Source organism: Streptomyces sp. NPDC031445 (assembly GCF_055581365.1).
Genome location: NZ_JBVIJO010000003.1, coordinates 339,432 through 395,928, shown reverse-complemented (window position 1 = coordinate 395,928; position 56,497 = coordinate 339,432). Strand labels below are relative to the sequence as shown.

The following is a 56,497-nucleotide window of genomic DNA, read 5'->3' as shown; positions in this document are numbered from 1 at the left end:
CTTCACCGCAGGAGCCTTCTCGGCCGCAGCCTTCTTCGCGACAGCCTTCTTCACGGCAGGAGCCTTCTCGACGGCCGCGGTCTCCTTGTCGGCCGGGGTCTTCCCGGCGACCGGTGCCTTCTTCGCGGCGGGTGTCTTCCCGGCTGCCGACGCCTTCTCGGCCGCCGATGTCTCCGTCACGGCAGCGGCAGCCTTTTTAGCCGATTTGCCTGTTTTATTACTTCCACCGGGATCCTGTTCGCCCACAGCGGAATCATGACGTGCAACCACCCGCCCAGCCCCCTTGCCCTGTGCTCTCACCGGCGATTTGGACACCCGGCCAGCCTAAAGCCCGGCACCGACATCCGCGCCCGGCCCCGCTGAGCGGGCCCCGATCGGACCCCTGACGCTTACCCCGGGACGCCTGTGCGGCATCCTTGTGACAGATCACACTGTTTGGACCGTCCGGCAAAATGGGGAACACGGACCCCTGGCACACAGGGGAGCAAGATCCCCTGAGCAGGTCGACAAGGAGAGAACTCGTGGACGACGTTCTGCGGCGCAACCCGCTCTTCGCGGCTCTCGACGACGAGCAGGCCGCGGAGCTTCGCGCCTCCATGAGTGAGGTGACCCTCGCACGCGGCGACTCCCTGTTCCACGAGGGTGACCCGGGGGACCGGCTGTACGTCGTCACCGAGGGCAAGGTCAAGCTGCACCGGACCTCTCCCGACGGCCGCGAGAACATGCTCGCCGTCGTCGGCCCCGGCGAGCTGATCGGCGAGCTGTCGCTGTTCGACCCGGGCCCCCGCACGGCCACCGCGACCGCACTGACCGAGGTCAAGCTGCTCGGTCTCGGCCACGGCGACCTCCAGCCCTGGCTGAACGCCCGGCCCGAGGTCGCCGGCGCCCTGCTGCGCGCCGTCGCCCGCCGCCTGCGCAAGACCAACGACGCCATGTCGGACCTGGTCTTCTCGGACGTCCCCGGCCGCGTGGCGCGCGCCCTGCTGGACCTCTCCCGCCGCTTCGGCGTGCAGTCCGAGGAGGGCATCCACGTCGTCCACGACCTCACCCAGGAGGAGCTGGCCCAGCTGGTCGGCGCCTCCCGCGAGACCGTGAACAAGGCGCTGGCGGACTTCGCCCAGCGCGGCTGGCTCCGCCTGGAGGCGCGGGCCGTGATCCTGCTGGACGTGGAGAGGCTGGCGAAGCGGTCGCGCTGACGCGGGTCCCGGCCGCCGGAAAACCCGGCTGCCCCGGGGCGTGGGCGGACGGCACAGTAGGTCCATGACCGTGCTCCCCGCCCCCGGTGGCGTCGACGCCCAGGGCCGTTTCGTCCGCGAGGGCTCCCTCGCGCGCGTGCGGCCCGCCTTCCGCCCGGTCGTGGCCGCCGTCCGCGACCGGCTGCCGGCCGCCCTCGGCACCCGCCTGCACAGCGCCTATCTCTTCGGGTCGGTCCCGCGCGGCACCGCGCGCGTGGGACGCAGCGACCTGGACCTCCTGGTCGCGCTGCGCGAGGAGCCGACCGACGCCGACCGGGACGCCCTGCGCCTCCTCGGCGAGGCGGTCGACCGGGAGTTCCCCCAGATCGACGGCGTCGGCACACTGCTCTACGGCCGGGAGCGGCTGCTGAGCGACCTGGAACGCCATGACATGGGGTGGTTCGTCGCCTGCCTGTGCACCCCGCTGCTCGGTGACGACCTCGCCGCGCACCTGCCCCGCTACCGCCCCGACTCCCTGCTGGCCCGCGAGACCAACGGCGACCTCGCCCGGCTCCTGCCGCGCTGGCGGGAGCGGATCGCGGGGGCGCAGGACACCGAGGAGGACCGCCGGCCGCTCGTGCGCTTCATGTCCCGGCATCTCGTCCGCACCGCCTTCACGCTCGTCATGCCCCGCTGGCAGGGCTGGACCAGCGATCTGCGCGAGATGGCCGCGGTGTTCGGCGCGTACTACCCGGGGCGGGCCGCACAGGTGCGTGCGGCGGCCGAGTACGGCTGCGAACCGGCCGGCGACCCGGACGTCCTGCGGTCGTACGTCGACGACCTGGGCCCCTGGCTCGCGGCGGAGTACACGCGCGTGCACGGCGAGAAGGCCCCGCGACCGGACTAGGGCAGGTCGTTCCCGGCCTGGATCAGGCCGTGCTCGCTGAGGTAGTCCAGCTGGGCCCGGACCGACAGTTCCGCCGCCGGCCACAGCGAGCGGTCGACGTCGGCGTACACGTGGGCGACGACCTGGGCCGGGGTGCGGTAGCCGTCCTCGACCGCCGTCTCCACCTGGGCGAGCCGGTGGGCGCGGTGGGCGAGGTAGAACTCGACGGCGCCCTGGGCGTCGTCGAGGACCGGCCCGTGGCCCGGAAGGACGGTGTGCACGCCGTCGTCCACCGTCAGGGACCGCAGGCGGCGCAGGGAGTCGAGATAGTCGCCGAGCCGGCCGTCGGGGTGCGCCACGACCGTCGTGCCGCGCCCGAGGACGGTGTCGCCGGTCAGCACCGCCCGGTCGGCCGGGAGGTGGAAGGACAGCGAGTCCGCGGTGTGCCCGGGAGTCGGTACGACCCTCAGCTCCAGGCCGCCGACGGTGATGACGTCTCCGGCGGCCAGACCCTCGTCGCCCAGCCGCAGGCCCGGATCGAGGGCACGCACGCGCGTGGCGGTCAGTTCGGCGAAGCGGGCGGCGCCCTCGGCGTGGTCGGGATGGCCGTGGGTGAGCAGGGTCAGGGCTATGCGCTTGCCGGCCTTCTCGGCGGTGTCCACGACGTTGCGCAGGTGGCCGTCGTGCAGCGGCCCGGGGTCGATCACCACGGCCAGGTCGGAGCCGGGCTCGGCGACGATCCAGGTGTTGGTGCCGTCCAGGGTCATCGCCGAGGGGTTGGGCGCGAGCACGTTGACGGCCCGTTCGGTGGCCGGGCCCGAGAGCGCTCCGCCCCGGGGCTGGCCCGGCAGGGCTGCTGCGTCGGTCATGCGGGGCCTCCACCGGTCGTGTCAGCGGGCGCCGGTACGGCCGTCTCGGCCGAGGCCGGCACGGGTGTCCCGGCGGGCGTCGGGGCGGTCGGGACGTGCTTGGTGAACTCGTCGTGCCCGGGCCAGGACAGGACGATCCCGCCGTCCTGGAGGCGGGCCCGGGCGAGCACCGGGGTCATGTCGCGCGCGGGGGCCGCTGCCAGCGCCTCGGCGGCGGTGCGGTACGGGAGCAGCTGGCGCAGCGTGGCGACGGTGGGCGGCATCATCAGCAGCTCGCCCTTGTCGTACCCGGCGGCGGCCTCCTCGGGGCGGATCCACACCGTGCGGTCGGCCTCCGTGGAGGCGTTCCGGGTGCGCTGCCCCTCGGGGAGGGCGGCCACGAAGAACCAGGTGTCGTAGCGGCGTGCCTCAAACTCCGGGGTGATCCACCGCGTCCAGGCGCCCAGCAGGTCCGAGCGCAGCACCAGGCCGCGCCGGTCGAGGAACTCGGCGAAGGACAGCTCGCGCGCGACCAGGGCGGCGCGGTCGGCCTCCCAGTCGTCGCCGGTGGTGTCGCCGACGACCGACCGCGGGCCGGGGCCGGCGAGCAGCACGCCGGCCTCCTCGTAGGTCTCCCGCACGGCCGCGCAGACGATCGCCTGGGCGCCCGCCGCGTCGACGCCGAGCCGTTCGGCCCACCACGCGCGCGTGGGGCCCGCCCAGCGGATCTGCCGGTCGTCGTCCCGCGGGTCGACACCGCCCCCGGGGTATGCGTACGCGCCTCCGGCGAAGGCCATGGAGGCGCGTCTGCGCAGCATGTGGACGACCGGCCCGTCCGGGGTGTCCTTCAGGAGCAGCACCGTGGCCGCGCGCCTCGGGGTCACCGGGGTGAGGGTGCCGTCCGCGAGCGCGCGGATGCGGTCGGGCCACTCCGGGGGGTACCACTGACCGTTCGCCATGGCCGGAGGCTATCCCGTGTAGGGCGAATGTTCGAGAGGTGCCCGAGGTCAGCGGGCCTGCCGGGGGTCTACCGGTCCAGCTCGACCTGGATCTCCACCTCGACGGGCGCGTCCAGCGGCAGCACCGCGACGCCGACCGCGCTGCGGGCGTGCACGCCCTTCTCCCCGAGCACCTCACCGAGCAGTTCGCTGGCGCCGTTGACGACACCGGGCTGACCGGTGAAGTCGGCCGCCGAGGCGACGAAGCCGACGACCTTCACCACGCGCGCGATGCGGTCCAGGTCGCCGACGACGGACTTCACGGCGGCGAGCGCGTTCAGCGCGCAGGTGCGGGCCAGCTCCTTGGCCTCCTCCGCCGTGACCTCGGCGCCCACCTTGCCGGTGACCGGCAGCTTGCCCTCCACCATCGGCAGCTGGCCGGCGGTGTAGACGTACACCCCCGACCGCACGGCCGGCTGGTACGCGGCCAGCGGCGGTACGACGTCCGGCAGGGTCAGGCCCAGTTCGGCCAGCTTGGCCTCGACCGCGCTCACGCGTCCGCCTCCGGCTTCTCCCGCTTCAGGTACGCCACCAGCGACTCCGGGTTGGGCCCGGGCACGACCTGGACGAGTTCGTAGCCCTGGTCGCCCCAGCTGTCCAGGATCTGCTTCGTGGCGTGGATCAGCAGCGGCACGGTCTGGTATTCCCACTTCTTGGTCATGGGGGCGACTGTAGCCGCTGTGACCGGGGGGTCCGGCGGCCCACCACGGCCCCCGTCGTCCACAGCCTCCCGCGTGAGTTTCGCCCGGACTGGTTAGTCTCGAAGATGTGAGCAGGCTCCAGGTCGTCAGCGGCAAGGGCGGGACCGGAAAGACGACGGTCGCCGCCGCACTCGCGCTCGCCCTCGCCACCGAGGGGAAGCGCACGCTCCTCGTGGAGGTCGAGGGCCGGCAGGGCATCGCGCAGCTCTTCGAGACGGAGGCACTTCCGTACGAGGAGCGGAAGATCGCGGTCGCTCCGGGCGGCGGCGAGGTGTACGCCCTCGCCATCGATCCGGAACTGGCCCTTTTGGACTATCTCCAGATGTTCTACAAGCTCGGCGGCGCGGGCCGGGCGCTGAAGAAGCTGGGCGCGATCGACTTCGCCACCACCATCGCGCCCGGCCTCAGGGACGTCCTGCTGACCGGCAAGGCGTGCGAGGCGGTGCGCCGCAAGGACAGGTCGGGGAGGTTCGCCTACGACTACGTCGTCATGGACGCCCCGCCGACCGGCCGCATCACCCGCTTCCTGAACGTCAACGACGAGGTGGCGGGCCTCGCGAAGATCGGCCCGATACACAATCAGGCGCAGGCCGTCATGCGAGTGCTGAAGTCACCGGAGACGGCCGTGCACCTGGTGACCCTGCTGGAGGAGATGCCGGTCCAGGAGACCGCCGACGGCATCGTCGAGCTCCGCGCGGCACGGCTGCCGGTGGGCCGGGTCATCGTGAACATGGTCCGGCCGGAGGTGTTGGACGCGGCCGATCTGGAACTCGTACGGACCGTGGAGCGTTCATCGGTCGCACAGGCGCTCTCGGCGGCCGGTCTGGGCGGGGCCCGGCGCGGCGGGAACGCCGAGAAGCTCGTGGACCCGCTGCTGGAGCAGGCCGCGGAGTACGCCGAGCGGTACGCGCTGGAGCAGGAGCAGCGCGCGGTCCTCGGCGAGCTGGACCTGCCGCTGCACGAACTGCCGCTGCTCGCCGAGGGCATGGACCTCGCGGGCCTGTACGAACTCGCCACCGAGCTGCGGAAGCAGGGGTTGTCATGAGTGCGGACCCGGCCGGCGCGCAGGACGCCGCCCCCCACCAGGACGCGGCACGCCCGCGGCTCTCCCCCGCACGCGTGCTGGACGTCGATCCGCTGCTCGACGACCCGCGGACGCGGATCGTGGTGTGCTGCGGCGCGGGCGGGGTCGGCAAGACGACGACCGCGGCCGCCCTCGGGCTCCGCGCGGCCGAGCGGGGCCGCAAGGTGGTCGTGCTGACCATCGACCCGGCCAAGCGACTGGCCCAGTCGATGGGCATCGACTCCCTCGACAACGTGCCGCGCAGGGTGAAGGGCACGGAGGGCGACGGCGAGCTGCACGCCATGATGCTCGACATGAAGCGCACCTTCGACGAGGTGGTGGAGGCGCACGCGGACCGGGAGCGGGCCGCGGCGATCCTGGCGAACCCCTTCTACCAGTCGCTCTCGGCGGGCTTCGCGGGCACGCAGGAGTACATGGCGATGGAGAAGCTGGGCCAGCTGCGGGCGAAGGACGAGTGGGACCTGATCGTGGTCGACACCCCGCCCTCCCGCTCGGCGCTGGACTTCCTGGACGCGCCCAAGCGGCTGGGCTCCTTCCTGGACGGCCGGCTCATCCGGCTGCTGACCGCCCCGGCCAAGCTGGGCGGCCGCGCGGGGATGGCCTTCCTCAACGTCGGCATGTCGATGATGACCGGCACGCTGGGCAAGCTGCTGGGCGGTCAGCTGCTGAAGGACGTGCAGACGTTCGTGGCCGCGATGGACACCACCTTCGGCGGCTTCCGCACACGCGCGGACGCCACCTACAAGCTGCTCCAGGCGCCCGGCACGGCGTTCCTGGTGGTGGCGGCGCCGGAGCGGGACGCCCTGCGCGAGGCCGCGTACTTCGTGCAGCGGCTGGCCGCGGAGGACATGCCGCTGATGGGCCTGGTGCTCAACCGGGTCCACGGCAGCGGCGCCGGCGGACTGTCGGCCGAGCGGGCGCTCGCCGCCGCGGAAAATCTTGAGGACCCCCGCATTGTCGATCAGGGGGACGGGAAAGCTGGACTTCGTAACTCTCCCGACACATACGGCAGTTCACGAACTCCCGATGCCGCCGCTTCCGAGGAAGGCTCCCCCGCCGACACGGAGCGCTCTGTCGACCGGCTCACGGCGGGACTGCTGAGGCTGCACGCCGACCGCATGCAGCTGCTCTCGCGCGAGCAGCGCACGCGTGACCGCTTCACCGCCCGTCACCCCGAGGTGGCGGTGGCGGAGGTACCGGCGCTGCCCGGCGACGTCCACGACCTCGCGGGCCTGCGCGACATCGGTGACCGCCTGGCGGCGGGGCGGCCGGACCACACGTAAGCCGAACGCACGCGAACCAGGGGGCGGGTGGCCGGATCACAGGACGCGGCAGACCAGCACGCGGCAGACCAGCACGCGCACGCGGTGGACCAGGCGCGGCAGACAGGAGGCCGCTCACCACCGGATGCCGCCCCTCACAGGGCGCGGCTGACCACAGGAACGGCGGTCACGCGCCGTCACACGCGCCAGGCTCCGCACGCGGCGCGGAGGACGCGGGTGGACGGCTGCCGAAGCGGTCCCGGGCCGGGTGCCCGTCACCGGACCAGAGGTGCCCGTGATGTGCTCAAGGAGCGCGCCCCCGGGGGGTGCCCCTCAGCTCACCGCCGCATAGTTCTCGTACACCTCGTCGTTTTCGAGGGGCACGATGCCCCCGCCCCGCTCGTACTCCGAGCGGGCGGTCTCCAGCAGTCTCCGCCAGGAGGTCACGGTGGGCCGCCGGCGCAGCAGTGCGCGGCGCTCACGCTCCGTCATGCCTCCCCACACGCCGAACTCGACGCGGTTGTCCAGCGCGTCCGCCAGGCACTCCGTGCGTACCGGGCATCCGGTGCACACCGCCTTGGCCCTGTTCTGCGCTGCTCCCTGAACGAACAGTTCATCCGGATCGGTAGTGCGGCAGGCAGCCTGCGCACTCCAGTCGGTTACCCAGCCCATACCGGCGCCGTCCTCTCCCGAATCGAGGCTCCCCCACGGCGGCAGCGGCATATTCACCGCCGCCAGTTGAGGACGTTACGGAAGGCGGGCACAGCGCAACACCCCCTGCGGGCCCAATCTTGAATGGTCCGAACGGACTATGGGTAAGCGGCAGATCACCCGCGGGAGTGAGCTGGCGACATGCGTGACCATCCCGGCAAAGCGGGACAGTGGTGGTGCGTCACATCGGGCGCCAGGTGACACACGAGGCGGAATCGGGCTCGCCCTCCTCAGGGAACGAGCCGTCCCCGGGAAGTCCGGGCCACGTCCGTAACGATTCGGGTTCGCCGGACGTATAGCCGCATGACCGCTCAGCTGTGACAGTTGAGAGCAGCTTAGGCCAAGGCCTGGGCGCGTGTCCGGCGAATGAGAACGCCGGCTCCCCCCGCTTTGCCGTGCCGTGACGCGGTCGCTCCTTAGGAACGCTCAACAGTACGGATTAGGCTGCCCCCATGCCAAAGAAGCGCCCGGGCGGCGGTCTGTCGCCCATGCAGCAGGCCGCCAAGTTCCTCGGTGTCAGTGTGCTCGCCGGAGCCGTGATGGCGGGCATCGCGCTGCCCGCTGCCGGCGCGCTCGGCCTCGCGGCCAAGGGCTCGGTCCAGGGCTTCGACGAGATCCCGGCCAATCTGAAGAGCCCCCAGCTGAGCCAGCGCACGACGATCCTGGACAACCAGGGCAAACAGATCGCGACCGTCTACTCCCGCGACCGTACGGTGGTCGACCTCAAGGACATCTCGCCGTACATGCAGAAGGCGATCGTCGCGATCGAGGACTCGCGCTTCTACCAGCACGGCGCCGTCGACCTCAAGGGCGTGCTGCGTGCCCTGAACAAGAACGCGCAGGAGGGCGGGGTCGCCCAGGGCGCCTCCACGCTCACCCAGCAGCTGGTGAAGAACTACTTCATCGAGGAGGCCGGCGACGACCCGACGAAGGTCGCCGAGGCCACCCAGCAGACGCTGGGCCGCAAGATCCGCGAGCTGAAGTACGCGATCCAGATCGAGGACAAGCTCGGCAAGAAGAAGATCCTCGAGAACTACCTGAACATCACCTTCTTCGGCGAGCAGGCCTACGGCGTCGAGGCCGCCTCCCAGCGCTACTTCTCCAAGCACGCCAAGGACCTCAACCTCCAAGAGTCGGCCCTGCTGGCCGGCATCGTGCAGTCCCCGAGCCGCTACGACCCGGTGAACGACGAGGCGGAGGCCACCAAGCGGCGCAACACCGTCCTCCAGCGCATGGCGGAGCTCGGCGACATCTCCCAGAAGGAGGCCGACCAGGCCAAGGAGAAGCCGCTCGGCCTGCACACCAGCCGCCCCAAGAACGGCTGCATCACCGCGGTGAAGGGCGCCGGCTTCTTCTGTGACTACGTCCGCCAGGTCGTCCTCACCGACCCGGTCTTCGGCAAGAGCAGGGAGGCCCGGGCCAAGCTCTGGAACCGGGGCGGCCTGACGATCCGTACGACGCTCGACCCGCAGGCCCAGCAGTCCGCGCAGGCGTCCATCAAGGACCACGTCTACAAGAGCGACGCCGTGGCGACCGCCGCGACCATCGTCGAGCCCGGCACCGGCAAGATCCTCGCCATGGGCCAGTCCCGCCCGTACGGCGTCAACGTCAAGAACGACGAGACGACGATCAACCTGTCCGTCAACGGGGGCATGGGCGGCGGCGCCGGTTACCAGCCCGGCTCCACGTTCAAGCCGATCGTCGCCGCGGCGGCCATCGAGGGCGGCAAGCCCCCGACGCAGGAGTACTCGTCGCCGTACGAGATGACGTACCCGAGCCCGGTCTCCGCGTGCGACGGCAAGACCTGGCACGACGACCCGAACAAGCCCACCAAGCTGACCAACGAGAACGAGTCCGAGCACGGCCCGTACGGCATGAAGGAGGCGACCGCCAAGTCGGTCAACACCTACTACGTGCAGCTGATCAGCGACATCGGCATCTGCCCGGTCATCGACATGGCCAAGAAGATGGGCGTGCAGCGCGCCGACGGCCGCAAGATCCAGCAGGCCCCCTCCATCGCGCTCGGCACCCAGGAGATGTCCCCGCTGACGATGGCGAACGCGTACGCCACCTTCGCCTCGCGCGGGATGTACTGCACCCCGATCGCCATCGAGTCGGTCACCAAGAAGGCCGGCAGCGACCGGAAGTCCCTGCCGGTGCCGAAGTCGACCTGCTCGCGGGCGATGTCGGAGCAGACCGCCGACACGGTCAGCACCCTGCTGAAGGGCGTGGTCGAGGACGGCACGGGTCAGGAGGCCGGTCTCGGCAGCCGCCCGAGCGCGGGCAAGACCGGTACGACGGACGAGCGCTTCGCGGCCTGGTTCGTCGGCTACACCCCGAACATGGCGGGCGCGGTCTGGGTCGGCGACCCCCAGCACAAGCGGAAGATGACCAACATCACCATCGGTGGCGTCCCGCACGACAAGGTCTACGGCGGTGAGGTCCCGGGCCCGATCTGGCGCGACATGATGAGCGGCGCGCTGGAGGACAAGCCCGTCGAGAACTTCCACCTGGTCGACATCCCCGACGACACCCACGAGGGTGATGATCCGGGAAAAGGCGACGGGGGGACGGAGGACGGCAGCAACGGGGACACGACGGGACGGCTGACCGGCGGACTGACCGGCGGCCCGACGGACGGGGGAGCGACGGTCGGCACCACGGGTGACGCGACCGGCGGCACCCTCGGCGGCACGTTCCCGACCCCGACCATCTCCCTCCCCGGCAACTTCATCCAGGGCCAGGTGAACGGCGGGAACAACGGCCACGGGCACGGGGGCGGAGGCGGGCGGAGGTAACCGCCGTCGCCTCACGTCAGCGGGGCCGCCCCCGTCACCCGGGTGCGGCCCCGCTGTCGTACGCCGTACCGCCCTGACGTACGAGGTGGTCGCGTACGAGGTGGTCGCTCAGCCCTGAAGGCGCTTCTTCACGGCGGCGGCGACCCGACCGCCCTCGGCCTGGCCGGCCACCTTCGGGTTCACGATCTTCATGACGGCGCCCATGGCCCGCGGCCCCTCGGCACCGGCCGCCTTCGCCTCCGCGACGGCCTCGGCGACGATCGCGTCCAGCTCCTCGTCGGACAGCTGCTTGGGCAGGTACCCGGCGAGCACCTCGCCCTCCGCCTTCTCCCGCTCGGCCTGCTCCGGACGGCCGCCCTGCGCGAAGGCCTCGGCGGCCTCACGGCGCTTCTTGGCCTCGCGGGTGATCACCTTCAGCACCTCGTCGTCGGAGAGCTCACGCTTCTCCTTCCCCGCGACCTCCTCCTTGGTGATCGCGGAGAGCGTCAGCCGGAGGGTCGAGGAGCGGAGCTCGTCGCGCTCCTTGATCGCGGCGTTGAGGTCGTCGTGCAGCTTCGACTTGAGCGTGGTGGTCATGGCCCGATTGTCGCAGGTGCACCGCCCGGCACGCCCGCCGATTTACCGGGCGGCGGGTCTCACCACCGCCAACGCGTCTGACACGATGGGGACATGCGCGCGCGATACGGAATCCCCCTGGGAATCGTGGCGGCCGGCGCCGCCGGCCTGGTCTATGCGGCGGGCTTCGAGGCCCGTTCCTTCCGCCTCCGGCGGGTCACCGTCCCCGTCCTGCCCCCGGGCATGCGCCCGCTGCGCGTGCTGCAGGTCTCCGACATCCACATGGTGAGCGGGCAGCGCAAGAAGCAGCGCTGGCTGCAGTCGCTGGCCGGGCTGCGGCCCGACTTCGTGATCAACACGGGCGACAACCTGTCGGACCCCGAGGGCGTCCCCGAGGTCATGGACGCCCTGGGCCCGCTGATGGAGTTCCCGGGCGCGTACGTCTTCGGCTCCAACGACTACTACGGCCCCAGGCCCCGCAACCCCGCCCGCTATCTGCTGGAGAAGACCAGCGGCCGGCACGGCCTGAACGGCAACCCGCCGGTGGTCGGCGCGATCCACAACCCCTGGCAGGACCTGCGGGACGGCTTCGACGAGGCGGGCTGGCTGAACCTGACGAACACGCGGGGCGTCCTGAAGGTCGAGGGCGTCTCGATCGAGCTGACGGGCCTGGACGACCCGCACATCAAGCGCGACCGTTACGCCCAGGTGGCGGGCGGCCCGTCCGGCTCGTACGACTTCTCGCTCGGCGTGGTCCACGCGCCCTACCTGCGGGTCCTGGACGCGTTCACGGCGGACGCCTACCCCCTGATCCTGGCCGGCCACACCCACGGCGGCCAGCTGTGCATCCCCTTCTACGGCGCCCTGGTCACCAACTGCGACCTGGACACGGACCGTGTGAAGGGCCTCTCCACGCACACGGCGGAGGGCCACACCTCCTACCTCCACGTCTCGGCGGGCTGCGGCACCAGCCGCTACACCCCGGTCCGCTTCGCCTGCCCACCGGAGGCGACGCTGCTGACGTTGGTGGGGAGGGAGTAAGGAGGCTGGCGGCTGGGGCGGGGAGGGATAGGCGCGGAGTAGTGAGTAATAGGGAGGGATAAGGCTGAGGGGGCACCGAGCGACAGGAGCCCCGCGCCTGCCGGCGCCCACGCGAAGGCGCCCCGCACCAGGCCTGCCCGCCCCCTCCCCGCTCTCGCTGCTCCCCCGTACCTCCCCCGCCCTCCCCCATACGGCCGAGTCCACGTGGCCGCCCCCCTCCCCCGCTCCTAGCGTGAGGGCATGACCGCCCCGATACCCAGGGAGATCCCGGACCTGCCCGCGGTCCCGGCCCCGCCCGTGCTGCTGCCCGCCCCGGTCCCGGCCACGGCGGTGGTGGCCCCGGTCCGCCGCCCCCGGGCCGCGGTGTACCGCCTGGTGACCGCCGTGGCGGCGGCCGGCGGCGTCGCGCTGGAACTGCTGCTGGGCCCCCCGGCCGACATCCTGAGCTACTTCGGCGTCCAGGCCGGCATCCTGCTGACCGTGGTGATGCTCCTGTCCGCGTCGAGGGCATGGAGGGCCCGCCGCCCGCTCCCGTCGGCCGTGACAGGCGCCACGCTCCTCTACGTCGTGACCTCCGCCCTGGTCTACCACCTGCTCCTGGCCCACACGACGCCCCCGTTCTCCATGACCAGGGCGACGGCACCCCCGGAGCGCTGGCACGCCCAGTGGGCAGCGCTCCAGGTCCTCCACCTCGTGGTCCCGGTGGCGGCCCTGCTGGACTGGCTCCTCCTGACCCCCGCGGGCCGCCTGCACCTGCGCCAGACCGCGGCCTGGCTCCTCTACCCCCTGGCCTACCTGGTCTTCTCCCTCACGAGGCCCGCCTTCCTGCCGCCGGCCGACCCGTCCCGGTACCTCTATCCCTTCCTGGACGTGGCGACCCACGGCTACCGCAGCACCCTGGCCAACGCCCTCCTCATCGGCCTCGCGATCTACGCCCTGGCCGTCCTCCTGGTGGCCCTCGACCACGCCCGCCCGACCCCGGTCCGCCACCCCGCCTGAAACCGGATTTCGTCTACAGCCACCGGTGGGCTAAAGTAAACGACGTCGCCGCGGGAAGCAGCGACACCGGGGTGTAGCGCAGCTTGGCAGCGCGCTTCGTTCGGGACGAAGAGGTCGTGGGTTCAAATCCCGCCACCCCGACGCCGTAGTACCAGGTCAGGGGCCTGATCCGCATCGCGGGTCGGGCTCCTGAGTGGTTTCTGGGGTCGCTTTGGGAGCCGTTTGGGAGCCGACTTCATATCCCGGCTCCCAGGCAGCTCCCGTCAACCGGCCACCAAGGTCACTCCGCGATCCCCACAGACATCACCGAACCGAGAACGACCCCCGGCTGCCTGCCGCAGCAAGGGATGCGTTCTGCGGCACATCTCGAACCACCCCCACCACTGACTGCCGAGCGCCACGGCCCCTCCGCACGTCTATGAACAGCGATCTCATCCCGGAGCTATGCGCAGCATCGCTGCGCATAGCATGCACGCTTAGCTAACGAGGGACTTGTTGACACACGTCTGCCGTTGATCGCTGCTAGATTCCTCTCCATTCAACCTCTGCATCCAGACCTGATTGCAAGCAAGGTCACGATCGGAGGGTCTGTGCAGCAATGCTGCGCTGGAAGAGCGCTCCCGGGCCCGCAATGCCGCTCACGTTCTCGTCGCCGCTGGCCTGTTGCCGGACGGGACAAGACTGCGGTTGACGCCGAGGCACGGCGCTCCCCAATCCATCCGTGAGGCCATCGTTGCCTGGGTGGGCGAAGATGATGAACGCGCAACGGCCGTCTGGAACAACAACACCGCCAAACCCCTGACCTGGGGTGCAGACGGCATGCCGTACACGCCGACCGGACTCGCCAACCACATCTTCAAGAGTGTGACCGGCCGGACACCTGACGGTATACAGGGGACGACCTGGTGGGACGTCGACACCAACGACGTCCCGAACACGGTCGATCCCGATGAATGGGCGGCGTTGGCAGGATCAAGCCTCGCGGACCTGGCCAAGCAGCTCAGTGGCGCCCGCAAGGACTGGACGATTCTCCACACCCTGCTGGGGCCATCCCGTCCGGGCGATGGGCGACCTACGGTGACGTGGCATCCGTCATCGGCAGCCACGCCGTTCCCGTCGGCACCCACCTGGCCACCTGCGACCAGTGCCCCAACGCGTGGCGGGTCCTCACTGCGTCCGGTCGCGTCAGCGCAGGATTCCAGTGGACCGATCCGTCCCGCACGGACACACCGTCCTGGTGGGCGAGGGTGTCCGATTCGACGGTGGCGCTGCGGTCCCGGAAGCCCGCCTTTCGGTTGAGGTGCTTCGGAGTCTGCTCGACGGCTGACTGCGGTTCCTTCTAACACAGCTCGGGGAAGACCGCCTCGCCAAGCGAGTGTCGAGCGCTGCCTCCCACTGCTCGGTCAGCTTCACGGCCGACGGCGGCGTACGCGTAGGCGAGCCGGGACAGGACGGACGCCCGGACGGCCAGTGGGGCAGCGTCACTCGCACGGCGGGCGGCCTCACCGAGGACGATGGCGTCCGCGGGGCGTCCTCGACTCGCCGCCTGGGAAGCGGGCACGAGCTTGCAAGCGAGCGCCTTCGGGCTCCACCCGAGTTCGTCGAGGGACCCCGCCAGTACGACGTTGGGCTCCCAGTCTGCGGCGCCACGTGCGACCACCCTTCGCTCCAGTGATTCGTTCATCACTCCGCAGGCCCCATGATGACGCCACGGGCAGTCGGACGGGTCCAGGAAGAATCCCGAGCCATTCCGATGGGTCTCGGCGAATCTCAAGCTGCGGTTCTCTCCGCCTCACCGCACCGTCACGGTGACGAGGCCGGGATCCGGCAGTTCCGTCGGAGCGGTGTCGCCGTACCAGGAGAACTCCAGGGCCGAGAGCCTGCCGTCGCTCACCCAGACCAGCAGTTCGCCGAACAGTTCGCCGGAGTCGTCCGTGACCGTACCGGTGGCCGGGATGACGCCGTCCTCGATTGCCGCTTCCGGAACGCCGGGTGGCACGTCCAGATCGACGCTCGGGGACTCCCTCCCCCAGGGGCGGGTGACACGGGTCTGCGCCAGCTGGTTCCTCAGCTCCTGCGCGCCCGGGAACTCCGCCGAGAGGAGCTTGACGAGGACGCGCTGTTCGAGGGGGGAGAGCGGTCTGGTGGTAGGGCGGTCCGTCATGATGTCTTTCCTGGGAACTTGTCTTGGATGAACGCGGTTCCGACGCGGGGTATCCCGTTGACCATGGCGCCGCGGATGGTGACCGTTTCTCCGTCGATTGTACGGTCGACGACGAAACCACCGGATTCTGGAAGGTCGTCGCTCTCCCCGAGACTGTTGACGATGCGCCGGAACGCTTCGGAGCGTCCTCCCGAATTCTTCACTATCTCCTCGAAGCCGTGCTTAGGAGGATCGATGACGTGTTCGAGCTTTCGCGGCGTATTGTCCATCTCGAAGGCCTTGTCGAGCGCCTCCTGAGTGCACTTCACCAATCCCGTCGGGTCGATCCACCGGAAGGGGTTGAGTATGTACACGTGATGGTTCGGCGCGGGATCAAGACCGAGTGGGTCGGGCGAAAGATAGCGCGCGGTTTCCGGATCGTAGAAACGGAAGTAGTTGTAGTGCAGCCCGGTTTCGGCATCGTGATACTGGCCGGGGAAACGCAGGGGGCAGTCCACGGAGCCGGTCTCCGCCCCGGAGCCGATCGGGGTCCCCCACAGCGAGGTACGCCGCCGCCACGCCACGGCTCCGTCCGCCGTGACCAGCTCGGTCGGCGTGCCTGCCGCGTCGGTGACGACGGCGTGGAAGCGAGGGGCGTGATCGGCGGCGGTCTCCTCCGCCAGCCGGGCCAGGAAGGAAGTCTCCGCGGCGCATCCGGAAGGCCAGTGGTCGGTCTGGGCCAGCGGGCGGTGCGTGCCGGGGGCGTACTCCCAGGTGGTCGTCGTGCCGTCGGGGTCTGTTTGCTCGGTCAGGCAGGTGTCGTCCCAGGTGAACTCCGTGCGCTCGACCGGAGAACCGTCCTCGGCCAACCGGTACTTGGCGATGCGCCGGCCCAAGGGATCGTAGGAGTAGCGCCAGCAACTGCCGTCCGGCGTGACGACCTCCGTCAGTCGGTCCTCGGCGTTCCAGGCGTACGTCCAGGTCCGTCGCTCCCCGTTCAGGAGCCTGCGGATCTTGGCGACGAGCCGACCCTGGCTGTCGTGGTCGTACGTCGTGCTGCCCGAGCGGCGGATGACCGTGCCGGTGAACTCCCTGTCACCTGGTGCCTCGTGCGCGGGTGCGGCGGCGTGCGACACGTTCCCCACCGTGTCGTATGCGTAGGTCTCGGTCCAGCCGAGCGCCCGTACGCCGGTGACGCGGCCCGTGGCGTCGAGATCGAAGCTCCGTGTGCCGGCCGTGAGTTCCCGGATCTCGGTAAGGTAGCCGTCGGCCCGGTAGGCGTACTCCCGATGCTCCAGGAGGCGGCGGGCCTCGCCCGCGACCGGTGCCGACGTCAGCGACTGGACGGCGAGACGACCAGCCGCGTCCCAGCTCTGGGCGAGGGTCACATCGGCACCGAGACGGCGCTCCGTCTCACGACCGACGGCATCGTAGGCGAAGGACAGGCTCCCCGCGAAGGAGTCCAGTGCGGTGGGACGTCCCGCCGCGTCGTACGTCCAGCAGGAGGTCAGGCCGGAAGGGGTGGTGCGGCGGATTCGCCGTCCCAGGGCGTCGTAGGCGTGTGTCGTCGTCCGGCCGTTCACGGTCTCCGACAGCACCCTGCCGAGCGCGTCCCGCTCGTACACCAGCTCCGCCTCCGGACCGGCGGCGTGCGCGAGATGACCGGTGGGGGCGTACGCGTACGTCGTGACGCCTGCTGTGCCGCTCCGCTGTTCCAGGATCCTGCCGAGGGCGTCGCGGGCGAATGCCGTGGTCTCGCCCGCACCGTTGGTCCGTGACAGCAGGCCGCCCACGGCGTTGTGCGTGTACGTGACGGTGCGGCCGTTGAAGTCCGTCTCGGCCACGAGGCGACCGGCCTCGTCGTAGGTGTACGACCAGATGTGCCCCAGCGGGTTGCGGACGGCCGTCAGGCGGAGTTCCGTGTCATAGGTGAACTCGTAGTGCGCCCCGTTCGGGTCTGTCCTGGTTGCGGGCACGTCGAAGTGGTGCGGGGTGTGCCGGGTGGTGTTGCCGGCGGCGTCCGTATGGGAGAGCAGGTTGCCCTCGCCGTCCCAGGACCAGGTCTCTCGGGCCCTGTCGGGATGTTCGCGCCAGGCGGGTTTGCCCTCTGTCGTCCAGCCCAGGCGGGTACGGTTCCCGAGCGGGTCCGTCACCTCGATCACCCGGCCGAAGGAGTCCCGGCGGACGGTCGTCGTGTGGCCCAGCTCGTCCGTGAGGGCGAGGGGCAGGCCGGCGTCGTCGTAGGCGAAGGCGCGGGTGTGCCCGAGGGCGTTGGTGGCCGCCGTCGGCCGACCCGCCGGGTCGTACGCGTACCGGCTCTCCGCGCCGAGCGGGTCGATGGTCGTCAGCAGGTTGCCCCGCTCGTCGTACGTGTGCCGCCAGAGGGCGCCGCCCGGCTCGTTCACCTCGGTCGGGAGGCCGAGCGCGTTGTACACGGCCCACGCGACCGATCCGTCCGGCAGGGTGAGTTCCGTCAGATTGCCTGAGACGTCGTAGGTGCACCGCGTGGTGTGGCCCAGCGGGTCCGTCACCGCGACGGGATGGGCACCGTACTCGTCCCACTCCGTGCGGGTGACGTGCCCGAGTGGATCGGTCTCCTCCACCAGCAGCCCGTCGGCGTTGTACCGGTGGACCGAGGTGTGGCCCTGGGAGTCGGTGTACGTCGTGGTGCGTTCCGCGTCGTCGTACGTCAGTGTCCCCGAGAGGATGCCGTCGATGCCCTCGGTGCGGGTGACCCGGCCGCGGTCGTCGTAGACGTACGAGAACCAGGTGCCGTTGCGGTCGGTCCAGCGGGTGACGCGGCCTTCCGTGTCGTAGGTGAAGCACAGGGGCTTGCCGCTGGAGTTGATGATCTCCGTGAGGTTGCCGGCGGTGTCGTAGCCGTAGCGCATGACGACCGTGCCCTCGTCGGGCGCGGTGGATGGGTGGTAGCGGGAGGGCGGCTCGTCCAGCAGGCGCAGGGCCGTGATGCGCGGGCCCTGGGTGTCGACGGCGACGTAGTAGCCGCCGGAGTGGCGGATGCCGAACGGGATGCCGTCGTCGTCGCGTTCGACGTCGATGCGGTTGCCGTTGCGGTCGCTCCAGGAGTCCAGGGCCAGGTGGAAGACGCCGAAGGACGGGGAGGGGACGGGGGCGGCGAAGGTGCGGGTCACGCCCGTCGAGGGGTCGGTGACCGTCATCGCGCCGTCCGGTTTGCCGTCCCACTCCAGGGGCCAGCGCGGGCCCTTGGCCGGCATCGTCGGGACGCCGGGCTGCGGCACCGGATAAACCAGACGCATGCCGTCAGCCGCGGCGAAGACGACGCCCTCGCCGTCGATCTGGAGACACTCGTCCAGGGTGGAGATCCAGGTCGGGCCGAAGCAGACACCGCCCCGGTACGACGAGAGGTGGGTGCGCGTGAACTCCAGAGGCAGGCTGCCGGGCAGGGTCAGGTCCGTCTGGGTCATCAGCATGGCGCCGGTCGCCACGTCGATCGGCTCGCCCACGCAGGGGGTGCGCTCGGCGTTGCGGGCGGCCGGGCCCAGCTCCACCAGGTCGGGGCGGAGCGACGGCGGGCGCAGCAGCAGCGGGGTCGTGTCGGCGAGGCCGCCTTCCATGCTCGCCTTCAGCAGGCCGCCGCCCGCTCCCAGCGCACCGCCGAAGATCATGCCGTCCTTGGCGGCCTGATTGACCTCGTCCAGACTGAAGCCGTGCTGCAGACCGGTCGCCATCTTCAGCGGCTGGGCCACGGCGAGGTCGACCGCGACCGATTCGACCCCGCCGAAGGCGGCGGCGACCAGGGTGCCTGCGGCGATCTCGGCCACCGTCGTGGTGACCGCGATGCCCATCGTGGCACCGAACTCGATGACCGCGTCCGCCGCCGCGACGGCCGCCCCGGAGGCCAGGCCCGCGGTGAAGAAGGCGAGCGTCACTCCGCCCGCGATGACGGCGGCGTCGATGCCGATCTGCGTCCAGAGCTTGTTGATCGCGTCGTCGATGGCGTCGGCGAACTTCTCCAGCGCCTTGGCCATCTCCCGCGAGGACTTCGCCAGGTCGCTCAACCAGCCGCCGTCCTGGTCCTTGGCGTAGCGGCCCCAGAACTTCTCGAACGCCTCGATCGACTCACCGGTGTTGTTGTGGATGATCGACGACGCGCTGCGGTGTACGGGGGCGCGGACGTCGTCCACCGAGTCGGCGAAGGCACGCCAGGCTTTCGCGGCGTCCCTCAGCTTGCCGGAGTCGGCCTCGGGCCACCACAGGCCCAGCTTGAGAAGGATGTGGCGGGCCTTGTCCTCAACGCTCACCGGCACCGTCGCTCTGCTGAGGGGTCTTCACTTGCGTGAACATGCCGGCGATCAACTGGTCGTTGTCCACGTGTCCGTCCGACAGGTCCACCATGGCCTCGTGAATGCTCGTCAAACCGAGCACCAGGATGCCCGCCGCGCTCTCGATCTTCTTCTGCTGCGGCTTGTAGGCGTTGCCGAACTTGTCGCCCTGCTCGTCGTGGCCCCAGGGCTCACCCAGGCCGTCCAGGGTCTGGATCAGCGTGGTCAGCGCCTTGCTGAGATCGATGGCTCCCTGATGGAAGGCCGGTGCCGCCGCCTTGATGTCGGCCGTCTTGATGTCCAGTACCTTGCCGGGCACCTTGCCGTCGCCCATCGATGAACCCCCGTTCGCCATCGCGGTATCCGACCATAGGGCACCCGGGTAAAGGGAGTGTCATGTCGACCCTGCGCGTGATGGTGCCCGCCGAGGGTTCGGCCGTGATGGCCTTCGGAGGAGCGGGTGGGTAGGCGTGCAGGTCCCTTCGGGCGCACGCGCTGGGAGCCATCTGGGAGCCGACCCGCTCCCCAAGCCCTTTCCCAGGCCCCGCTACACCAACCGATCCCACCGCTCTTACCTGTACAAACGCCAGCGAGGCTGGCAGGCTCACCCACCGAACCTCGTTCGAGACGAAGAGGTCGTGGGTTCATATCCCGCCACCCCGACAGCCGTAACAGCAGGTAGGCCACCTAGGAACGTTCCTAGGTGGTCTTCTTGTTTCTGCCTGCGTGTCTATCTGAGTGACTACCCGCTGCCCGCATGCCTACGGCAGCCGCTCCTGCGTGCCGAAGATACCGTCCATGACCACGGCGCCGGTCTGGATCACGGGCCGGATCTGCTTCCGGTAGACCTCCTCGGTCACAGCCGTCCCGGAGTGCCCGACGAGGCGAGAGATCTCCTCTAGCGGCCTCCAGCGGCACGCCCCGGTCGGAGAGCAGGGACACGAAGCTGTGCCGCAGCTCCCTCGGCGTCCACTCGTCAGGGTCTTGCCCACGGCCGAGAAGAAGACGAGGCCGTGTTCCTCCCACTCGTCCTCATCTGCGAGCCGATCCCAACCTGATCTGCCAACTGCTGCCAGAGAGCTTCGACGCAGCACGCCGGCAGAACAAGGGTGCGCTGGGGCGCGTCCAACGCGGGAATCGCCGTGGACGCCGCGCTCGGCGCCCACACCGAGGCGAACGTCGACCTGACGCTCGCCGTCAACGTCAAAAGCCCCCTCTTCACCGTTCAGAAGGCGTTTCCGCTGCTGGCGGAGAACGCCTCCATCTTGGTCGTCGGCTCCAGCAACAGCGTGCGGCCCAACGAGCAACTCGAGGTTTACAGCGCCTCGAAGGCGGCGGTGAGCAACCTAGTGCACAACTGGGCCCGGCAGTCGCGAGAGCGCCGGTTCCGGGTCAACGTGCTCAGCCCGGGACCCACGCTGATCGACTGCGTGGACCGTCTGGAGAAAACCGGCCGCGGTATCCGGGCGGTGACGCGCTCCCTGTCCCACACGCTGAAGCGGGCGCGGGGCGGACGCACCACGGATGACGTGACACTGCTCATGGTGGAGTGGCGCGGCTGACCTCACCGGGCTCGGTCGATGTGCGGCGCATCAGTCATACGGCTCCCGCCCACCGGGAAGGCGTCGATGCGCATCACCCGTTCGGCGACGACGACCCGCGTCGGGAGCCCAGCCCGGGCCACGGCGTCCAACCCGACGCGGGTCACGGGGCCTTGGTCATGAGGACCACCCTCCTTCGGGAGCCGGTGCGCACACGCGACTCGCCTCGTCCCTCCCACGTACTCCTGGGGATGTGACCTTTATTGCGGCATGGGGGTCCCGGGCGCGTTCGCCGTTGTGCGCTCCGCTGACGACGGTGGCCGCGGCACATGGCCCGTCGAGCGAGGTCACAGGGTTGCGGACGGAAGTGCACGGCAGGAAGGCCGTGCCCGTGGAGAGCAATATCTGCGCCCGTGAAATGAGAAATTGATGCGAGGTACGGCGAGTATTCCTCGGCCGCCCGGCGGAGCGCAATTATCGACCGTGCAAGGCCGATCGCACCGTGCTACTGTCGTCATCAGTTGCAGGTGTGGTTGCCAGATGGTTTTTTCCGACGGCTGATCATCACGGCGACACGGAACGCGCACAAGGCGTATTCCTGACACCGTCTCCGAAGGAGAAAACAAAATGGCTACTGGCACTGTGAAGTGGTTCAACGCGGAAAAGGGCTTCGGCTTCATCGAGCAGGACGGCGGCGGCGCCGACGTCTTCGCCCACTACTCGAACATCGCCGCCCAGGGCTTCCGCGAGCTGCTGGAGGGCCAGAAGGTGTCGTTCGACATCGCGCAGGGCCAGAAGGGCCTGACGGCCGAGAACATCGTTCCCGCCTGACGCACCGGCACTGACGCATACTTCGCAGCTGGGGCCCGCACCTTGGGGTGCGGGCCCCAGCTCGCGTCATTCTCAGGGTGTTTCGACCCTGTCATTTTTCGGCCCGTTCTCGCGATTCTCTGCGCCGCTCATTCTGCTGCGGAAACTCCTTGATCGTGCCCGCATCGAGGAAGGTTCCGAATGAACCGCACGCGTACCACTCGCGCACGCACCGATCGCACATACGACCGCTTCGGAGGAAGCACCGCCGCGAGCCGCTCCGGCGGTTACCGAAACCGACAGCCGGCGCGGGGCGAGTTCGCTCTGCCGAAGACGGTCACGCCCGCGTTGCCCGCAGTCGAGTCGTTCGCCGATCTCGCCATGCCGGCGCCGCTGCTGGCCACGCTCGGCCACGAAGGCGTGACCGTGCCGTTCCCCATCCAGGCGGCGACCCTGCCGAACGCCCTGGCCGGCCGTGACGTGCTCGGTCGCGGCCGCACCGGGTCGGGCAAGACCCTCGCCTTCGGCCTGGCGGTCCTCGCCCGTACGGCGGGCAAGCGTGCCGAGCCGCGCCGGCCACTGGCCCTGATCCTCGTCCCCACCCGTGAGCTGGCCCAGCAGGTCACCGACGCGCTCGCTCCCTACGCCCGCTCCGTGAGCCTGCGGCTCGCCACCGTCGTCGGCGGGATGTCCCTCGGCAGGCAGGCCCAAGCGCTGCGCGCCGGCGCGGAGGTGGTCGTGGCGACGCCCGGTCGGCTCAAGGACCTCATCGACCGGGGCGACTGCCGGCTCGACGCCGTCGGCACCACCGTCCTCGACGAGGCCGACCAGATGACCGACATGGGTTTCATGCCCCAGGTCACCGCCCTGCTCGACCAGGTGCGTCCCGAGGGTCAGCGACTGCTGTTCTCAGCCACCCTGGACCGCAACGTCGACCTGCTGGTCCGCCGCTACCTGGCCGACCCGGTGGTGCACTCCGTAGACCCGTCGGCCGGTGCCGTCAGCACGATGGAGCACCACGTGCTCCACGTGCACGACGCGGACAAGCACCGCACGACCACCGAGATCGCGGCCCGCGACGGCCGGGTCATCATGTTCCTGGACACCAAGCACGCCGTGGACCGGCTGACGAAGCACCTGCTGAACAGCGGTGTCCGCGCCGCGGCCCTGCACGGTGGCCGGTCGCAGCCGCAGCGCACCCGGACCCTGGCGCAGTTCAAGGACGGTCACGTCACCGTCCTGGTGGCCACCAACGTCGCGGCCCGCGGCATCCACGTCGACAGCCTCGACCTGGTCGTCAACGTGGATCCGCCCAGCGACCACAAGGACTACCTGCACCGTGGCGGCCGTACGGCCCGCGCCGGGGAGTCCGGCAGCGTCGTCACGCTCGTGACGCCCGGACAGCGCCGCGGCATGACCCGGCTGATGGCTTCGGCCGGCATCACCCCGCACATCACCTCCGTCCGCTCGGGCGAGGCGGAGCTGAGCCGCATCACGGGTGCCCAGGCGCCCTCCGGTGTGCCGGTGGTCATCAGCGCGCCCGTCGTCGAACGCCCCCGCCGCGGGTCTTCGCCGTCCCGCAGCCGCCGGGGCCGCACCGGGCAGAGCCGACCCGTCGGCGAGGGGGCGCGCCGGCGGACACAGCGGCTGCCCGGGCAGGACCCGGCGGCTTAGGCCGGCGCAGTCCCTCCCCGGCGCCCCGGGCCTCCCGAAACCACCCGTGGCTTCCCGGGGCCGCCGGGGCGCAGGGGCCGCAGGGGCCGCAGGGGCCGCCAAACCGACCATCCCCGACCGAAGGAGACACCCGTGACGCCAGCGCGGACGCAGTACCGTACGCCGGACCCCGCTCCCGTGACCGCGGTCGAGGACACCGAAGGGCACGGCCCTCGGGTATGTGACGACATGACCGTCGAGGTGGCTCTGGCCGTCATGGCGGGTGCCCGGGTCGAGTACCTGACCGTGTGCGACGGGGACGACGAGAGCACGAGCTTGGTCACCCGGGGCGGGCTCGCCGTTGTCCGGAACAGTTCCGCGTACACGGACCGGATCCGTCTGCGGGACGTTCTCGACGGACCACTGCCCTCGCCCGGCGTCGGCGAGGGCGGCCGGGTAACAGGCGTAGCCGTCCTCTCGCGCTGACCCGTCGCACCCTGGGCGGCCCGTTCTGTCGTCACGGGTGCGTCCGTGACCACCGGCCGCCGTCGCTACCCGGTCGAGCAGGTGGGCCAGGCCATCACACGACAGGATCGTGGGTGGACGGGCGCGAGACCGCCCTCAGGGCCCCACGGCTGTGTCGCCGCCCGCTCGGAAACCGCCGGCCGGGCCCGCCGGCCGGGCCCGCCGGCCGGGCCACGGGGCGGAGTCAGCGTCTCACCGGTCGAAGTGGATGAGATCACCTACGGTCCATGCGCTGACGTCCTCGATCGCGACTCGGTACATGCCGCCCGTCTCCGGGATCCCGAGGCTGCCCTGCACTATCCGGGCGAGATGGAAGTGCAGATGCGTGGGCGCCTCGCCGCGGCCGGGAGGGTTCTCGCGCGGAGCGCCGGCGAAGACGTCCGAGAACGGGCCGAGGCGGTCCGAGTCCTTCAGGACCTCCGCCACCCGCTCCCTCCACACGGCCTCGGGAGCCAGCCGGCCGGTGATGACGGCTCCGCCGACGATCACGGTCAGCGACATCTGATTGCTTCGCTCGGACTCCACCGCGGCGGATATGGCGACGAGCAGCTCATCAGGGTTCGACATGACAGCAGAGTTTATGCGGTCCACCCGTGCCGTACCGCCTGCGGGACTGAGGAGCTTGCGCTCGGCAGGGGGCGGTTCGCCAACCGGTGAGGACCGATGGCAGCAAGGTTCCTTCTCCTCCGGGGGAGTGAAACCTCCTCTTGTCGGAGTAGATTTTCGGTGCCGGTATGGGTACGCTTCTTCTCGTTGACACGGTCGAACGAGACCCGCCAGACACGAACGGGCGGGTGGCTGAATACGAATACGCAGGTCAGTGCGGCTCTCGTGGCTCGAAGCCGGAGTGTTCCCAGAACGGGTGACGGGGCTGGGAGCCGCACTGGGCGGCTCGCACGTCAAGGAGCTGCCAACAGCAGTACAGGTTCACTCAGCGGTTGGAGCGAGAGGAACGGAGGAGCAGACACCACCAGGATCGCCCGGCCCGAGAGCACTCGGCCGGGTACCGCAAGGCCCCGGATTGGATGGTGGTCCCCGGTCACGCAGCTGCGATCCCCCGCTCCGCCCTGCCGGGCCGGAGAGCGGGCCTAGAAGGTCGGCACAGCAGTAGGGCCGACAGATGGTGTTCAATTTCCTTCGGGGCCCTGGTGCCGTACGGCGCCAGGGCCCCTCGACGCGTTACAGAGCGAGGTGACATGACATCGGACAACCCTCTGAATGATCGACTGGACGACGACGACTACCCCGCGTACACGATGGGCCGGGCGGCCGAGATGCTCGGCACCACCCCGGCCTTCCTCCGGGCCATCGGTGAGGCTCGTCTGATCACTCCGCTCCGCTCTGAGGGAGGACATCGCCGGTACTCCCGCTACCAACTGCGGATCGCCGCGCGCGCCCGCGAGCTCGTCGACAAGGGGACCCCGATCGAGGCCGCGTGCCGCATCGTCATCCTCGAGGACCAGCTCGAGGAAGCGCAGCGCATCAACGCCGAGTACCGCCGCGCGGCCGGCCAATCGGCGGGCGGTTCCGGCGCCGGCTCCGCCTGAACACGCGGGCGCGTGCCGTATCCGGAACGCCGTCTCGCCGCCGAAGGAGAGCACGGCCCGGAAAGTCGCCGGTCCGCTGCTGCCGAATCGACGCCGGCCTCACCCCGGGAGGCGGTTCCTGCCGGTAGGGCTGTGCACTCGCCAAGGGTTGCCAGGACCGGTCCTGGGCTGCCGTTCCAGGCCGCGTCGGCGAGAGCACACGGAGCAGTCTCCGGTACTCCTCAACCTGGTCTGTCAGACCCGGGCACATCACGGGCATCACAGGAGCGCACACACGAGTCAAGTGCGGCACGGCCGGCCAAGGACCTCTGTGCGGGCGACGATCCCGGTCACCCCTCAGCTCGCGTCCCCCCACACGGCGTGCAGGTCCTCGCAGCGCACGGTGATCGACGCGTCGGTGAGCGCGATCTCGTGCACACAGCCGCCGTCCTCGTCGGGGAGGATCTCGTCGAGCAGCACGGTGTCGACCAGCATCCAGTCGATGGCATGCGCATAATCGACGGAGAAGTGCGTCACGCCCGAGTAGCTGACGCGCAGGCCGCAGTCGTGTTTGAACCTGTTGGGCGCGAAGTCCAGTTCCAGCCGCCCGCTCTTGTCGGTCGCCGGACGGATGGCGGCCAATTCCAAGTCCTTGACGCACCGGTCGGCGCCGGGAATGTCGTAATGCCCCGGGTCGGAGGCGAACGCCCAGGCGCCCGGGGGGAGTACGCCGCGCAGGCGAGGAAGCTCGGCCACATAGGCGGACGGGTCCAGGAAGAATCCCGAGCCGTCCCAGTGGGTGTCGACGAATCTCAAGCCGCGTTCCTCTCCGCCTCACCGCGCCGCCACACCGGGGGGCACGTCCAGACCGACGCTGCCGAACCATAGGGCGCACGGGTGAAGGGAGTGTCATGCCGGCCCTGCGCCCACGGGCGAACCACCCGGGTGCCCGCGGCCATCGCGGCAGGTCCCGGCTCTGCCCCTCCCGCGACAGCGGTGGGTGGCTAGTCTGCACGCGTGACCACCGAGTTGGCTCTGCTGTCCGAAGTCGCCTGTCGTGGGCGGGAGATCACGGCTCCCCGGCTGCGTGGGCTGGTGGCGTTGCTCGCCGGGGATCTGCGGGCCGGGTGCAGTACCGGGCGGCTGGTGGAGGGGCTGTGGCCGGACGGGCTGCCGGAGCGGCCCGGCAAGGCCGTGCAGGTGCTGGTGTCGCGGCTCAGGGCGCAGATGGGCGGGGAGCTGGTCGTCAGTACGCCGACGGGGTACCGGCTCGCGCTGGAGGAGGCGCAGGTCGACAGTTCCGCGCTGCTGCTGCACGAGGCGGCGAGCGCCGCGCGGGCGCGGGCCGGGGATCACACGGGTGCGCTGGCGCAGGCCGAGGCGGGCTTGGCCCTGTGGGACGGGAGCGTGGGGGCCGGGGCGGGCGAGGACCTGCACGATCCGGTGGTGGCGCTCCGTACCGACCGGCTCCGGGCGCACCGCTCGCTCGTGCGTTCCCGTGCGCTCGCGCTCGCCCGGCTGGGCCGGCGGGAGGAGGCCGCGACGCCGCTGGCCGAGCTGGCCCGGGAGCTGCCGCGGGACGAGGAGGTGCTGGCGGAGCTGCTGCGGTGCGAGGCGGACACCGTGGGCCGGGCCGCCGCGCTGACCCGGTACGACGCCTACCGGCGGGGGCTGCGCGAGGAGCTGGGTACCGATCCGGGTCCCGGGCTCAGGGCCCTCTGCCAGGAGCTGTTGAACGCGGACGCGCCCCGGGTCCGGCAGGGAGTGCCGCACGAGCCGAATCCGCTGCTGGGGCGGGGCGCCGACATTGCCACCGTGGCGGAGATGCTGCGCGTGGCCCGGGTGGTCACCGTCGTGGGCCCCGGCGGGCTGGGCAAGACCCGGCTGTCCCATGCGGTGAGCCGGGCTGCCGAGCAGCCCGTGGTGCACTTCGTCCCCCTGGCCGGTGTCACCGCCGACGACGACGTGGCCGCCGAGGTGGCCGCGGCGGTGGGCGCGGCGGTGGGCGCGGGCGAGGGCCGGCAGTTCACCGGGGGCGGCGACACGGTGAGCGGCATCGTCGGCGCGCTGGGCACGGGGCCCACGCTGCTGGTGCTGGACAACTGCGAGCAGGTGATCGCCGGCGTGGCCGACCTCGTCCGGGCGCTGGTGTCGCGGTCGCGGGAGCTGCGGGTCCTCGCGACCAGCCGGGCCCCGCTGGGGCTGACCTCGGAGTCCGTGTACGCCCTGCCGGAGCTGTCCCTCGCCACCTCGGTCGAGCTGTTCGAGCAGCGGGCGCGGGCGGCCAGGCCCGGCGTGGACCTGCCCGCCGGCCTGGTCGCCGAGATCTGCCGCCACCTGGACGGGCTGCCGCTCGCCGTGGAGCTGGCCGCGGCCCGGGTGCGAGTGCTCTCCGTGGCCGACATCGCGCGCCGTCTACGGGACCGTTTCGCGCTGCTGCGCGGCGGCGCCCGTGACGCGCCCGAGCGGCACCGCACACTGCACGCCGTGGTCGAGTGGAGCTGGAACCTGCTGGAGCCCGACGGCCGGGCGGCGCTGCGCGCGCTGTCGGTGTTCCCGGGCGGCTTCGCCGAGGACGCGGCGGAGTACCTGCTCGGCGGGACGGGGGACACGCTGTTCCTGCTGGAGCAACTGGCCGGGCAGTCCCTGATCAGGGTGGACGACAGCCCGTCCGGGACACGTTTCCGCATGCTGGAGACCCTGCGCGAGTTCGGTGCCGCCCGGCGGGCCGAGGCCGGCGAGGAGGAGGCGGTGACCGACCGGTTCCTGCGCTGGGCCCGGGACTTCGGCCGCGAGCACCACGGCGTGCTGTTCAGCAGCGACCCGGCGTCCTCCTGGATGCGCATACGGGCCGAGCAGGACAACCTCGTCCTCGCGCTGCGGCACGCGCTGGCCCGGTCCGACGGGCCCACCACCGCCGCCCTCACCGCCGTACTGGCCTCCCTGTGGGCCACCGACTCCCACTTCACCCGGCTCTCCGCGCTCATCTCCGACACCGGCGGCCCGCTGTCCCGCTTCCGTCCCGGCGCCGAGGACGTCGAGCCGGCCCGTACCGCGGCGGCCGTCTGCACGGCCAGCCTCTTCATGGCCCACGGCCCGCACGCCGTACGGCAGTTGGTGACGCTGCGCCGGCTGCCGCCCGCGCGGCCGGACACACTGCCGGGGGCGCTGGCCGTCGTACTGTGCGCCGTTCCGGACATCCACCCGCCGGAGTACGCGCTGCTGCGGGAGCTGTGCGACGCGGAGGAACCGCTGCTGGCGGGTGTGGCGGCGTGCTTCGCCAGTTACGTGTGGGACGCGGCGCACGACACGGAGCGCGCGCTGGAGTACGCCCGCCGGATGCTCGACGCGCTGGAGCCGTTCGCCAACCCCACCCTGCAGCTCCTCTGTCACGGGCGGGTCAGCGAGCTGTGCCTCCAGTCCGAGCGGGGCGCGGAGGCGTACGGCCATCTGCGCGCCGCGCTCGGTGCGCTCGACCGGTTCGGCGAGTGGTCGGACTCGGTGGGTGTGCGCTGGGGGCTGGTGCTGGCCTGCCTGCAGCGCGGGGAGGTGGACGAGGCGGAGTACTGGCTGGGGCTGGCGGCCCTGGAGCAGCCGCCCGAGTCGCCGCAGACCTACACCCCCGACCTGCTGGCCCGGGCGGAGATCGCGCTGGCGCGGGGGCTGACGGAGGTCGGGCTCGGCCTGTGGCGCCGGGCGGTGGAGCGGGTACGGGAGGACAGCGTGCTGTACGCCGGTGATCCGTTCGTGCATCCGTGGTCGCTCCAGGTGCAGTCGGGCGCGCTGGCGGCGCACGCGCAGCACGGCCGGCTGGAGCCGGTGGCCGGGCTGGCCGGGCAACTGCGGGAGCGGCTTCTGGGGATGCTGTCCGGCGCGGCCGGCTCCCCCGGCGCCTCCAGCCCCTCGGGCTCGCCGAGCCCCTCGACCCCCACCGACTCCCCCGTCGAACTGCCGGTCTACGGCACGGCGTTGCTCGCGCTCGGGCTCGCCGGTCTGGCCAGGGGCGAGACGGCGGCCGTGCGGCTGGTGGCGCTGGCGGAACGGATGCCGGTGGTGCGGGACTTCCCGACCCTGTCCTCGGCCCGGTCCCGGCAGGCCGCGGAGGACGCCGACAGGGCGGCGTACGCCGACGCGAGGTCGCGGTACGCCGCCCTGGGGCGGGAGGAGCTGCGGGCGGCGGCACTGCGGGAGCTGAGCGTCGGCTGAGCCCCGGGGGCTGGGCGCCGGCTGAGCCCCGGGGGGCTGGGCGCCGGCTGAGCCCCGCCGGCCTCAACGCCGCGGTTCCCGGTTGAACTGAGCCTTGGACCACCAGTGGCCCAGCACGGTCAGCCCCACGCACCAGGCGACGGCGAGCACGGCGTTCCTCGTGCCGATCCCGCTGCCGAGCAGCAGTCCGCGCAGGGTCTCGATGGCGGGCGAGAACGGCTGGTACTCGGCGAACCAGCGGAACCAGCCCGGCATGGCGTCCACCGGCACGAACGCGCTGGAAAGGAACGGCAGCATCACCAGGGGCGTCCCGGTGTTGCTGGCCCCCTCGGGGTTGGGGCTCGCCAGGCCGATGCCGACCGCGAGCCAGGTCAGTGCCAGGCTGACCAGCGTCATCAGCCCGGCGGCGGCGAGCCACTCCAGCGGCGTCGCGTCGGGCCGGAAGCCGATGGCCAGGCCGATGCCCAGCAGCAGCACCAGGGCCATCAGCGTCTGGATGACACTGCCGAGCACGTGGCCGATCAGCACGGAGGCACGGGAGATCGCCATGGTGCGGAACCGGGCCATGATGCCCTCGGTCATGTCGGTGGCCACCGACACGGCCGTGCCAAGCGAGGTCATGCTCACGGTCAGCAGCAGGATGCCGGGAACCAGGTAGGCGACGTAGTCGGCGCGGTCCGCGTGTCCGCCGTTGATGCCGGCGCTCATCACGTCGCCGAAGACGTAGACGAAGAGCAGCAGCAGGATGACCGGGGTGAGCAGGAGGTTCAGGGTGAGGGAGGGGTAGCGGCGGGCGTGCAGGAGGTTGCGCCGCAGCATGGTGAGGTTGTCGCGGAGGGGCTGGCCGGCGGCGCTCATCGGGCGCTCTCCTTTTCGGTGGACCGGGCGGGCACGGGGGTCGCGGTGAGGGCGAAGAACACGTCGTCCAGGTCCGGGGTGTGGACGGACAGCTCGCCGGCCTCGATGCCGGCGGCGTCGAGCCAGTCGAGGATGGCCCGCAGTTCGCGCTGGCTTCCGTCGCTGGGGATCTGCAGGGTGAGCGCCTCGTCGTTCCGGGTGGCCTCGCGCAGCGCGGTGGCCGCCTGCTCGTACGCCTCCGGGTCGGAGAAGCGCAGCCGCACGTGCCCGCCGGGGACGAGCCGCTTGAGCTGCTCGGCGCTGCCGTCGGCGACGATCCTTCCGCCGTCGAGCACGGCGATGCGGTCGGCGAGCTGGTCGGCCTCCTCCAGGTACTGGGTGGTGAGGAAGACGGTCGTGCCGCCGGAGACCAGTTCGCGGATGATCTGCCACATGGTGTGCCGGGAGCGCGGGTCGAGGCCGGTGGTCGGCTCGTCCAGGAAGATGATCCGGGGGCTGCCGACCAGGGTCATGGCGATGTCGAGGCGGCGCTTCATGCCGCCGGAGTAGGTGGAGGCGGGTTTCCTCGCGGCCTCGGTGAGGTCGAACCGTTCCAGCAGCGTGGCGGTGACGCGCCGTCCCTCCTGCCGGGAGAGGTGGTGCAGGTCCGCCATCAGGAGCATGTTCTCCTCGCCGGTGATCAGCCCGTCCACGGCGGAGAACTGGCCGGTGACCCCGATGGCGGCCCGCACCGCCTGCGCCTCGGCGGTGAGATCGTGCCCGGCGATCCGCGCCTGTCCGCCGTCGGCGGAGATCAGCGTGGACAGGATGCCGACCGCCGTGGTCTTGCCGGCACCGTTGGGCCCGAGGAGGGAGAAGACGGTGCCGGCGGGCACGTGGAGGTCGATGCCGTCGAGGACGGTCTTGTCCCCGTAGGACTTGCGCAGCCCGGTGGCCGCGATCGCGAGGTCGTCCGCGTTCGTCGTCGTCATGCGGCAGAGCGTGCGGCCCGGGTGGTTCAGCGTGGTTTCAGCGCGGTTTCAGCCGCCCGGGACGGGGCCGGGGCGCCGCCGGCCGCCTCACCCCTTCGCGGTCAACTCCTTGAGCGCGGTGTTGAGTTCCAGGACGTTCACCCGGGGTTCCCCGATGAAGCCGAGGGTGCGTCCGGTGGTGTGGGCCCTGACCAGGCGCTCGACCCGGGGGACGGGCAGGTGGTTGCGGGCGGCCACCCGGCGGACCTGGAGTTCGGCGTAGGCCGGGGAGATGTCCGGGTCCAGGCCGGAGCCGGAGGAGGTGACGGCGTCGGCGGGGACCTGGGAGGGCGTGACCGGGTGGCCGGGGACCGAGTTGTCCCGCACCACGGCGGCCTTGGCGTCCTCGACCTGTTTGAGGAGCACCTTGCTGTCCGCGGCGAGGTTGGTCGCGCCGGAGAGGATCAGCTTGTACTGCGTGTTGACGGAGTTCTGTCCGAGGCCGCCGGCGGGGCGGGGCTGGAAGTACCTGAGGCCGTAGCCCTGCTGGCCGATCAGGGACGAGCCGACGACCCTGCCGTCCGCCCTGGTCTCGGAGCCGTTCGCCTGGTGCGCGAAGAGCGCCTGGGCGACACCGGTGACCGCCAGCGGATAGAGGACGCCGGTGAGCACGGTCAGCGCCAGCAGGGCCCGCAGCCCCGCGCCGAACAGCCGCGCGGTGTGCGCGAAGGGGTGGTTCATGTCCGTCACCGGATCCCGGGGATGAGTGAGACGATCAGGTCGATGATCTTGATGCCGATGAAGGGCGCGATCAGTCCGCCGACGCCGTAGAGGGCGAGGTTGCGGCGGAGCATCCGGTCCGCGCTCATCGGCCGGTACCGCACGCCCCTCAGCGACAGCGGCACCAGCGCGATGATGATCAGCGCGTTGAAGACGACGGCCGACAGGATCGCGGAGTCGGGCGAGGACAGCCGCATGATGTTCAGCTTGTCCAGGCCCGGGTAGACCGCCGCGAAGAGGGCCGGGATGATCGCGAAGTACTTCGCGACGTCGTTGGCGATGGAGAACGTGGTCAGCGCGCCCCGCGTGATCAGCAGCTGCTTGCCGATCTCCACGATCTCGATGAGCTTGGTCGGGTCGGAGTCGAGGTCGACCATGTTGCCGGCCTCCTTGGCGGCCGACGTACCGGTGTTCATCGCCACGCCGACGTCCGCCTGGGCGAGGGCCGGCGCGTCGTTCGTGCCGTCGCCGGTCATCGCGACCAGCTTGCCGCCGGCCTGCTCCCGCTTGATGAGGGCCATCTTGTCCTCGGGAGTGGCCTCGGCGAGGAAGTCGTCCACGCCCGCCTCCCCGGCGATGGCCTTCGCGGTGAGCGGGTTGTCGCCGGTGATCATGACCGTCCTGATGCCCATGCGGCGCAGCTCGTCGAACCGCTCGCGCATGCCCTCCTTGACGACGTCCTTGAGGTGGATGACGCCGAGGATCCGTGCCCCGCCGGCGTCGTCGACGGCGACGAGCAGCGGCGTGCCGCCGGCCTCGGAGATCCGGTCGGTCAGTTCCCGGGCGTCCTCGGCGACGTGGCCGCCCTGTTCCTCCACCCAGGCGATGACGGAACCGGCGGCGCCCTTGCGGACGCGGCGCCCGCCGACGTCCACGCCGGACATGCGGGTCTGGGCGGTGAAGGCGATCCACTCGGCGCCGGCCAGTTCGCCCTGGTGGCGCTCGCGCAGCCCGTACCCCTCCTTCGCCAGCACGACGATCGAACGGCCCTCGGGCGTCTCGTCCGCCAGCGAGGAGAGCTGCGCCGCGTCGGCCACCTGGGCCTCGGTGGCGCCGCGCACCGGCACGAACTCCGACGCCCGGCGGTTGCCGAGGGTGATGGTGCCGGTCTTGTCCAGCAGCAGGGTGGAGACGTCGCCGGCGGCCTCGACCGCACGGCCCGACATGGCGAGGACGTTGCGCTGCACCAGCCGGTCCATGCCGGCGATGCCGATCGCGGAGAGCAGGGCGCCGATGGTGGTCGGGATCAGGCAGACCAGCAGGGCGACCAGGACGACCAAGGTCAGGTGCGTGCCCGCGTAGGCGGCGAACGGCGGCAGGGTGGCGCACGCCAGCAGGAAGACGATGGTCAGCGAGGCCAGCAGGATGTTCAGCGCGATCTCGTTCGGCGTCTTCTGCCGGGCCGCGCCCTCGACCAGGCCGATCATCCGGTCGATGAAGGTCTCGCCCGGCTTCGTCGTGATCCTGATGACGATGCGGTCGGACAGCACCTTCGTACCGCCCGTGACGGCGCTGCGGTCGCCGCCGGACTCACGGATGACAGGCGCGGACTCGCCGGTGATCGCCGACTCGTCCACCGAGGCCACGCCCTCGACGACATCGCCGTCGCCGGGGATCACGTCGCCGGCCTCGCAGACCACCAGGTCGCCGATCCGCAGCGCGGTGCCGGGCACCCGCTCCTCACGGTCGTTCACCAGCCGCCTGGCCACCGTGTCCGTCCTGGCCTTGCGCAGGGTGTCGGCCTGCGCCTTGCCCCGGCCCTCGGCGACCGCCTCCGCCAGGTTGGCGAAGAGCACGGTCAGCCACAGCCAGGCGCTGATGGTCCAGCCGAACCAGTCGCCCGGGTCCCGGAAGGAGAAGGCGGTGGTCAGCACCGAGCCGACCCAGACCACGAACATCACCGGCGACTTGACCATCACCCGCGGGTCCAGCTTCCGGAACGCCTCCGGCAGGGACCTGAGCAGCTGCCGGGGGTCGAACAGACCCGCTCCGACACGGCCTTGGGCGGGCCGGTGCGCGGTCGGCACGTCGCTGTGCGGCGCCCTGGTGGGTGTGACTGTGGACATGGAGTCCTCTGGCTTCTGAGTGCGGGTGGTCATCACGCGAGCCCTTCCGCGAGCGGTCCCAGCGCCAGGGCCGGGAAGTACGTGAGACCGGTGATGATCAGGATCGCGCCCACCAGCAGGCCGGTGAACAGCGGTTTCTCGGTGCGCAGGGTGCCGGCGGTGACCGGGATCGGCCGCTGCCCGGCGAGCGAGCCGGCCAGCGCCAGGACGAAGACCATGGGCAGGAACCGGCCGAACAGCATGGCGAGCCCGGTCATGGTGTTGAACCAGTCGGTGTTCGCGTTGAGCCCGGCGAAGGCCGAGCCGTTGTTGTTGGCGGCGGAGGTGAAGGCGTACAGCACCTCGGAGAAGCCGTGCGCGCCGGAGTTGAGGACCGAGTGCGGCGGGGTCGGCAGCGCCATGGAGGCGGCCGTGAAGACGAGCACCAGCGCCGGTGTGACCAGGATGTAGGCGGCGGCCAGCTTCATCTCCCGGCCGCCGATCTTCTTGCCCAGGTACTCGGGCGTACGGCCCACCATCAGGCCGGCGAGGAACACCGCGATGACCGCCATGATCAGGATGCCGTAGAGGCCGGAGCCGGTGCCGCCGGGCGCGATCTCGCCCAGCATCATGCTCAGCATCGTGATGCCGCCGCCGAGGCCGGTGAAGGAGGAGTGGAAGGAGTCCACCGCGCCGGTGGAGGTGAGCGTCGTGGCCACCGCGAAGATCGAGGAGCCGCCGACCCCGAAGCGGACCTCCTTGCCCTCCAGCGCCCCGCCCGCGGCCTGGAGCGCCGGGCCGTGGTGGGTGAACTCCGTCCACATCATCAGGGCGGTGAAACCGAGCCAGACGACGCCCATGGTGGCGAGGATCGCGTAGCCCTGCCGCACCGAACCGACCATGACGCCGAAGGTCCGGGTCAGGGAGAACGGGATGACGAGGATGAGGAAGATCTCGAAGAGGTTGGTGAACGGGGTGGGGTTCTCGAAGGGGTGGGCGCTGTTGGCGTTGAAGTAGCCGCCGCCGTTAGTGCCCAGTTCCTTGATGGCCTCCTGCGAGGCGACCGCGCCGCCGTTCCACTGCTGGGAGCCGCCCATGAACTGCCCCACCGCGTGGATGCCGGAGAAGTTCTGGAGCACCCCGCAGGCGACCAGCACGACGGCGGCGACCGCCGCGAGCGGCACCAGCACGCGCACGGTGCCGCGCACCAGGTCGGACCAGAAGTTGCCCAGCTCACCGGTGCGGGACCGCGCGAAGCCGCGCACCAGCGCCACGGCGACGGCGATACCCACGGCCGCGGAGACGAAGTTCTGCACGGCCAGACCGGCGGTCTGCACGACGTGCCCCATCGTCTGCTCGCCGTAGTACGACTGCCAGTTGGTGTTGGTCACGAACGACACGGCCGTGTTGAAGGACTGCGCCGGGTCGACCGAGGAGAAGCCGAGCGAGCCGGGCAGCACGCCCTGGAGCCGCTGGAGGAGGTAGAGGAAGAGGACCCCCGCCACGGAGAAGGCGAGAACGCCACGCAGGTACGCGGGCCAGGTCATCTCGGTGTCGGGGTCGGCACCGATGCCCTTGTAGATCCACTTCTCCACGCGCAGGTGCCGCGGTGAGGAGTAGACCCGGGCCATGTAGGTGCCGAGGGGGACATAGGCGAGCGCGAGCGCGCCTGTCAGGGCGAGCAGCTGGAGCACGCCGGCCGGTACGGGACCCATGGGGCGCTCAGAACCTCTCCGGGAAGACCAGGGCCAGGACGAGATAGCCCAGCAGGGCGACGGCCACGACCAGGCCGACGACGGTCTCGGCGGTCACAGCTTCGTCACCCCCTTGGCGACGAGGGCCACCAGCGCGAAAGCCGCGAGCACGGTGAGGACGAAGGCCGTATCGGCCATCGCGGACTCCTGAATGGGTTCGGTGAAACGGACGTTACGAGGAGAACTCCGGGACGGCCCGGACGCATCACCCGTTGACGCCCCCCTTACGGCCGCCCGTACGGCCTTGACGCGACCCTTACGCCTCCGGCCCGCGGGGCTGCCCCGGCACCCCGGCGCGGCCGGGATCTAGGCTTCCTGACATGAAGGAAGCCCCGTTGAACTTCTGGTCGCTCTACAACCACGGCTTCGCGCGGGTCGCCGCGTGCACCGGCCACACCGTCATCGCCGACCCGCGGGCCAACGCCGAAGCGGTCCTGCGCCTGGCGCGCCGGTGCGCGGACGAGGGCGTCGCCGTCGCCGTCTTCCCCGAGCTGGGCCTGACCGGCTACTCCATCGAGGACCTGCTGCTCCAGGACGCGCTGCTCGACCAGGCCGAGGCGGCCCTCGAAACCGTCGTGGCCGGGTCGGCGGAGCTGCTGCCGGTGCTGGTCGTCGGCGCCCCGCTGCGTCACCGCCACCGGATCTACAACTGCGCGGTGATCGTGCACCGCGGCCGGATCCTCGGTGTCGTACCGAAGTCGTACCCGCCGACCTACCGCGAGTTCTACGAGCGCCGGCAGATCGCCGACGGGCACGACGAGCGGGGCGGGACCATCCGGGTCGCGGGTGCCGAGGTGCCGTTCGGGGTGGACCTGCTGTTCGCCGCCGAGGACGTGCCGGGGCTGGTGCTGCACACCGAGATCTGCGAGGACATGTGGGTGCCGGTGCCGCCGAGCGCCGAGGCGGCCCTCGCCGGGGCGACCGTGCTGGTCAACCTCTCCGGCAGCCCGATCACGGTCGGCCGGGCCGAGGACCGCAAGCTGCTGTGCCGCTCGGCGTCCTCGCGCTGCCTCGCCGCGTACGTCTACGCGGCGGCCGGCCTCGGCGAGTCGACCACCGACCTGTCCTGGGACGGGCAGACCATGATCTACGAGAACGGGGTGCTGCTCGCCGAGACCGAGCGCTTCCCGCTCGGCGACCGGTACGCGGTCGCCGACGTGGACCTCGACCTGCTGCGGCAGGAGCGGCACCGGATGGGCACCTTCGACGACAACCGCCGGACCCACGCCGCCCGGACCGGTGACTTCCGCACCGTCTCCTTCGAGCTGGACCCGCCGCTCACCGACCTCGGGCTGCGCCGGCGCGTGGAGCGCTTCCCGTTCGTGCCCGCCGACCCCGAGCGGCTCGCCCTGGACTGCTACGAGGCCTACAACATCCAGGTCGCCGGGCTCCAGCAGCGGCTCGCGGCGATCGGCGGCCCCAAGGTCGTCATCGGCGTGTCCGGCGGTCTGGACTCCACGCACGCGCTGATCGTCGCCGCCCGGGCGATGGACCGCGCGGGCCGGCCGCGCAGCGACATCCTGGCCTTCACACTGCCGGGCTTCGCCACCAGCGACCACACCAAGGACAACGCGCACAAGCTGATGCGGGCGCTCGGCGTCACCGCGGCCGAGCTGGACATCACGCCGACCGCGCGGCTGATGCTGAAGGAGATCGGGCACCCCTTCGCCTCCGGCGAGCCGGTGTACGACGTCACCTTCGAGAACGTGCAGGCCGGTCTGCGCACCGACTACCTGTTCCGGCTGGCCAACCAGCGCGGCGGCATCGTCCTCGGCACCGGCGACCTCTCCGAGCTGGCGCTCGGCTGGTCCACGTACGGCGTCGGCGACCAGATGAGCCACTACAACGTCAACTCCGGGGTGCCGAAGACCTTCATCCAGCACCTGATCCGCTGGGTGATCGACAGCGGCCAGTTCGACGAGGAGACCGGCGCGATCCTGGCCGCGATCCTGGACACCGAGATCAGCCCGGAGCTGGTGCCGGGCGAGGAGATGCAGTCCACCGAGTCGAAGATCGGCCCGTACGCGCTGCACGACTTCACCCTCTTCCAGGTGCTGCGCTACGGCTTCCGGCCCTCGAAGACCGTCTTCCTGGCCTGGCACGCCTGGCACGACGCGAAGTCCGGCGCCTGGCCGCCGAACTTCCCCGAGGCCAAGCGGGTGGCGTACGACCTGCGGGAGATCCGGCACTGGCTGGAGGTGTTCTGCCGCCGCTTCTTCGCGTTCTCGCAGTTCAAGCGCTCGGCCATGCCGAACGGCCCGAAGGTGTCGGCGGGCGGCTCCCTCTCCCCTCGCGGCGACTGGCGGGCCCCCTCGGACGGCAACGCGGAGGTGTGGCTCAGGGACCTCGCCCGCTTCGACTTCGACAGCGCGGCGGCCGACCGGTAGCCGGGGCCGGGCTGTCCGGTGCCGGTGGCCGAGGCCGGTGACCGGTGCCGGTCAGGTGTTCCAGGTCTCGTCGTACGGGTCGCGCGGGGCCGGTACCGGACGCGTCGCGGTGACCTCCAGGTAGGGGATGGGGCCGTCGTTGACCGGGTCGTGGCGGAGCCCGGGGGCGTACGTGCCCGTCACCTCCAGCCAGGCGTCCGGGCGCAGCACCGGCGGCAGCGCGCCGGTCAGCGCGATCTTCACCGGCTGGGCGTCGGCGGCACAGCAGTTGAGGGCCATGCGGACCAGGTAGGGCCGGCCCGCGTGGTCCAGGGCCAGGAAGCCGGTGACCCGGACGGCACGGCCGTGCAGGGAGCGGCCGTGGCCGTAGGCGGCGCGGGAGGCGTAGTCGACGACGGACAGCGGCACCGGGTCGCCCGCCGGCAGCGGGCCGTAGCCGTACGGCTTCTGCAGGGCCGTGCCGGAGCGCAGGGCGCTGTACGAGCCGAGGGCCGGCGGTGCGATCAGGATCAGGGCGAGGAGCGGCAGCAGGAGCAGCCAGGCGACCCGCGGCTCGGGGTGCCGGTGCCGCTCGCGGTCGCGCCGGCGCTCGTACCAGGCCGTCGCCAGGGCCGCCGCGATCAGCACCGCGCCCGCGGCCAGCAGCAGCGGGCGCAGGCCCGCCTTGACGTAGCGCAGGTACAGGTCGGTGGTGCCCGCGTGCAGCAGCGCGCCGCCGAGCAGGAACAGGACGGCCGCCTGGGCCTGGCGGTTCACAGCAGCACCGCACCGGTAGTTACGGCGCCCGCGACGGCCAGCGCGAAGGTGGCGGGCGCGAACCGGAGCGCGAAGCCGCGGCCGAAGGTGCCGGCCTGCATCGCGAACAGCTTGAGGTCGATCATCGGGCCCACCACCAGGAACACCAGCTTGGCCGTCGGGGAGAACTGGGTGAGGGAGGCGGCGACGAACGCGTCCGCCTCCGAGCAGATCGACAGCAGGACGGCGAGCACGGCGAGGGCGAGGACCGAGACCGGCGGGCTGCCCGCGGCCGTGCGCAGCCAGTCCGCCGGGACCACCGCCTTCAGCGTGGCCGCGGCCGTCGCGCCCAGCACCAGGAACCCGCCCGCGTGCATCACGTCGTGCCGTACCGCGCCCCAGAACGCCTCCCCCTTGGTCGCGCCCTCGTGCGCGCCGTGGGCCGGGGTGCGCAGCCAGTCCGTCCGGCCCAGCCGCTGCCACAGCCAGCCCATCGCGCAGGCCACCAGCAGGCTCGCCAGGAACCGGGCCAGGACCATCTCCGGGTGCCCGGGGAAGGCGACGGCGGTGGCGGTCAGCACCACCGGGTTGATCGCGGGCGCGGAGAGCAGGAACGCCAGGGCGGCGGCCGGGGTCACGCCCCGGCGGACCAGGGCGCCCGCCACCGGCACCGACGCGCACTCGCAGCCCGGCAGCACCGCGCCGGCGATGCCCGCCACCGGCACGGCGAGGGCGGGCCGGCGCGGCAGGGCGCGTGCGAAGAAGGACGCCGGGACGAACACCGCGATCGCCGCCGACAGCAGCACGCCCAGCACCAGGAAGGGCAGTGCCTGGACGGTCACCGCCACGAACACGGTCGTCCAGCTCTGCATCAGCGGGGTGCCGAGGGCCCCGCGGATCGGCGACTGCGCGAGCACGGCCGTCAGGAGCGTCAGGGTGAGCGCCAGCGGGGAGCTGAGCCGCCGGCTCCGCGGGGGCCCGGCACGGCTCGCGTCCGTACCGGGCGGGGCGTCTTCGGTGATGGCCACGTGCGGTTCCCTCCGGCTGCTGCTCTCCCTCCCCTTCCCTACGCGGGTCCCGGCGCGTGCGTTCAGACCGCCGCTGGAACCACCCGGCCGCTTGGTGCACTCTTCTCCCTCGTGGCGAGCGTTCCGTATCAAGGGGGGCCGGGGTCCCCGCCGGCGCACATGGTGGTGTGCGGGGACGACGGCCTCGCGCACCGGCTGGCCGCCGAGTTGCGCGGGGTCTACGGCGAGCGGGTCACGCTCGTCGTGCCGCCGGACGAGCGCACCGTCCGGCCCCCGGTGGTCGGCCGCGCCCGGTCCGCGTCGGCCGCGCTGTTCGACCGCGTGGTCAGCGCCGCCGTGGGCACCGTCGGCCGCTCCGGCACGGGCGGGCAGCCCGCCGGCGCGCCCGTCGGCCCGCACCCGGACGGCGAGGGGGTGCTGGAGGCCGCCGAGCTGACCGAGGCGGTGCTCGCGGAGGCCGGGGTGGCCCGGGCCGCCGCGCTGGCCCTGGTGTACGACGACGACGAGACCAACATCCGGGCCGCCCTGACCGCCCGTCGGCTCAACCCCCGGCTGCGGCTCGTCCTGCGGCTCTACAACCGGCGGCTGGGCCAGCACATCGAGGAACTCCTCGACCAGGCCGCCGCGCTGGCCGCCGGGGACGACGGCGGCCCGGGCACCGCCACCGAGGCGTCCACCACCGTGCTGTCCGACGCCGACACCGCCGCGCCCGCGCTGGCCGCGACCGCCGTCGCCGGCACGAGCCGGGTCGTCCAGACCGAGGGCCTGCTGCTGCGGGCCGTGGAACGGCCGCTGTCCGGGGACGGCCCCGGCACCGGGCTGCACACCCTCGCGCTGCTCTCGGGCGGCGACCCGGCCGGCGCCGACGGCCCGTACGCCGGGGAACAGCAGCCCCGGCTGCTCCCCGACGACGAGGAGGTCCGGCAGGCCGCCGGACGGCAGGCCGTGGTGCTGGAACACGTCTCCGCCCCGGCCGGCGGCGAGTCCGCCGCGCCCGCCCGCCGCGCGATGACCGGCGTGCCCCCGCTGGGCTCCCTGTTCTCCCGGCGGCTGCGCTGGACCCTCGCCGTGCTCGCCGGGTGCGTGGTGGGTCTCGCCGTCGCCCTGTGGGTGGTCACCGGCATCCATCCGCTGCGCGCCTTCTACATCACCCTCCTCGACCTGTTCGCGATCGACGACCCGGCCCTCAGGCAGCCGCTGGGGCGCCAGCTCCTCCAGCTCCTCTCCGCGCTCGTCGGACTGCTGCTGCTGCCGGTGCTGCTGGCCGCCGCGCTGGAGGCGTTCGGCACCTTCCGCACCGCCTCCGCCCTGCGCAAGCCACCGCGCGGCCTGAGCGGGCACGTCGTCCTGCTCGGGCTCGGCAAGATCGGCACCCGGGTGCTGACCCGGCTGCGGGAACTGAACGTCCCCGTCGTGTGCGTCGAGTCCGACCCGGAGGCGCGGGGCCTCGCCACGGCCCGCCGGCTGCGGGTGCCGGTGGTGCTCGGGGACGTCACCCAGGAGGGCGTCCTGGAGGCCGCCCAGATCCAGCGGGCCCAGGCCCTGCTCGCGGTGACCAGCTCGGACACCACCAACCTGGAGGCCGTGCTCTACGCGCGGACCGTACGGCCCGATCTGCGGGTGGTGCTGCGGCTGTACGACGACGACTTCGCCACCGCCGTGTACCGCACCCTGCGCACCGCCTACCCGCAGGCGCTGACCCGGAGCCGGAGCGTCACCCACCTGGCCGCCCCCGCGTTCGCCGGGGCCATGCTGGGGCGGCAGGTGCTCGGGGCCGTCGCCGTGGAGCGCAGGGTGCTGCTGTTCGCCGCGGTGGACGTGGACGGGCATCCCCAGCTGGAGGGGCGCACCGTGCGGGAGGCCTTCCGGGCCGGGTCCTGGCGGGTCCTGGCGCTGCTGGGCCACGCCGACACCGCGTCCTCCCATGTGCTGGGGAAGGGCGACCGGGTGGTCGTCGCCGCCACCCGCAGAGGCCTGGCGGAGCTGCGCTGACCAGGGCCTCACGGGCGGATCACGCCGGCCTCGCGGGCCCTGGCACCGCGCCCTGATCCGGCCTGGTCCGAACGGAAGACCCTAGACCGGCAGGTGCCGTGCCGCGAACTCCAGCTCCAGTCTCACCTGCTTGATCCGCTCCTCCACGACCAGCGAGCCGTGCCCCGCGTCGTACCGGTACACCTCGTGGACCGCGCCCCGGGTCTCCAGTCTCTTGACGTAGTTGTCGATCTGGCGGATCGGGCAGCGCGGGTCGTTGACGCCCGCCGAGATGTAGACGGGGGCCTTGACCTGGTCGACGTACGTCAGCGGGGACGACGCCTCGAAGCGCTCCGGGACCTCCTGCGGGGTGCCGCCCAGCAGGGTGCGGTCCATGGCCTTCAGGGACTCCATCTCGTCGTGGTACGCGGTGACGTAGTCCGCGACGGGCACCACCGCGATCCCCAGCGCCCAGGCCTCCGGCTGGGCGCCGACGCCGAGCAGGGTCAGATAGCCGCCCCAGGAGGCGCCGGTCAGGACCAGGCGGGCGGGGTCGGCGAGACCGGAGGAGACGGCCCAGTCGCGCACCGCCGCCACGTCCTCCAGCTCGATCAGGCCGACCCGGTGCTTGAGTGCGTCCGTCCAGGCGCGGCCGTAGCCGGTGGAGCCCCGGTAGTTGACGCGGACCACCGCGTAGCCGTGGTCGACCCAGGCGGCCGGGCCGGCGGCGAAGGAGTCGCTGTCGTGCCAGGTCGGGCCGCCGTGCAGGTCGAAGACGGTGGGGAGGGGGCCGGTGGCGCCCGCCGGCTTCTGGACCAGGGCGTGGATGCGGCCGCCGGGGCCCTCCACCCACACGTCCTCCACCGGCACCGACGGCGGGCACGCCATGCCCGGCGGGTCCAGCACCACGCCGCCGGCCGTGGAGCGGACCGCCGGGGGCTCGGCGGCCGACGACCACAGGTACTCCACGCTGCCGTCGGGGCGGGCCGTCGCCCCGGAGACCGTGCCGGGCGGGGTGGGGATGCGGGTCAGCTCGCGGGTCGCGACGTCGTACCGGAACAGCTCGCTGCGGGCCTCGAAGCCGTGGACGACGAGCAGGGCCGAGCCGTCCGGGTACCACTCGGCGCTGACGTCGCCGGGCAGGTCGAGCGCCAGGTCGGTCTCCTCGCCCGTGGCCACGTCCCACACCAGCGGCTCCCAGCGGCCCCGGCGCTGGTGGCCGATGAGCAGCCGGGTGTCACCGTCGACCGGGGCGAAGCCCAGTACCTCCAGACCCAGCTCCTCGGTGCCACCCTTGGTGTCGTCCAGCTCGGCGACCGTCGTGCCGTCCGGGCGGAGCACCCGCAGGGCCGCGTGCATGGCGTCGCCGTGCTCGGTGTGCTCCACGGCGATCAGGGAGCCGTCGTGCGCGAGGTCGCCGACGCCCGCCGACTCGCGGTGGCGGTAGATCTCGACCGGGTCCGCGCCCTCGCGGGCCAGGTGGATCGTGGTGCCCTCGTCGTCCGTGGAGCGGCCGACGACCGCCGTGCGGCCGTCGCGGGACAGGGCCAGGCCGGCCGGGTAGGACGGGTCGAGACCGGGCACGGCCGGCTCGTCCGGGCCGCCCGTGAACGGCTGGCGGCGCCAGCTGCCGAACTCGTCGCCGTCCTTGTCGTCGAACCACCAGATCCAGGCGCCGTCCGGGGAGAGCACGCCGTCCGTCGTGCCGTTCGGCCGGGCCGTTGCCTGGCGCTGCTCGCCCGTCGCCCTGTCCCAGGCGTACAGCTCGTACGTCCCGGTCGCGTTCGACACGAACAGGGCGTGGTCCGGCGCGTCCTCCGCCCAGTCGGGCAGCGACACCCGCGGCGCCCGGAAGCGCTTCTCCCAGTCCGGCATGTCCGCTGTGTGCTGCGTGGTCGGCGTGCCGCCGTCGTTCGTGGCCCCAGTCATGCGCCCATAGTGCCTGGCCGCGCCGACAATTGGGTGGCAGGAGGGCACAGCCTGTGGATAACTTCCGCGGCATGAGCGTTTCCGTCACTTCCCCGTCCGTCCCCGAAGGCTGGCGCGAGGACAACAAGGCCATGTGGGACGAGAGGGTGCCCCTCCACGTCGCCGGACCCTTCTACGACCTCGACGGCTTCCGCACCCGCCGGGACGACCTGCGGGACTTCGAGCGGGCCGAGGCCGGGGACGTCACCGGGAAGTCGCTGCTGCACCTGCAGTGCCACATCGGCACCGACACCCTCTCCTGGCTCCACCGCGGCGCCGCCCGCGTCGTCGGCCTGGACTTCTCCGCACCCGCGGTGGAGGCGGCCCGCGCCCTCGCCGCCGACCTCGGGTACGGCCCCGACCGGGCCGCCTTCGTCACCAGTGACGTGTACGACGCGGCCGGGGCCGTGCCCGAGCCGTCGTACGACATCGTCTACACCGGGCTCGGCGCCCTGTGCTGGCTGCCGGACCTCGGACGCTGGGCACGGACGGCCGCCTCCCTCGTCGCGCCCGGCGGGTTCCTCTACCTCGCCGAGTTCCACCCGATCACCGAGACCCTGGACGACGAGACCGGCACCCGGATCGTGCGCGACTACTTCACCCGGGACGCGCAGGTGTGGAACGAACCGGGCACCTACGCCGACCTGGACGCCGTCACCGTCCACAACCGCAGCGTGGAGTGGCAGCACCCGCTCGGGGACGTGGTCTCCGCGCTCGCCGCGGCCGGGCTGCGCATCGACTTCCTGCACGAGCACGACGTGTCGCTCTTCCCGCGCTTCGGGAACCTGGAGGTGCGCGACGGCTACCACAGGTTCCCGGCGGACCATCCGCGCATCCCGCTGATCTACTCCCTGAGGGCGAGCAAGGACTGACCCGAGGCACGGCCGCCGGGGCGGGCGCCGTACCGTGGAGGGCGTGTACCGGTTTCTGCTGACACCCCGCTGGTGGGGCATCAACGTCTTCGTGCTGCTCGCCATCCCGTTCTGCGTCTTCATGGGGTCGTGGCAGCTGAGCCGGTTCGAGGGGCGGGTGCAGGACCATCGCGCCGCGACCGAACAGGCCGCCTCCGACCGGGGCGAGGCCGCGCGCCCGCTGGACTCGCTGCTGCCCGTCGACAAGAACACCTCGGGACGGCGGGTCACGGCGAGCGGCCGGTACGGGGAGCAGCTGCTGGTGCCCGGACGGGAGCTGGACGGTGAGCGCGGCTTCTACGTGCTGACGCTGCTGCGCACCGGTTCCGGCAAGGCGCTGCCGGTGGTGCGGGGCTGGCTGCCGGGCACGGCGGACGCGGCGAAGGCGCCCGCGCCGCCCCGGGGCGAGGTCACCGTCACCGGAGCGCTCCAGGCGCCCGAGACGCCCGGGGACAACGGGGTCAGCGCGCAGGGCGGGCTCCCCGCCGGGCAGACCTCCGCGATCAGCCCGGCGTCGCTGGTGAACCTGGTGCCGTACCGGCTGTACGACGCCTGGATCACCCTGGACCGGGGGGACGCCGGGATGAAGGCCGTGCCCGCGAGCGCGCCGGGCGGTACGGGGCTGGACCTCAAGGCGTTCCAGAACCTCGGTTACACCGGCGAGTGGTTCGTGTTCGCGGGCTTCGTGGTCTTCATGTGGTTCCGTCTGCTGCGCCGGGAGCTGGAGTTCCAGCGGGACGCCTCGCTGGGCCTGGTGACCGAGGAGCCGGACCGGGAGCCGGTACCGAGCGGCTGACGGCGTCGGCGCGCCCCGCTCCCGGCGGAGCGTCAGGAGCCCGTGAGCACCCCGGTGTAGTAGACCGTGCCCGCGCACGCGCCGGGCACCACCGCCGTCGCCGTCGGCGCACCCCCCTGCGCTGCGTGGGTCACCGTGACGCTGCCGTCGGCCGTGCCCTCCTCGGTGGCGAGCTGCGGGGCCGTGCCCTCCGTGCCGGTGCTGTCGGTGGTGGCGCCGGAGGCGCTCTGGGTGGGCGACGGATCGGGCGTCGGGCCGGTCGGGCCGGGGTCGCCCGGACCGCTGTCGCCGCCCGTGGTGGGGCAGGTCTCCGAGGGGACGAAGGCGAACTTCTCCTCGTAGGCCGCGCCCGGCTGGAGGACCAGCCCGGTGACCTCCTGGGACGGGTCGGGCAGGGCGGTCGCCGCGTCACCGGCGGTGTGCCGGGCGGTGAGGATCTTGGCCGGGTCGGCGGCGCCCTGCGCCGTGGGCGTGACACTGCCGGCACCGGCGACCGTGCAGGCGGTGCCGGAGATGTTGGTGACGCGGAAGGTGCCGTAGACGACCCCCGCGGTGTCGGGCGCGTCCGCGCTGCCGGTGGCGGAGCCCAGCTGGGCCGGCGCACAGAGCGGGACGCCCGAGGCCGACGTGGCGGAGGGGTCGGCGGCGCCGGTGGAGCCGCCGCCGCTGCCGGGCGTCGTGCCCTTGTCGTCGGGCCGGCCGGACTCCTTGCCGGGCCTGGCCGTCGTACCGCCGGCGTCCTTCGGGCCGCCCTTGCCGGTGCCCTTGTCCTTGCCCGCCCCGGTGCCGCCCTGGGCCTGGGAGGACTGGCCGGCCATCGCGGTGTTGGGGTCGGAGCCGCCTGCCTGCGAGACGTGCACGAGGGCGGGGATCGCGGTGCCGATGAACAGGGCCGCCGCGGCCATGCCGACCACCGCCTGGCGCTTGCGCGCGCGGCGCGCGGGGACGGCCCGGCGCAGGTGGTCCAGGGTGCCGGTGCGCGGTTCGATGTCGTCGACCGCCGAGTGCAGCAGCCGGCGCAGGGCCAGTTCGTCGGAGTCGGGCCCGTCCAGGCTGCGGACTCCTTCGAGCCTCTCCGGGCCCTTGTCGTCGGGGCCGTGGTTCACAGTTCCGTTCCCAGCGTGCGATGGCGTGTGCTGTTGCCCGTTGCTCTTTGTCGGCTCGTGCCAGGCGTAGGGCTCGTGACGTTCATGGGAGTGGCGCTCATGGGAGTGACCCTCATGGGAGGCGCCCTCTTCGGCGTGGTCGCTCATGCCGGTGTCCCCATGGCGACCCGCAGCGCGGCGATGCCCCGCGAGCCGTACGCCTTGACCGAGCCGAGGGATATGCCGAGCGTCTCGGCGACCTGGGCCTCGGTCATGTCCGCGAAGTAGCGCAGCACGAGGACCTCGCGCTGGCGGCGCTGGAGCCCCTTCATCGCCTTGATGAGGTCGCGGCGCTCCAGCTGGTCGTAGGCGCCCTCTTCCGCGCTCGCCATGTCGGGCATCGGCTTGGAGAGCAGCTTCAGGCCGAGGATGCGCCGGCGCAGCGTGGAGCGGGAGAGGTTGACGACCGTCTGCCGCAGGTAGGCGAGGGTCTTCTCGGGGTCGCGGACGCGCTTGCGGGCCGAGTGGACGCGGATGAACGCCTCCTGGACGACGTCCTCGCAGGAGGCGGTGTCGTCGAGGAGGAGCGCGGCGAGGCCGAGCAGCGAGCGGTAGTGCGCCCGGTAGGTCTCGGTGAGGTGGTCGACGGTCGTGCCGGCGGCCTCGGACGCCACGGCGCCCGCGGTGTCCTCGGCGCCGTCACGCTGACTGGGTATGCGGGCGGGCCGCGCTGCGGGCATGGGCGCGATCACCGGCATGCCGCCGGGCGGGCGGGGCCGGAGCGCCGCGGGGGGCCGCAGGGCCGTGCCGCCGCGGGCCACACTGAGTTCGAGTACCTCTGCCACGCCTGTTGGACACGCCGCCCCCCTCGGGGGTTGTACGTGCCGGGCGTCACATGTGCGACAACCGGCGGCGCCTCAACTGCCGTCATGCGTCCCGCTCTTCCCTTATGTCCCATATGAACGGGCGCCCCCACGCCCCGACCACGGCGTCCCCACGCCAGGATCATCACGTCCCCAGGTCCCGCAAGGGTGACCGCAAAGACGCTCCCCGCCTCCGTACGGTTGCGGAAGGCGGGGAGGGAAATCCTCTGTCGCAGGCAGGGAGTGGTTCAAGGGATTTGGACCATGCTCCCGGCCACAGTGCTTACGGAGATCCTACAAAGTTCAACGGCTATGTGGGGGCGGACAGCTCCGCCGCGACGAGTTCCGCGATCTGCGCGCAGTTCAGCGCGGCGCCCTTGCGCAGGTTGTCGCCGCAGACGAAGAGCTCCAGCGCGGTCGGGTCGTCCAGGGCCCGGCGCACCCGGCCCACCCAGGTCGGATCGGTGCCCACCACGTCGGCGGGGGTGGGGAACTCGCCGGCCGCCGGGTCGTCGCACAGCACCACGCCCGGCGCGGTCGCGAGGATCTCGCGGGCCCCGTCGACGCCGACCTCCCGCTGGAAGCGGGCGTGGACGGTCAGCGAGTGCGTGGTGACCACCGGCACCCGGACGCAGGTCACGGCGACCGGCAGCGCCGGCAGGCCGAGGATCTTCCGGGACTCGTCGCGGACCTTCATCTCCTGCGACGACCAGCCGTCCTCCCGCAGCGAGCCGGCCCACGGCACGACGTTCAGCGCGACCGGCTCCGGGAACGGCCCGGTGTCGTCCCCGACGGCCCGCCGTACGTCCCCGGGCTTGGTGCCCAGCTCGGTCCCGGCCACCAGGGACAGCTGGGCCCGCAGCGTCTCCACGCCGGCCCGCCCGGCCCCGCTCACCGCCTGGTACGACGACACCACCAGCTCGCGCAGCCCGAACTCGGCGTGCAGCGCGCCCAGCGCGACGATCATCGTCAGGGTCGTGCAGCCGGGGCTGGCGACGATCCCGCGCGGCCGGGACCGTACGGCGTGCGGGTTGATCTCGGGCACGACGAGCGGCACGTCCGGGTCCATGCGGAAGGCGGCGGAGTCGTCGACGACGACCGCGCCGTGCGCGGCGGCGACCGGCGCCCACTCGGCGGCGACCTCGTCCGGGACGTCGAACAGCGCGATGTCGACCCCGGCGAAGGCGTCCTGAGTCAGGGCCACCACCTCGACCTCCTCGCCGCGCACGGCCAGCTTGCGGCCGGCCGAGCGCGGGGAGGCGATCAGGCGGATCTCGCCCCAGACGTCCGCGCGCTGGGACAGGATCTGGAGCATGACCGTGCCGACGGCTCCGGTCGCTCCCACGACCGCGAGCGTCGGCCTGCCGGTCATCGGGCCGTGTCCCGGCTCATCGGCCGGTGCCGCCGTAGACGACGGCCTCGTCGCTGTCGGAGTCCAGACCGAAGGCGGTGTGGACGGCGCGGACGGCCTCCGGCACGTCGTCGGCGCGGGTGACCACCGAGATGCGGATCTCGGACGTCGAGATCAGCTCGATGTTCACACCGGCGTCGCTGAGCGCCTCGAAGAACCCGGCGGTGACGCCCGGGTTGGTCTTCATGCCGGCGCCGACCAGGGAGATCTTTCCGATCTGGTCGTCGTAGCGCAGCGAGTCGAAGCCGATGCCGGAGCGGTTCTTCTCCAGCGCGTCGATGGCCTTGCGGCCCTCGGTCTTCGGCAGCGTGAAGGAGATGTCCGTCAGCCCCGTGGAGGCGGCGGACACGTTCTGCACGACCATGTCGATGTTGATCTCGGCATCGGCGATGGTCCGGAAGATCGCGGCGGCCTCACCCGGCTTGTCCGGCACGCCGACGACCGTGATCTTGGCCTCGGAGGTGTCGTGCGCGACACCGGAGATGATGGCCTGCTCCACCTTCTTGTCCCCAATCGGCTCACTGCTGACCCACGTGCCCTGCAGTCCGCTGAAGGACGACCGGACGTGGATCGGGATGTTGTAGCGGCGGGCGTACTCCACACAGCGGTGGAGGAGCACCTTGGAACCGGAGGCCGCGAGTTCCAGCATGTCCTCGAAGGAGATCCAGTCGATCTTCTTCGCCTTCTTCACCACGCGCGGGTCGGCGGTGAACACGCCGTCGACGTCGGTGTAGATCTCGCAGACCTCGGCGTCGAGCGCGGCGGCGAGCGCCACGGCGGTGGTGTCGGACCCGCCGCGGCCCAGCGTGGTGATGTCCTTCTTGTCGGCGCTCACGCCCTGGAACCCGGCGACGATGGCGATGTTGCCCTCGTCGAGAGCCGTCCTGATCCGCCCCGGCGTGACGTCGATGATCCGGGCTTTGTTGTGGACCGAGTCGGTGATGACGCCTGCCTGGCTGCCGGTGAAGGACTGCGCCTCGTGGCCCAGGTTTTTGATCGCCATCGCCAGCAGGGCCATGGAGATCCGCTCTCCGGCGGTCAGCAGCATGTCGAATTCCCGCCCGGCAGGCATGGGAGAGACCTGCTCGGCGAGATCGATCAGCTCGTCCGTCGTGTCGCCCATCGCGGAAACGACGACGACAACCTGGTTGCCGTTCTTCTTCGCTTCCACGATCCGCTTGGCGACGCGCTTGATGCCCTCGGCATCGGCTACGGAGGAGCCTCCGTACTTCTGCACGACAAGGCCCACGTGCGCTCCTCGCTCGGTTCGTTTGTGTCGGCTCAGTCTATCGAGCGTCCGAATTCCACCACCCTGCTCCCGCATGGTGAGACATCCGGCCGCCCGGTCTCGACCCCTGCCCAGCGATCGGCCCACCACTCGGAAAGTGCCCTGGCTCACAAGGTGCCGGGCCCGGACCCGGACCGGTCACTGCCCGGGACGGATCCCCAGGGGCTCGCCGATCTCCTCGGCCATGACGCGGCCCGCCTCGAACTCCAGGGTCTCGTCGCCCACGGCGGCCTGGTCGGTGTCGAGGCCGTCCAGTTCCTCCAGGGGCTGGTCGAGGCGGACGTGGATGAGGACGGACTGCAGGGCGCGCAGCACCGCGGAGGCCGTCGGGCCCCAGTTGGAGAAGTAGGAGAACTGCCACCACCACAGGGCCTCGCTGGTGCGGCCCGCGCGGTAGTGGGCCATGCCGTGGCGGAGATCGGTGATGATGTCGGCGAGGTCGTCGGAGAGCCGGGCCGGCACCGGCGCCTTGCGCGGCTCGTACGGGTCGAAGACCTCGGAGTAGACGTCGATCGGGTCCAGGAGCCGGGCGTAGTTCTCGCGCAGCTCGTCCACGTCCGGCTCGGGCCCCGGGTCGGGCTCGTAGCGCTCCTCGGGGACGATGTCCTCGTGGGCGCCCAGCCGGCCGCCGGCCAGCAGGAGCTGGGAGACCTCAAGGAGGAGGAAGGGGACCGCCGATTCGGGCTCGTCGCCCTTCGCCACCTCCGTGACGGCCACCAGGAAGCTCTCGACCTGGTCCGCGATCTGGACCACGAAGTCGTCCGGGTTCTGCGTCGAGGCGTGCAGCGTGGCGTCAGACATCTAGGAGTCGTCTCCCCTCGAAGGCGCGGCCGAGGGTCACCTCGTCCGCGTATTCCAGGTCACCGCCCACCGGGAGGCCGCTGGCCAGGCGGGTGACCTTCAGGCCCATGGGCTTGATCATGCGGGCGAGGTACGTCGCCGTCGCCTCGCCTTCCAGATTGGGGTCCGTGGCCAGGATCAGTTCCGTGACCGTCCCGTCGGCCAACCGTGCGAGAAGTTCTCGTATACGCAGGTCGTCGGGTCCCACGCCCTCGATCGGGCTGATCGCGCCGCCGAGCACGTGGTACCGGCCCCGGAACTCGCGGGTGCGCTCGATCGCGACGACGTCCTTCGGTTCCTCCACCACGCAGATGACGGAGGGGTCGCGGCGCGGATCGCGGCAGATGCCGCACAGCTCCTCCTGCGCCACGTTCCCGCAGGTCGCGCAGAAGCGGACCCTCGCTTTCACTTCCAGGAGCGCCTGCGCGAGCCGCTTCACGTCCGTCGGCTCGGCCTGGAGGATGTGGAAGGCGATCCGCTGCGCGCTCTTGGGACCGACGCCGGGCAGCCGCCCCAGCTCGTCGATGAGGTCCTGGACCACGCCTTCGTACAACGGACTGCCCTTCCTGGAGACCTGTCGGTACGTACGGTAGTTGCCTCGCGCCCCCGCCCGGAAGGCGGAGGCGTCAGAACGGCAGGCCCGGAATGCCGCTGCCGCCGCCCAGTCCCTGGGCCAGCGGGCCGAGCTTCTGCTGCTGGAGCGCCTGCGCGTTCTCGTTGGCCGCCTGTACGGCCGCCACGACCAGGTCGGCGAGGGTCTCGGTGTCCTCCGGGTCCACCGCCTTCGGGTCGATCTTCAGCGCCCGCAGCTCACCGGCGCCGGTGACGGTGGCCCGCACCAGACCGCCGCCCGCCTGCCCGTCGACCTCCGTGTTCGCCAGTTCCTCCTGGGCCCGCTGAAGGTCCTGCTGCATCTTCTGGGCCTGCTGGAGCAACTGCTGCATGTTGGGCTGGCCACCACCGGGGATCACGATCAGCTCCTCACCGTCTGCTCCGACGTCCTGCTCCGACGTCCTTCTCCGTCGTGAATGAGCCTACGTGGTCCACGCGGCCACTGCTCCGCCACTCTTTCGAGTGAGAACAGCGTGAGTCCTATACCTGATCAAGGCCCTCGTACGGGCGGAAAAGTCGGGAAAGCTCCCTCTCCGCCACCCGTTGGGCGGTAGGAAGGTGGCCGCACGTCGGCAGGGAGTGTCACGCTACGTGACCGGTCGTGATCAGTAGGGAGTGCCGGGTGGGTCAGCCGGAGATGCAGCCCGAGGGTCCGCCTCAGGACGGGCGGGGCGAGGGTGCGGCCGGGCTGCGGCCGGGCGATCTGACCGGGCGGGCCTTCCCGCCCGGGGACTGGGGCGAACCCGCCGAGCGGCTGGACGACCTGTACCGGTGGGTGGAGCGGCGGGCACTGGAGACGGCCGCCTGGTACCTGCGGGACCGGGTGTGGAAGCGGCGCGGGGCACGCGTGCTGCGGGTCGGGGCGGCGGCCGGGGCCGTGGCCGGGGCGGCGCTGCCGCTGCTGGATCTGACCGGGGCGGCCGGCGGGGTGGCGCCCTGGGGCTGTCTCGCGCTGCTGCTCGCGGTGTCCTGCGTCGGCGTCGACCGGTTCCTCGGGGTCACGTCGGGCTGGATGAGGGACGTGGCCACGGCCCAGGCGGTGCACCGGCGGCTCCAGGCGTTGCAGTTCGACTGGGCGTCGGAGTGCGTGCGGGAGGTGCTGGGACCGGCGGAGGGCACGGCGAGCGAGGCGGCCGAGCGGTGCCTGTCGGTGCTGCGGCGGTTCTCGGAGGACGTCACGGAGCTGGTGCGCACGGAGACGACCGACTGGATGGTGGAGTTCCGCACGGGGGCGGCGCCGCTGGGCATCCAGACGGCGGTGGCGTCGGTGCCGCGCCAGGAGGCCGGGGGCCCGGGCACCCGCTTCCCCCTGCCACCGGCGAACGGCAGCCGCCCGAACATGCCGCGGCAGCGGCCGCCGGAGCCGCGGTGAACGCCCCGGAGGGGCACGGGGAACCGCGCGGCCGGCCAGGGCGCGCCCGCTGCCGTACGAGTCACTCCTTGCTGTAGGTGAGGCTCTCCCCGCCGCCCGCCTTCGCCCGCTTCAGCCGTCCGTCCGGCAGCAGGGTGACCTCGGTGGCCTCGCCCGGGGTGCAGGAGGAGGCGGGCTCACCGCTGGTCACGGTGGACGGGCCGATCTCCAGCGGACCGCCGTCACCGGGCTGTTCGGCCAGCTCCGCCGAGAAGACGCAGTGGTACGACCCGCCGCCCTGGGCCGGCCCGTCCGCGACCAGGGTCAGCACGGTGTCGCCCACCTCGCCCTGCCGGATGGTCAGTTCACGGGTGTTCGAGCCGTCCGCGTTGTCGATGGCCGTCCGCCAGGTGCCCAGATAGGCGTCCGGGACCGCGCCGGCCGTGGAGGCGGAGGGGGACGGCTCCCGCGACCCGGACGGGGAGGGCGTGCCGGAGCCGTCCCGCGACCCGGAGGTGACGGTGGGCGCCGCGACGGCCGTACCGCCGCCCTTGTCGTCGGTCGCGCCGCCGTTCCTCATCAGCGCGTACACCGAACCGCCCGCGCCCAGCGCGACGACCAGCGCGATCACGACGAGCAGCGCGGTGGACCGCCCGCTGCGCCGCTCGGGGTCCACCGGGACGCCGACGGTGGACGGCCCGTACGGCGGGGTGGAGCCGGGCGGGGGATACCCGTAGCCGGCGGGCCGGGAATGCGGTGGATGCGGCTGTGCGTACGGAGGCTGCGGATACGGCGGTTGCGGGTACGGCTGCTGCTGCGGGTACGGCTGCTGGGCCTGAGGCGCGCCGTACGCCGGTCCGAACCCGGCGGACGCGGGCGGCGGCGGAGCCGGGGCGGGGACCGGGGCGGGCCGGCGGTCGACGCTGCCGGCGTCCCCGCCGTCGGAGACGGCCGCATGCTCGGGCCCCCGGTCCGGACCGGACGCCGGCCCCGCCCCCCGCTCCGGGTCCTCCGCGTCCAGCAACCGCACCGCGTGCCGGCCGAGCTGCGCGACCAGCGAACCCGGCAGCCAGGGGTCCCGCGAGCGCCCCTCGGCCACGGTGTCCTCCACCCCCGTCCGCTCCAGGATCGCGTCCAGCGAGGGCCGCGCACCCGGCTCCTTGCGCAGGCAGTCCCGGACGAGGTCGGCGATCCCCTCCGGCACCCTGGTGAGGTCCGGCTCCTCCTGGGCGATCCGGAACATCAGCGCGTGCGCGCCGCTGTCGGCGCCGCCGAAGGGCAGGGTCCCGGTCGCCGCGTACGCCAGCACGGAGCCGAGGCAGAACACGTCGCACGCCGGTGTGATCCGGTCCCCGCGGACCTGCTCGGGCGCCATGAACCCCGGCGACCCGACGAGCGCCCCGGTCCGGGTGAGGCCCTCCCCGCCGGCGGTCGCCGTCTCCCGGGCGCGGGCGATCCCGAAGTCGATCACGCGGGGCCCGTCGATGGTCACGAGCACGTTGGACGGCTTGAGGTCCCGGTGCACGATCCCGGCCTCGTGGATGTCCTTCAGCGCGTGCGCGAGCCCCGCCGCCAGGATCCGTACCGACCGCTCGGGCAGGGCCCCGTGGTCGTGTCCGACGACCTGCTGGAGGCTCGGCCCGGCCACGTACCCGGTCGCCACCCACGGCACGGCCGCCTCGGTGTCCGCGTCCAGCACGGGCGCGGTCCAGTAGCCGCCGACCCGGCGCGCGGCGTGCACCTCCTGCCGGAACCGCGCCCGGAACTCCTCCTGCGCGGCCAGCTCCTGCCGGACGAGCTTCACCGCCACGGTCCGCCCCCGGTCCGACCGCGCCAGGTACACCTGCCCCATGCCGCCCGCGCCGAGCCGCGCCAGCAGCCGATAGGCACCGATCTCCTGCGGATCCCCCGGCCCCAGCTTCTCCATCCGCGTCCGCCTTCCCCCCATAGGTCTGCGACGACCGAGAATAGTGCGGTGGCCGGACGGGACGTCCCCCGTCCGGCGATCCCCGGCCGGTCCCGGACGGCCCGCCGTCGACAACCTGTCGCGCTTTGCCCCCGCCCACGGAACAGGACGCCCATAGGACTTCCGCATCGCGGACATCTACGCTCGGCCGCATGACCCCTCAGCCCAGCCCCGAATCCGGCGCCGCGGTGAAGGCCGCGGACCGTGCGCACGTCTTCCACTCCTGGTCGGCCCAGGACCTCATCGACCCGCTCGCCGTCGCCGGCGCCGAGGGGTCCTACTTCTGGGACTACGACGGCACGCGGTACCTGGACTTCACCAGCGGACTCGTCTTCACCAACATCGGCTACCAGCACCCGAAGGTCGTCGCGGCCATCCAGGAGCAGGCCGCGAAACTGACGACCTTCGCGCCCGCGTTCGCCGTCGAGGCCCGCTCGGAGGCGGCCCGGCTGATCGCCGAGCGGACCCCCGGCGACCTGGACAAGATCTTCTTCACCAACGGCGGCGCGGACGCCGTCGAGCACGCGGTCCGCATGGCCCGGCTGCACACGGGCCGCCCGAAGGTGCTCTCGGCCTACCGCTCCTACCACGGCGGCACCCAGCAGGCCATCAACATCACCGGCGACCCGCGCCGCTGGGCCTCCGACGGCGCCACCGCCGGTGTCGTCCACTTCTGGGCCCCGTTCCTCTACCGCTCCCGTTTCTACGCCGAGACCGAGGAGCAGGAGTGCGCCCGGGCGCTGGAGCACCTGGAGACGACGATCGCCTTCGAGGGCCCGGCGACCATCGCGGCGATCATCCTGGAGACCATCCCGGGCACCGCCGGGATCATGGTGCCGCCGCCCGGCTACCTGGCCGGGGTGCGCGAGCTGTGCGACAAGTACGGCATCGTCTTCGTCCTGGACGAGGTCATGGCCGGTTTCGGCCGGACCGGCGAGTGGTTCGCGGCCGACCTGTTCGGTGTCACGCCGGACCTGATGACCTTCGCCAAGGGCGTGAACTCCGGTTACGTCCCGCTCGGCGGGGTGGCCATCTCCCAGGAGATCGCGGAGACCTTCGGCAAGCGCCCCTACCCCGGCGGCCTCACCTACTCCGGCCACCCGCTGGCCTGCGCCGCCGCCGTCGCCACGAT

Annotated in this window: 48 protein-coding genes, 1 tRNA gene and 3 pseudogenes (2 of these 52 only partly in view); 21 read left to right on the top strand and 31 right to left on the bottom strand. The window is 71.8% G+C overall.

All coding sequences use genetic code 11. The features are described 5' to 3' along the window. Window positions 1-180, bottom strand: the 5' end (the start) of a protein-coding gene (nth, locus tag ACZ5DC_RS12065) for an endonuclease III (protein WP_468651870.1). It extends 900 nt beyond the left edge of the window; only the first 180 of its 1,080 coding nucleotides appear in the window; the start codon lies at window positions 178-180; the stop codon falls past the left edge of the window. A 341-nt stretch (window positions 181-521) separates the two neighbouring features. On the opposite strand from nth, the gene ACZ5DC_RS12060 reads away from it, so the two are divergent. Together ACZ5DC_RS12060 and ACZ5DC_RS12055 are read left to right on the top strand one after the other, a co-directional pair. Next, the gene (locus ACZ5DC_RS12060; RefSeq protein WP_014674022.1) at window positions 522-1,196 is read left to right on the top strand and encodes a Crp/Fnr family transcriptional regulator; all 675 of its coding nucleotides are present in this window, start codon (window positions 522-524) and stop codon (window positions 1,194-1,196) included. 64 nt (window positions 1,197-1,260) lie between these two features. After that, window positions 1,261-2,082: a nucleotidyltransferase domain-containing protein gene (locus tag ACZ5DC_RS12055; protein WP_468651868.1), complete on the top strand. Its 822-nt coding sequence runs from the start codon at window positions 1,261-1,263 to the stop codon at window positions 2,080-2,082. Here ACZ5DC_RS12055 and ACZ5DC_RS12050 read toward each other — a convergent pair. The 4 genes from ACZ5DC_RS12050 to ACZ5DC_RS12035 form a co-directional block, all read right to left on the bottom strand. Then, entirely contained in the window at window positions 2,079-2,930 is an 852-nt protein-coding gene (locus ACZ5DC_RS12050; RefSeq protein WP_468651866.1) for an MBL fold metallo-hydrolase, read from the bottom strand. The genes ACZ5DC_RS12055 and ACZ5DC_RS12050 overlap by 4 nt on opposite strands. Then, window positions 2,927-3,868: an NUDIX hydrolase gene (locus ACZ5DC_RS12045; protein ID WP_468651864.1), complete on the bottom strand. Its 942-nt coding sequence runs from the start codon at window positions 3,866-3,868 to the stop codon at window positions 2,927-2,929. Before ACZ5DC_RS12045 ends, ACZ5DC_RS12050 begins: the two co-directional genes overlap by 4 nt. A gap of 68 nt (window positions 3,869-3,936) precedes the next feature. Beyond that, window positions 3,937-4,401 (bottom strand): RidA family protein, encoded by a 465-nt coding sequence (locus ACZ5DC_RS12040; RefSeq protein ID WP_014674018.1) that lies wholly within the window; start codon window positions 4,399-4,401, stop codon window positions 3,937-3,939. Next, entirely contained in the window at window positions 4,398-4,568 is a 171-nt protein-coding gene (locus tag ACZ5DC_RS12035) for a DUF4177 domain-containing protein (protein WP_014674017.1), read from the bottom strand. The genes ACZ5DC_RS12040 and ACZ5DC_RS12035 overlap by 4 nt, the downstream gene beginning before the upstream one ends. Before the next feature lie 107 nt (window positions 4,569-4,675). Between ACZ5DC_RS12035 and bagA the strand changes: the two genes are divergently transcribed. Both bagA and bagB read left to right on the top strand, forming a co-directional pair. Beyond that, the gene (gene bagA / locus ACZ5DC_RS12030) at window positions 4,676-5,653 is read left to right on the top strand and encodes an ATPase BagA (RefSeq protein WP_366750193.1); all 978 of its coding nucleotides are present in this window, start codon (window positions 4,676-4,678) and stop codon (window positions 5,651-5,653) included. Further along, a complete protein-coding gene (bagB, locus tag ACZ5DC_RS12025; RefSeq protein WP_468651861.1) occupies window positions 5,650-6,975 on the top strand; it encodes an ATPase BagB in 1,326 nt (441 codons plus the stop codon). The genes bagA and bagB overlap by 4 nt, the downstream gene beginning before the upstream one ends. A gap of 312 nt (window positions 6,976-7,287) precedes the next feature. Here bagB and wblA read toward each other — a convergent pair whose 3' ends face one another. Beyond that, entirely contained in the window at window positions 7,288-7,626 is a 339-nt protein-coding gene (wblA, locus tag ACZ5DC_RS12020) for a transcriptional regulator WblA (RefSeq protein WP_468651859.1), read from the bottom strand. A gap of 491 nt (window positions 7,627-8,117) precedes the next feature. Here wblA and ACZ5DC_RS12015 point away from each other — a divergent pair, with 491 nt between their 5' ends. Further along, window positions 8,118-10,463, top strand: coding sequence for a transglycosylase domain-containing protein (locus ACZ5DC_RS12015; RefSeq protein ID WP_468651857.1), 2,346 nt, complete (start codon window positions 8,118-8,120; stop codon window positions 10,461-10,463). 108 nt (window positions 10,464-10,571) lie between these two features. Here ACZ5DC_RS12015 and ACZ5DC_RS12010 read toward each other — a convergent pair whose 3' ends face one another. After that, window positions 10,572-11,039: a GatB/YqeY domain-containing protein gene (locus tag ACZ5DC_RS12010; protein ID WP_468651855.1), complete on the bottom strand. Its 468-nt coding sequence runs from the start codon at window positions 11,037-11,039 to the stop codon at window positions 10,572-10,574. A gap of 93 nt (window positions 11,040-11,132) precedes the next feature. On the opposite strand from ACZ5DC_RS12010, the gene ACZ5DC_RS12005 reads away from it, so the two are divergent. The 3 genes from ACZ5DC_RS12005 (at window position 11,133) to ACZ5DC_RS11995 (ending at window position 13,199) form a co-directional block, all read left to right on the top strand. Beyond that, window positions 11,133-12,059: a metallophosphoesterase gene (locus ACZ5DC_RS12005; protein ID WP_366750187.1), complete on the top strand. Its 927-nt coding sequence runs from the start codon at window positions 11,133-11,135 to the stop codon at window positions 12,057-12,059. A gap of 240 nt (window positions 12,060-12,299) precedes the next feature. Beyond that, window positions 12,300-13,058, top strand: a complete 759-nt coding sequence (locus ACZ5DC_RS12000; RefSeq protein ID WP_468651853.1) for a Pr6Pr family membrane protein — start codon at window positions 12,300-12,302, stop codon at window positions 13,056-13,058. A 67-nt stretch (window positions 13,059-13,125) separates the two neighbouring features. Then, window positions 13,126-13,199: transfer RNA gene (locus tag ACZ5DC_RS11995), tRNA-Pro, on the top strand. Window positions 13,200-14,436: 1,237 nt separating this feature from the next. Here the strand turns inward: ACZ5DC_RS11995 and ACZ5DC_RS11990 are convergent. From ACZ5DC_RS11990 to ACZ5DC_RS11970, 5 genes and pseudogenes are all read right to left on the bottom strand, one after another. Then, window positions 14,437-14,607, bottom strand: a pseudogene (locus ACZ5DC_RS11990) (transcriptional regulator); the annotation flags it as partial. Between the two features lie 243 nt (window positions 14,608-14,850). Next, complete coding sequence (locus ACZ5DC_RS11985) at window positions 14,851-15,222, bottom strand: hypothetical protein (RefSeq protein ID WP_356121074.1); 372 nt, start codon at window positions 15,220-15,222, stop codon at window positions 14,851-14,853. Beyond that, window positions 15,219-19,484: a DUF6531 domain-containing protein gene (locus ACZ5DC_RS11980; protein ID WP_468651851.1), complete on the bottom strand. Its 4,266-nt coding sequence runs from the start codon at window positions 19,482-19,484 to the stop codon at window positions 15,219-15,221. Before ACZ5DC_RS11980 ends, ACZ5DC_RS11985 begins: the two co-directional genes overlap by 4 nt. Beyond that, window positions 19,474-19,839 (bottom strand): hypothetical protein, encoded by a 366-nt coding sequence (locus ACZ5DC_RS11975; protein ID WP_031092012.1) that lies wholly within the window; start codon window positions 19,837-19,839, stop codon window positions 19,474-19,476. The genes ACZ5DC_RS11980 and ACZ5DC_RS11975 overlap by 11 nt, the downstream gene beginning before the upstream one ends. A 427-nt stretch (window positions 19,840-20,266) precedes the next feature. Continuing rightward, window positions 20,267-20,622 (bottom strand): annotated as a pseudogene (locus ACZ5DC_RS11970) (site-specific integrase); the annotation flags it as partial. On the opposite strand from ACZ5DC_RS11970, the gene ACZ5DC_RS11965 reads away from it, so the two are divergent. The 5 genes and pseudogenes from ACZ5DC_RS11965 to ACZ5DC_RS11945 all read left to right on the top strand — a co-directional run. Further along, window positions 20,615-21,067 carry an SDR family NAD(P)-dependent oxidoreductase gene (locus tag ACZ5DC_RS11965; RefSeq protein ID WP_468651849.1) on the top strand — a complete coding sequence of 151 codons (453 nt, stop codon included), beginning with the start codon at window positions 20,615-20,617 and terminating at the stop codon, window positions 21,065-21,067. The pseudogene ACZ5DC_RS11970 and the gene ACZ5DC_RS11965 sit on opposite strands and share 8 nt — an antisense overlap. Window positions 21,068-21,673: 606 nt before the next feature. Continuing rightward, window positions 21,674-21,877: a cold-shock protein gene (locus ACZ5DC_RS11960; RefSeq protein ID WP_030173817.1), complete on the top strand. Its 204-nt coding sequence runs from the start codon at window positions 21,674-21,676 to the stop codon at window positions 21,875-21,877. Window positions 21,878-22,057: 180 nt separating this feature from the next. Next, a complete protein-coding gene (locus tag ACZ5DC_RS11955; protein WP_468651847.1) occupies window positions 22,058-23,530 on the top strand; it encodes a DEAD/DEAH box helicase in 1,473 nt (490 codons plus the stop codon). 132 nt (window positions 23,531-23,662) lie between these two features. Continuing rightward, window positions 23,663-23,995 (top strand): CBS domain-containing protein, encoded by a 333-nt coding sequence (locus ACZ5DC_RS11950; RefSeq protein ID WP_468651845.1) that lies wholly within the window; start codon window positions 23,663-23,665, stop codon window positions 23,993-23,995. 27 nt (window positions 23,996-24,022) lie between these two features. Next, window positions 24,023-24,103: pseudogene (locus tag ACZ5DC_RS11945) on the top strand (SCO5918 family protein); the annotation flags it as partial. Between the two features lie 123 nt (window positions 24,104-24,226). On the opposite strand, the gene ACZ5DC_RS11940 reads toward ACZ5DC_RS11945, so the two are convergent. Then, window positions 24,227-24,601: a hypothetical protein gene (locus ACZ5DC_RS11940; protein ID WP_468651843.1), complete on the bottom strand. Its 375-nt coding sequence runs from the start codon at window positions 24,599-24,601 to the stop codon at window positions 24,227-24,229. Window positions 24,602-25,230: 629 nt separating this feature from the next. Between ACZ5DC_RS11940 and ACZ5DC_RS11935 the strand changes: the two genes are divergently transcribed. Next, complete coding sequence (locus tag ACZ5DC_RS11935) at window positions 25,231-25,581, top strand: MerR family transcriptional regulator (RefSeq protein WP_366750174.1); 351 nt, start codon at window positions 25,231-25,233, stop codon at window positions 25,579-25,581. Between the two features lie 336 nt (window positions 25,582-25,917). Here the strand turns inward: ACZ5DC_RS11935 and ACZ5DC_RS11930 are convergent, their stop codons facing one another. Continuing rightward, window positions 25,918-26,376, bottom strand: a complete 459-nt coding sequence (locus ACZ5DC_RS11930) for a hypothetical protein (protein ID WP_468651841.1) — start codon at window positions 26,374-26,376, stop codon at window positions 25,918-25,920. Between the two features lie 201 nt (window positions 26,377-26,577). Between ACZ5DC_RS11930 and ACZ5DC_RS11925 the strand changes: the two genes are divergently transcribed. Continuing rightward, window positions 26,578-29,766, top strand: coding sequence for an ATP-binding protein (locus ACZ5DC_RS11925; RefSeq protein ID WP_468651839.1), 3,189 nt, complete (start codon window positions 26,578-26,580; stop codon window positions 29,764-29,766). Between the two features lie 63 nt (window positions 29,767-29,829). Here the strand turns inward: ACZ5DC_RS11925 and ACZ5DC_RS11920 are convergent, their stop codons facing one another. The 6 genes from ACZ5DC_RS11920 to kdpF form a co-directional block, all read right to left on the bottom strand. Then, window positions 29,830-30,624 (bottom strand): ABC transporter permease, encoded by a 795-nt coding sequence (locus ACZ5DC_RS11920; RefSeq protein ID WP_468651837.1) that lies wholly within the window; start codon window positions 30,622-30,624, stop codon window positions 29,830-29,832. Further along, the gene (locus ACZ5DC_RS11915) at window positions 30,621-31,595 is read right to left on the bottom strand and encodes an ATP-binding cassette domain-containing protein (RefSeq protein WP_468651835.1); all 975 of its coding nucleotides are present in this window, start codon (window positions 31,593-31,595) and stop codon (window positions 30,621-30,623) included. Before ACZ5DC_RS11915 ends, ACZ5DC_RS11920 begins: the two co-directional genes overlap by 4 nt. An 87-nt stretch (window positions 31,596-31,682) precedes the next feature. Next, a complete protein-coding gene (gene kdpC / locus ACZ5DC_RS11910) occupies window positions 31,683-32,315 on the bottom strand; it encodes a potassium-transporting ATPase subunit KdpC (RefSeq protein WP_468651833.1) in 633 nt (210 codons plus the stop codon). Between the two features lie 5 nt (window positions 32,316-32,320). Next, the gene (gene kdpB, locus ACZ5DC_RS11905) at window positions 32,321-34,420 is read right to left on the bottom strand and encodes a potassium-transporting ATPase subunit KdpB (protein ID WP_468651831.1); all 2,100 of its coding nucleotides are present in this window, start codon (window positions 34,418-34,420) and stop codon (window positions 32,321-32,323) included. Between the two features lie 32 nt (window positions 34,421-34,452). Continuing rightward, a complete protein-coding gene (gene kdpA / locus ACZ5DC_RS11900; RefSeq protein WP_468651829.1) occupies window positions 34,453-36,114 on the bottom strand; it encodes a potassium-transporting ATPase subunit KdpA in 1,662 nt (553 codons plus the stop codon). A 7-nt stretch (window positions 36,115-36,121) separates the two neighbouring features. After that, a complete protein-coding gene (kdpF, locus tag ACZ5DC_RS11895; RefSeq protein WP_037629700.1) occupies window positions 36,122-36,211 on the bottom strand; it encodes a K(+)-transporting ATPase subunit F in 90 nt (29 codons plus the stop codon). Window positions 36,212-36,473: 262 nt separating this feature from the next. On the opposite strand from kdpF, the gene ACZ5DC_RS11890 reads away from it, so the two are divergent. After that, window positions 36,474-38,540, top strand: a complete 2,067-nt coding sequence (locus ACZ5DC_RS11890; protein WP_468651827.1) for an NAD(+) synthase — start codon at window positions 36,474-36,476, stop codon at window positions 38,538-38,540. Window positions 38,541-38,591: 51 nt separating this feature from the next. On the opposite strand, the gene ACZ5DC_RS11885 is transcribed toward ACZ5DC_RS11890, so the two are convergent. Further along, window positions 38,592-39,296 (bottom strand): TIGR03943 family putative permease subunit, encoded by a 705-nt coding sequence (locus tag ACZ5DC_RS11885; RefSeq protein WP_468651825.1) that lies wholly within the window; start codon window positions 39,294-39,296, stop codon window positions 38,592-38,594. Next, window positions 39,293-40,303, bottom strand: a complete 1,011-nt coding sequence (locus tag ACZ5DC_RS11880) for a permease (protein ID WP_468651823.1) — start codon at window positions 40,301-40,303, stop codon at window positions 39,293-39,295. Before ACZ5DC_RS11880 ends, ACZ5DC_RS11885 begins: the two co-directional genes overlap by 4 nt. A 159-nt stretch (window positions 40,304-40,462) precedes the next feature. Here ACZ5DC_RS11880 and ACZ5DC_RS11875 point away from each other — a divergent pair, with 159 nt between their 5' ends. Next, a complete protein-coding gene (locus ACZ5DC_RS11875; protein WP_468652073.1) occupies window positions 40,463-42,295 on the top strand; it encodes an NAD-binding protein in 1,833 nt (610 codons plus the stop codon). An 81-nt stretch (window positions 42,296-42,376) separates the two neighbouring features. Here the strand turns inward: ACZ5DC_RS11875 and ACZ5DC_RS11870 are convergent, their stop codons facing one another. Beyond that, a complete protein-coding gene (locus ACZ5DC_RS11870; RefSeq protein ID WP_468651821.1) occupies window positions 42,377-44,203 on the bottom strand; it encodes a S9 family peptidase in 1,827 nt (608 codons plus the stop codon). Between the two features lie 71 nt (window positions 44,204-44,274). Here ACZ5DC_RS11870 and ACZ5DC_RS11865 point away from each other — a divergent pair, with 71 nt between their 5' ends. Then, complete coding sequence (locus tag ACZ5DC_RS11865; protein ID WP_468651819.1) at window positions 44,275-45,114, top strand: class I SAM-dependent methyltransferase; 840 nt, start codon at window positions 44,275-44,277, stop codon at window positions 45,112-45,114. Between the two features lie 43 nt (window positions 45,115-45,157). Continuing rightward, window positions 45,158-45,949, top strand: coding sequence for an SURF1 family protein (locus ACZ5DC_RS11860; RefSeq protein WP_468651817.1), 792 nt, complete (start codon window positions 45,158-45,160; stop codon window positions 45,947-45,949). Window positions 45,950-45,981: 32 nt separating this feature from the next. On the opposite strand, the gene ACZ5DC_RS11855 is transcribed toward ACZ5DC_RS11860, so the two are convergent. From ACZ5DC_RS11855 to ACZ5DC_RS11825, 7 genes are all read right to left on the bottom strand, one after another. Continuing rightward, window positions 45,982-47,055: a hypothetical protein gene (locus ACZ5DC_RS11855; RefSeq protein ID WP_468651816.1), complete on the bottom strand. Its 1,074-nt coding sequence runs from the start codon at window positions 47,053-47,055 to the stop codon at window positions 45,982-45,984. 143 nt (window positions 47,056-47,198) lie between these two features. Further along, window positions 47,199-47,879, bottom strand: a complete 681-nt coding sequence (locus ACZ5DC_RS11850; protein WP_366750157.1) for a SigE family RNA polymerase sigma factor — start codon at window positions 47,877-47,879, stop codon at window positions 47,199-47,201. A 328-nt stretch (window positions 47,880-48,207) separates the two neighbouring features. After that, window positions 48,208-49,269 (bottom strand): aspartate-semialdehyde dehydrogenase, encoded by a 1,062-nt coding sequence (locus ACZ5DC_RS11845; RefSeq protein ID WP_468651813.1) that lies wholly within the window; start codon window positions 49,267-49,269, stop codon window positions 48,208-48,210. A gap of 16 nt (window positions 49,270-49,285) precedes the next feature. Then, window positions 49,286-50,557, bottom strand: coding sequence for an aspartate kinase (locus tag ACZ5DC_RS11840; protein WP_014673991.1), 1,272 nt, complete (start codon window positions 50,555-50,557; stop codon window positions 49,286-49,288). 177 nt (window positions 50,558-50,734) lie between these two features. After that, complete coding sequence (locus ACZ5DC_RS11835) at window positions 50,735-51,397, bottom strand: DUF5063 domain-containing protein (RefSeq protein WP_468651811.1); 663 nt, start codon at window positions 51,395-51,397, stop codon at window positions 50,735-50,737. Further along, window positions 51,390-51,989, bottom strand: coding sequence for a recombination mediator RecR (gene recR / locus ACZ5DC_RS11830; RefSeq protein ID WP_103814721.1), 600 nt, complete (start codon window positions 51,987-51,989; stop codon window positions 51,390-51,392). The genes ACZ5DC_RS11835 and recR overlap by 8 nt, the downstream gene beginning before the upstream one ends. Before the next feature lie 73 nt (window positions 51,990-52,062). Next, the gene (locus ACZ5DC_RS11825; RefSeq protein ID WP_468651809.1) at window positions 52,063-52,407 is read right to left on the bottom strand and encodes a YbaB/EbfC family nucleoid-associated protein; all 345 of its coding nucleotides are present in this window, start codon (window positions 52,405-52,407) and stop codon (window positions 52,063-52,065) included. 263 nt (window positions 52,408-52,670) lie between these two features. On the opposite strand from ACZ5DC_RS11825, the gene ACZ5DC_RS11820 reads away from it, so the two are divergent. Next, entirely contained in the window at window positions 52,671-53,420 is a 750-nt protein-coding gene (locus tag ACZ5DC_RS11820) for an SLATT domain-containing protein (RefSeq protein WP_468651807.1), read from the top strand. A gap of 61 nt (window positions 53,421-53,481) precedes the next feature. On the opposite strand, the gene ACZ5DC_RS11815 is transcribed toward ACZ5DC_RS11820, so the two are convergent. Further along, window positions 53,482-55,326, bottom strand: a complete 1,845-nt coding sequence (locus ACZ5DC_RS11815) for a serine/threonine-protein kinase (RefSeq protein ID WP_468651805.1) — start codon at window positions 55,324-55,326, stop codon at window positions 53,482-53,484. A gap of 191 nt (window positions 55,327-55,517) precedes the next feature. On the opposite strand from ACZ5DC_RS11815, the gene ACZ5DC_RS11810 reads away from it, so the two are divergent. Then, window positions 55,518-56,497: the 5' portion of an aminotransferase class III-fold pyridoxal phosphate-dependent enzyme gene (locus ACZ5DC_RS11810; protein ID WP_468651803.1), read on the top strand. The gene runs 376 nt beyond the window's last position; only the first 980 of its 1,356 coding nucleotides appear in the window; it begins with the start codon at window positions 55,518-55,520; its stop codon lies beyond the right edge, outside the window.

What these genes read in the sequence shown, in the direction of transcription:
- ACZ5DC_RS11890 (WP_468651827.1), top strand. Translation starts at nt 36,474, where the DNA reads ATGAAGGAAGCCCCGTTGAACTTCTGGTCGCTCTACAACCACGGCTTC.
- ACZ5DC_RS12045 (WP_468651864.1), bottom strand. Translation starts at nt 3,868, where the DNA reads ATGGCGAACGGTCAGTGGTACCCCCCGGAGTGGCCCGACCGCATCCGC.
- ACZ5DC_RS11815 (WP_468651805.1), bottom strand. Translation starts at nt 55,326, where the DNA reads ATGGAGAAGCTGGGGCCGGGGGATCCGCAGGAGATCGGTGCCTATCGG.
- ACZ5DC_RS11870 (WP_468651821.1), bottom strand. Translation starts at nt 44,203, where the DNA reads ATGACTGGGGCCACGAACGACGGCGGCACGCCGACCACGCAGCACACA.
- ACZ5DC_RS12005 (WP_366750187.1), top strand. Translation starts at nt 11,133, where the DNA reads ATGCGCGCGCGATACGGAATCCCCCTGGGAATCGTGGCGGCCGGCGCC.
- ACZ5DC_RS11845 (WP_468651813.1), bottom strand. Translation starts at nt 49,269, where the DNA reads ATGACCGGCAGGCCGACGCTCGCGGTCGTGGGAGCGACCGGAGCCGTC.
- ACZ5DC_RS11940 (WP_468651843.1), bottom strand. Translation starts at nt 24,601, where the DNA reads ATGTCGAACCCTGATGAGCTGCTCGTCGCCATATCCGCCGCGGTGGAG.
- ACZ5DC_RS11960 (WP_030173817.1), top strand. Translation starts at nt 21,674, where the DNA reads ATGGCTACTGGCACTGTGAAGTGGTTCAACGCGGAAAAGGGCTTCGGC.
- ACZ5DC_RS11955 (WP_468651847.1), top strand. Translation starts at nt 22,058, where the DNA reads ATGAACCGCACGCGTACCACTCGCGCACGCACCGATCGCACATACGAC.
- ACZ5DC_RS11935 (WP_366750174.1), top strand. Translation starts at nt 25,231, where the DNA reads ATGACATCGGACAACCCTCTGAATGATCGACTGGACGACGACGACTAC.
- kdpB (WP_468651831.1), bottom strand. Translation starts at nt 34,420, where the DNA reads ATGTCCACAGTCACACCCACCAGGGCGCCGCACAGCGACGTGCCGACC.
- ACZ5DC_RS12000 (WP_468651853.1), top strand. Translation starts at nt 12,300, where the DNA reads ATGACCGCCCCGATACCCAGGGAGATCCCGGACCTGCCCGCGGTCCCG.
- ACZ5DC_RS11915 (WP_468651835.1), bottom strand. Translation starts at nt 31,595, where the DNA reads ATGACGACGACGAACGCGGACGACCTCGCGATCGCGGCCACCGGGCTG.
- ACZ5DC_RS11835 (WP_468651811.1), bottom strand. Translation starts at nt 51,397, where the DNA reads ATGTCTGACGCCACGCTGCACGCCTCGACGCAGAACCCGGACGACTTC.
- ACZ5DC_RS12055 (WP_468651868.1), top strand. Translation starts at nt 1,261, where the DNA reads ATGACCGTGCTCCCCGCCCCCGGTGGCGTCGACGCCCAGGGCCGTTTC.
- kdpC (WP_468651833.1), bottom strand. Translation starts at nt 32,315, where the DNA reads ATGAACCACCCCTTCGCGCACACCGCGCGGCTGTTCGGCGCGGGGCTG.
- ACZ5DC_RS12050 (WP_468651866.1), bottom strand. Translation starts at nt 2,930, where the DNA reads ATGACCGACGCAGCAGCCCTGCCGGGCCAGCCCCGGGGCGGAGCGCTC.
- ACZ5DC_RS12015 (WP_468651857.1), top strand. Translation starts at nt 8,118, where the DNA reads ATGCCAAAGAAGCGCCCGGGCGGCGGTCTGTCGCCCATGCAGCAGGCC.
- ACZ5DC_RS12010 (WP_468651855.1), bottom strand. Translation starts at nt 11,039, where the DNA reads ATGACCACCACGCTCAAGTCGAAGCTGCACGACGACCTCAACGCCGCG.
- ACZ5DC_RS12035 (WP_014674017.1), bottom strand. Translation starts at nt 4,568, where the DNA reads ATGACCAAGAAGTGGGAATACCAGACCGTGCCGCTGCTGATCCACGCC.
- ACZ5DC_RS11920 (WP_468651837.1), bottom strand. Translation starts at nt 30,624, where the DNA reads ATGAGCGCCGCCGGCCAGCCCCTCCGCGACAACCTCACCATGCTGCGG.
- ACZ5DC_RS11865 (WP_468651819.1), top strand. Translation starts at nt 44,275, where the DNA reads ATGAGCGTTTCCGTCACTTCCCCGTCCGTCCCCGAAGGCTGGCGCGAG.
- bagB (WP_468651861.1), top strand. Translation starts at nt 5,650, where the DNA reads ATGAGTGCGGACCCGGCCGGCGCGCAGGACGCCGCCCCCCACCAGGAC.
- ACZ5DC_RS11985 (WP_356121074.1), bottom strand. Translation starts at nt 15,222, where the DNA reads ATGACGGACCGCCCTACCACCAGACCGCTCTCCCCCCTCGAACAGCGC.
- kdpA (WP_468651829.1), bottom strand. Translation starts at nt 36,114, where the DNA reads ATGGGTCCCGTACCGGCCGGCGTGCTCCAGCTGCTCGCCCTGACAGGC.
- wblA (WP_468651859.1), bottom strand. Translation starts at nt 7,626, where the DNA reads ATGGGCTGGGTAACCGACTGGAGTGCGCAGGCTGCCTGCCGCACTACC.
- ACZ5DC_RS11875 (WP_468652073.1), top strand. Translation starts at nt 40,463, where the DNA reads ATGGTGGTGTGCGGGGACGACGGCCTCGCGCACCGGCTGGCCGCCGAG.
- ACZ5DC_RS11975 (WP_031092012.1), bottom strand. Translation starts at nt 19,839, where the DNA reads ATGGGCGACGGCAAGGTGCCCGGCAAGGTACTGGACATCAAGACGGCC.